Origin of the sequence: Campylobacter ureolyticus ACS-301-V-Sch3b, assembly GCF_000413435.1 — a bacterium.
Classification (GTDB): domain Bacteria; phylum Campylobacterota; class Campylobacteria; order Campylobacterales; family Campylobacteraceae; genus Campylobacter_B; species Campylobacter_B ureolyticus_A.
This window is the reverse complement of sequence record NZ_KE340327.1, coordinates 244,681-302,351: the sequence shown is the minus strand read 5'-3', so window position 1 is coordinate 302,351 and position 57,671 is coordinate 244,681. Positions and strand designations below refer to the sequence as shown.

General features: G+C 29.3%; 59 protein-coding genes and 1 pseudogene (2 of these 60 only partly in view). 34 read left to right on the top strand and 26 right to left on the bottom strand.

Annotated elements, in window-relative coordinates; genetic code table 11:
- From HMPREF9309_RS06655 to HMPREF9309_RS06585, 15 genes are all read left to right on the top strand, one after another.
- Positions 1-485, top strand: the 3' portion of a protein-coding gene (locus HMPREF9309_RS06655; RefSeq protein WP_016647163.1) for an RluA family pseudouridine synthase. It extends 478 nt beyond the left edge of the window; 485 of the gene's 963 nt are visible here — the last part of the coding sequence; the start codon falls outside the window, past its left edge; the stop codon is at positions 483-485.
- A complete protein-coding gene (locus HMPREF9309_RS06650; protein ID WP_034907906.1) occupies positions 415-1,617 on the top strand; it encodes a fibronectin type III domain-containing protein in 1,203 nt (400 codons plus the stop codon). The genes HMPREF9309_RS06655 and HMPREF9309_RS06650 overlap by 71 nt, the downstream gene beginning before the upstream one ends.
- Entirely contained in the window at positions 1,617-2,774 is a 1,158-nt protein-coding gene (gene trmB, locus HMPREF9309_RS06645; protein WP_016647161.1) for a tRNA (guanosine(46)-N7)-methyltransferase TrmB, read from the top strand. The genes HMPREF9309_RS06650 and trmB overlap by 1 nt, the downstream gene beginning before the upstream one ends.
- Positions 2,771-3,442: a cell division ATP-binding protein FtsE gene (locus HMPREF9309_RS06640; RefSeq protein ID WP_016647160.1), complete on the top strand. Its 672-nt coding sequence runs from the start codon at positions 2,771-2,773 to the stop codon at positions 3,440-3,442. Before trmB ends, HMPREF9309_RS06640 begins: the two co-directional genes overlap by 4 nt.
- Positions 3,429-4,238, top strand: a complete 810-nt coding sequence (locus tag HMPREF9309_RS06635; protein ID WP_016647159.1) for a cell division FtsX domain-containing protein — start codon at positions 3,429-3,431, stop codon at positions 4,236-4,238. Before HMPREF9309_RS06640 ends, HMPREF9309_RS06635 begins: the two co-directional genes overlap by 14 nt.
- Positions 4,235-5,494, top strand: a complete 1,260-nt coding sequence (locus tag HMPREF9309_RS06630; RefSeq protein ID WP_016647158.1) for a murein hydrolase activator EnvC family protein — start codon at positions 4,235-4,237, stop codon at positions 5,492-5,494. Before HMPREF9309_RS06635 ends, HMPREF9309_RS06630 begins: the two co-directional genes overlap by 4 nt.
- Before the next feature lie 61 nt (positions 5,495-5,555).
- Positions 5,556-6,272, top strand: a complete 717-nt coding sequence (pyrH, locus tag HMPREF9309_RS06625) for a UMP kinase (protein ID WP_016647157.1) — start codon at positions 5,556-5,558, stop codon at positions 6,270-6,272.
- Between the two features lie 10 nt (positions 6,273-6,282).
- Positions 6,283-6,507: a DNA-directed RNA polymerase subunit omega gene (locus tag HMPREF9309_RS06620; RefSeq protein WP_016647156.1), complete on the top strand. Its 225-nt coding sequence runs from the start codon at positions 6,283-6,285 to the stop codon at positions 6,505-6,507.
- On the top strand, positions 6,482-8,689 hold the full coding sequence (locus HMPREF9309_RS06615) for a RelA/SpoT family protein (protein WP_016647155.1): 2,208 nt from the start codon (positions 6,482-6,484) through the stop codon (positions 8,687-8,689). Before HMPREF9309_RS06620 ends, HMPREF9309_RS06615 begins: the two co-directional genes overlap by 26 nt.
- Before the next feature lie 14 nt (positions 8,690-8,703).
- Entirely contained in the window at positions 8,704-9,909 is a 1,206-nt protein-coding gene (gene tyrS / locus HMPREF9309_RS06610) for a tyrosine--tRNA ligase (RefSeq protein ID WP_016647154.1), read from the top strand.
- The gene (locus HMPREF9309_RS06605; RefSeq protein ID WP_016647153.1) at positions 9,909-11,000 is read left to right on the top strand and encodes a nitronate monooxygenase; all 1,092 of its coding nucleotides are present in this window, start codon (positions 9,909-9,911) and stop codon (positions 10,998-11,000) included. Before tyrS ends, HMPREF9309_RS06605 begins: the two co-directional genes overlap by 1 nt.
- Positions 10,984-12,591, top strand: coding sequence for an N-acetylmuramoyl-L-alanine amidase (locus tag HMPREF9309_RS06600; protein ID WP_016647152.1), 1,608 nt, complete (start codon positions 10,984-10,986; stop codon positions 12,589-12,591). Before HMPREF9309_RS06605 ends, HMPREF9309_RS06600 begins: the two co-directional genes overlap by 17 nt.
- Positions 12,591-14,453 (top strand): bifunctional tRNA (5-methylaminomethyl-2-thiouridine)(34)-methyltransferase MnmC2/FAD-dependent 5-carboxymethylaminomethyl-2-thiouridine(34) oxidoreductase MnmC1, encoded by a 1,863-nt coding sequence (gene mnmC / locus HMPREF9309_RS06595; protein WP_016647151.1) that lies wholly within the window; start codon positions 12,591-12,593, stop codon positions 14,451-14,453. The genes HMPREF9309_RS06600 and mnmC overlap by 1 nt, the downstream gene beginning before the upstream one ends.
- The gene (locus HMPREF9309_RS06590; RefSeq protein WP_016647150.1) at positions 14,450-14,809 is read left to right on the top strand and encodes a hypothetical protein; all 360 of its coding nucleotides are present in this window, start codon (positions 14,450-14,452) and stop codon (positions 14,807-14,809) included. The genes mnmC and HMPREF9309_RS06590 overlap by 4 nt, the downstream gene beginning before the upstream one ends.
- On the top strand, positions 14,806-15,132 hold the full coding sequence (locus HMPREF9309_RS06585; RefSeq protein WP_016647149.1) for a hypothetical protein: 327 nt from the start codon (positions 14,806-14,808) through the stop codon (positions 15,130-15,132). The genes HMPREF9309_RS06590 and HMPREF9309_RS06585 overlap by 4 nt, the downstream gene beginning before the upstream one ends.
- Positions 15,133-15,213: 81 nt before the next feature.
- Here HMPREF9309_RS06585 and HMPREF9309_RS06580 read toward each other — a convergent pair whose 3' ends face one another.
- The 4 genes from HMPREF9309_RS06580 to aspS are packed head-to-tail and all read right to left on the bottom strand — an operon-like array spanning position 15,214 to position 19,226.
- Positions 15,214-16,311, bottom strand: coding sequence for a 5-methyltetrahydropteroyltriglutamate--homocysteine S-methyltransferase (locus tag HMPREF9309_RS06580; RefSeq protein ID WP_016647148.1), 1,098 nt, complete (start codon positions 16,309-16,311; stop codon positions 15,214-15,216).
- A 43-nt stretch (positions 16,312-16,354) separates the two neighbouring features.
- Positions 16,355-16,873: an inorganic diphosphatase gene (gene ppa / locus HMPREF9309_RS06575; RefSeq protein WP_016647147.1), complete on the bottom strand. Its 519-nt coding sequence runs from the start codon at positions 16,871-16,873 to the stop codon at positions 16,355-16,357.
- Positions 16,874-16,884: 11 nt separating this feature from the next.
- The gene (locus HMPREF9309_RS06570) at positions 16,885-17,466 is read right to left on the bottom strand and encodes an adenylate kinase (protein ID WP_016647146.1); all 582 of its coding nucleotides are present in this window, start codon (positions 17,464-17,466) and stop codon (positions 16,885-16,887) included.
- Between the two features lie 11 nt (positions 17,467-17,477).
- Positions 17,478-19,226, bottom strand: coding sequence for an aspartate--tRNA ligase (aspS, locus tag HMPREF9309_RS06565; RefSeq protein ID WP_016647145.1), 1,749 nt, complete (start codon positions 19,224-19,226; stop codon positions 17,478-17,480).
- A gap of 92 nt (positions 19,227-19,318) precedes the next feature.
- Here aspS and HMPREF9309_RS06560 point away from each other — a divergent pair, with 92 nt between their 5' ends.
- The 15 genes from HMPREF9309_RS06560 to HMPREF9309_RS09220 all read left to right on the top strand — a co-directional run bounded on the left by HMPREF9309_RS06560 (position 19,319) and on the right by HMPREF9309_RS09220 (position 30,852).
- Complete coding sequence (locus HMPREF9309_RS06560; RefSeq protein ID WP_016647144.1) at positions 19,319-20,185, top strand: NAD(+)/NADH kinase; 867 nt, start codon at positions 19,319-19,321, stop codon at positions 20,183-20,185.
- Positions 20,182-21,705, top strand: a complete 1,524-nt coding sequence (locus HMPREF9309_RS06555) for an AAA family ATPase (RefSeq protein ID WP_016647143.1) — start codon at positions 20,182-20,184, stop codon at positions 21,703-21,705. Before HMPREF9309_RS06560 ends, HMPREF9309_RS06555 begins: the two co-directional genes overlap by 4 nt.
- 81 nt (positions 21,706-21,786) lie before the next feature.
- Positions 21,787-22,569, top strand: a complete 783-nt coding sequence (locus HMPREF9309_RS06550) for a TatD family hydrolase (RefSeq protein WP_016647142.1) — start codon at positions 21,787-21,789, stop codon at positions 22,567-22,569.
- 9 nt (positions 22,570-22,578) lie between these two features.
- A complete protein-coding gene (locus tag HMPREF9309_RS06545; protein WP_016647141.1) occupies positions 22,579-23,775 on the top strand; it encodes a lytic transglycosylase domain-containing protein in 1,197 nt (398 codons plus the stop codon).
- A complete protein-coding gene (locus tag HMPREF9309_RS06540; RefSeq protein WP_016647140.1) occupies positions 23,762-24,505 on the top strand; it encodes a septal ring lytic transglycosylase RlpA family protein in 744 nt (247 codons plus the stop codon). Before HMPREF9309_RS06545 ends, HMPREF9309_RS06540 begins: the two co-directional genes overlap by 14 nt.
- A 9-nt stretch (positions 24,506-24,514) precedes the next feature.
- The gene (gene hisB, locus HMPREF9309_RS06535) at positions 24,515-25,081 is read left to right on the top strand and encodes an imidazoleglycerol-phosphate dehydratase HisB (RefSeq protein WP_016647139.1); all 567 of its coding nucleotides are present in this window, start codon (positions 24,515-24,517) and stop codon (positions 25,079-25,081) included.
- 12 nt (positions 25,082-25,093) lie between these two features.
- A complete protein-coding gene (locus HMPREF9309_RS06530) occupies positions 25,094-25,582 on the top strand; it encodes a KdsC family phosphatase (protein WP_016647138.1) in 489 nt (162 codons plus the stop codon).
- The gene (lptC, locus tag HMPREF9309_RS06525; RefSeq protein ID WP_016647137.1) at positions 25,573-26,091 is read left to right on the top strand and encodes an LPS export ABC transporter periplasmic protein LptC; all 519 of its coding nucleotides are present in this window, start codon (positions 25,573-25,575) and stop codon (positions 26,089-26,091) included. Before HMPREF9309_RS06530 ends, lptC begins: the two co-directional genes overlap by 10 nt.
- Entirely contained in the window at positions 26,073-26,558 is a 486-nt protein-coding gene (gene lptA, locus HMPREF9309_RS06520) for a lipopolysaccharide transport periplasmic protein LptA (RefSeq protein WP_016647136.1), read from the top strand. Before lptC ends, lptA begins: the two co-directional genes overlap by 19 nt.
- Complete coding sequence (gene yihA, locus HMPREF9309_RS06515) at positions 26,555-27,157, top strand: ribosome biogenesis GTP-binding protein YihA/YsxC (protein ID WP_016647135.1); 603 nt, start codon at positions 26,555-26,557, stop codon at positions 27,155-27,157. Before lptA ends, yihA begins: the two co-directional genes overlap by 4 nt.
- On the top strand, positions 27,144-27,602 hold the full coding sequence (locus tag HMPREF9309_RS06510; RefSeq protein ID WP_016647134.1) for an N-acetyltransferase: 459 nt from the start codon (positions 27,144-27,146) through the stop codon (positions 27,600-27,602). Before yihA ends, HMPREF9309_RS06510 begins: the two co-directional genes overlap by 14 nt.
- Positions 27,551-28,057, top strand: a complete 507-nt coding sequence (locus HMPREF9309_RS06505; RefSeq protein ID WP_016647133.1) for a hypothetical protein — start codon at positions 27,551-27,553, stop codon at positions 28,055-28,057. Before HMPREF9309_RS06510 ends, HMPREF9309_RS06505 begins: the two co-directional genes overlap by 52 nt.
- The gene (mrdA, locus tag HMPREF9309_RS06500) at positions 28,054-29,832 is read left to right on the top strand and encodes a penicillin-binding protein 2 (RefSeq protein WP_016647132.1); all 1,779 of its coding nucleotides are present in this window, start codon (positions 28,054-28,056) and stop codon (positions 29,830-29,832) included. Before HMPREF9309_RS06505 ends, mrdA begins: the two co-directional genes overlap by 4 nt.
- A 314-nt stretch (positions 29,833-30,146) precedes the next feature.
- A complete protein-coding gene (locus tag HMPREF9309_RS06495; RefSeq protein WP_016647131.1) occupies positions 30,147-30,740 on the top strand; it encodes a hypothetical protein in 594 nt (197 codons plus the stop codon).
- Positions 30,730-30,852: a hypothetical protein gene (locus tag HMPREF9309_RS09220; RefSeq protein WP_016647130.1), complete on the top strand. Its 123-nt coding sequence runs from the start codon at positions 30,730-30,732 to the stop codon at positions 30,850-30,852. Before HMPREF9309_RS06495 ends, HMPREF9309_RS09220 begins: the two co-directional genes overlap by 11 nt.
- A gap of 8 nt (positions 30,853-30,860) precedes the next feature.
- On the opposite strand, the gene HMPREF9309_RS06490 is transcribed toward HMPREF9309_RS09220, so the two are convergent.
- The 3 genes from HMPREF9309_RS06490 to rarD (HMPREF9309_RS06480) are packed head-to-tail and all read right to left on the bottom strand — an operon-like array spanning position 30,861 to position 33,017.
- Positions 30,861-31,289 carry a hypothetical protein gene (locus tag HMPREF9309_RS06490; RefSeq protein ID WP_016647129.1) on the bottom strand — a complete coding sequence of 143 codons (429 nt, stop codon included), beginning with the start codon at positions 31,287-31,289 and terminating at the stop codon, positions 30,861-30,863.
- Positions 31,282-32,136, bottom strand: a complete 855-nt coding sequence (gene rarD / locus HMPREF9309_RS06485; protein WP_016647128.1) for an EamA family transporter RarD — start codon at positions 32,134-32,136, stop codon at positions 31,282-31,284. Before rarD (HMPREF9309_RS06485) ends, HMPREF9309_RS06490 begins: the two co-directional genes overlap by 8 nt.
- Positions 32,133-33,017 carry an EamA family transporter RarD gene (rarD, locus tag HMPREF9309_RS06480; RefSeq protein WP_016647127.1) on the bottom strand — a complete coding sequence of 295 codons (885 nt, stop codon included), beginning with the start codon at positions 33,015-33,017 and terminating at the stop codon, positions 32,133-32,135. Before rarD (HMPREF9309_RS06480) ends, rarD (HMPREF9309_RS06485) begins: the two co-directional genes overlap by 4 nt.
- Positions 33,018-33,140: 123 nt before the next feature.
- Here rarD (HMPREF9309_RS06480) and HMPREF9309_RS06475 point away from each other — a divergent pair, with 123 nt between their 5' ends.
- Both HMPREF9309_RS06475 and cuyB read left to right on the top strand, forming a co-directional pair.
- A complete protein-coding gene (locus tag HMPREF9309_RS06475) occupies positions 33,141-34,484 on the top strand; it encodes a class II 3-deoxy-7-phosphoheptulonate synthase (RefSeq protein ID WP_016647126.1) in 1,344 nt (447 codons plus the stop codon).
- 124 nt (positions 34,485-34,608) lie between these two features.
- A complete protein-coding gene (gene cuyB / locus HMPREF9309_RS06470) occupies positions 34,609-35,289 on the top strand; it encodes a cysteate racemase (RefSeq protein WP_016647125.1) in 681 nt (226 codons plus the stop codon).
- 394 nt (positions 35,290-35,683) lie between these two features.
- Here the strand turns inward: cuyB and HMPREF9309_RS06465 are convergent, their stop codons facing one another.
- Together HMPREF9309_RS06465 and HMPREF9309_RS06460 are read right to left on the bottom strand one after the other, a co-directional pair.
- Positions 35,684-37,030: an anaerobic C4-dicarboxylate transporter gene (locus HMPREF9309_RS06465; protein ID WP_016647124.1), complete on the bottom strand. Its 1,347-nt coding sequence runs from the start codon at positions 37,028-37,030 to the stop codon at positions 35,684-35,686.
- A gap of 70 nt (positions 37,031-37,100) precedes the next feature.
- Positions 37,101-38,516 carry an aspartate ammonia-lyase gene (locus tag HMPREF9309_RS06460; RefSeq protein ID WP_016647123.1) on the bottom strand — a complete coding sequence of 472 codons (1,416 nt, stop codon included), beginning with the start codon at positions 38,514-38,516 and terminating at the stop codon, positions 37,101-37,103.
- Between the two features lie 200 nt (positions 38,517-38,716).
- Here HMPREF9309_RS06460 and HMPREF9309_RS06455 point away from each other — a divergent pair, with 200 nt between their 5' ends.
- The gene (locus HMPREF9309_RS06455) at positions 38,717-39,100 is read left to right on the top strand and encodes a rhodanese-like domain-containing protein (protein ID WP_016647122.1); all 384 of its coding nucleotides are present in this window, start codon (positions 38,717-38,719) and stop codon (positions 39,098-39,100) included.
- A gap of 21 nt (positions 39,101-39,121) precedes the next feature.
- Here the strand turns inward: HMPREF9309_RS06455 and htpG are convergent.
- From htpG to HMPREF9309_RS06425, 6 genes and pseudogenes are all read right to left on the bottom strand, one after another.
- Positions 39,122-40,958, bottom strand: a pseudogene (gene htpG / locus HMPREF9309_RS06450) (molecular chaperone HtpG).
- A gap of 130 nt (positions 40,959-41,088) precedes the next feature.
- Complete coding sequence (locus tag HMPREF9309_RS06445) at positions 41,089-42,351, bottom strand: SH3 domain-containing protein (RefSeq protein WP_016647119.1); 1,263 nt, start codon at positions 42,349-42,351, stop codon at positions 41,089-41,091.
- Positions 42,345-43,019, bottom strand: coding sequence for a phosphoribosylformylglycinamidine synthase I (purQ, locus tag HMPREF9309_RS06440; RefSeq protein ID WP_016647118.1), 675 nt, complete (start codon positions 43,017-43,019; stop codon positions 42,345-42,347). The genes HMPREF9309_RS06445 and purQ overlap by 7 nt, the downstream gene beginning before the upstream one ends.
- Positions 43,016-43,249: a phosphoribosylformylglycinamidine synthase subunit PurS gene (gene purS / locus HMPREF9309_RS06435; RefSeq protein ID WP_016647117.1), complete on the bottom strand. Its 234-nt coding sequence runs from the start codon at positions 43,247-43,249 to the stop codon at positions 43,016-43,018. The genes purQ and purS overlap by 4 nt, the downstream gene beginning before the upstream one ends.
- A gap of 4 nt (positions 43,250-43,253) precedes the next feature.
- Positions 43,254-43,967, bottom strand: a complete 714-nt coding sequence (purC, locus tag HMPREF9309_RS06430; protein ID WP_016647116.1) for a phosphoribosylaminoimidazolesuccinocarboxamide synthase — start codon at positions 43,965-43,967, stop codon at positions 43,254-43,256.
- On the bottom strand, positions 43,964-45,328 hold the full coding sequence (locus HMPREF9309_RS06425) for a S41 family peptidase (protein WP_016647115.1): 1,365 nt from the start codon (positions 45,326-45,328) through the stop codon (positions 43,964-43,966). Before HMPREF9309_RS06425 ends, purC begins: the two co-directional genes overlap by 4 nt.
- Positions 45,329-45,502: 174 nt before the next feature.
- Here HMPREF9309_RS06425 and HMPREF9309_RS06420 point away from each other — a divergent pair, with 174 nt between their 5' ends.
- The gene (locus HMPREF9309_RS06420) at positions 45,503-48,082 is read left to right on the top strand and encodes an ATP-dependent Clp protease ATP-binding subunit (RefSeq protein ID WP_016647114.1); all 2,580 of its coding nucleotides are present in this window, start codon (positions 45,503-45,505) and stop codon (positions 48,080-48,082) included.
- A 17-nt stretch (positions 48,083-48,099) separates the two neighbouring features.
- Here HMPREF9309_RS06420 and HMPREF9309_RS06415 read toward each other — a convergent pair whose 3' ends face one another.
- The 11 genes from HMPREF9309_RS06415 to HMPREF9309_RS06365 all read right to left on the bottom strand — a co-directional run.
- Entirely contained in the window at positions 48,100-48,633 is a 534-nt protein-coding gene (locus HMPREF9309_RS06415; RefSeq protein WP_016647113.1) for a hypothetical protein, read from the bottom strand.
- Positions 48,633-49,241 (bottom strand): hypothetical protein, encoded by a 609-nt coding sequence (locus HMPREF9309_RS06410; RefSeq protein ID WP_016647112.1) that lies wholly within the window; start codon positions 49,239-49,241, stop codon positions 48,633-48,635. Before HMPREF9309_RS06410 ends, HMPREF9309_RS06415 begins: the two co-directional genes overlap by 1 nt.
- A gap of 2 nt (positions 49,242-49,243) precedes the next feature.
- Positions 49,244-50,581 (bottom strand): hypothetical protein, encoded by a 1,338-nt coding sequence (locus tag HMPREF9309_RS06405; RefSeq protein WP_016647111.1) that lies wholly within the window; start codon positions 50,579-50,581, stop codon positions 49,244-49,246.
- Between the two features lie 61 nt (positions 50,582-50,642).
- Entirely contained in the window at positions 50,643-51,278 is a 636-nt protein-coding gene (locus HMPREF9309_RS06400) for a YggS family pyridoxal phosphate-dependent enzyme (protein WP_016647110.1), read from the bottom strand.
- Complete coding sequence (rseP, locus tag HMPREF9309_RS06395) at positions 51,278-52,402, bottom strand: RIP metalloprotease RseP (RefSeq protein ID WP_016647109.1); 1,125 nt, start codon at positions 52,400-52,402, stop codon at positions 51,278-51,280. Before rseP ends, HMPREF9309_RS06400 begins: the two co-directional genes overlap by 1 nt.
- Complete coding sequence (gene pgsA, locus HMPREF9309_RS06390; RefSeq protein ID WP_034907901.1) at positions 52,402-52,956, bottom strand: CDP-diacylglycerol--glycerol-3-phosphate 3-phosphatidyltransferase; 555 nt, start codon at positions 52,954-52,956, stop codon at positions 52,402-52,404. The genes rseP and pgsA overlap by 1 nt, the downstream gene beginning before the upstream one ends.
- Entirely contained in the window at positions 52,953-53,732 is a 780-nt protein-coding gene (locus HMPREF9309_RS06385) for an enoyl-ACP reductase (protein ID WP_016647107.1), read from the bottom strand. The genes pgsA and HMPREF9309_RS06385 overlap by 4 nt, the downstream gene beginning before the upstream one ends.
- Entirely contained in the window at positions 53,732-54,628 is an 897-nt protein-coding gene (gene dapA / locus HMPREF9309_RS06380) for a 4-hydroxy-tetrahydrodipicolinate synthase (RefSeq protein ID WP_016647106.1), read from the bottom strand. The genes HMPREF9309_RS06385 and dapA overlap by 1 nt, the downstream gene beginning before the upstream one ends.
- Positions 54,629-54,640: 12 nt before the next feature.
- Positions 54,641-55,825, bottom strand: a complete 1,185-nt coding sequence (locus HMPREF9309_RS06375) for a M16 family metallopeptidase (protein ID WP_051115725.1) — start codon at positions 55,823-55,825, stop codon at positions 54,641-54,643.
- A gap of 72 nt (positions 55,826-55,897) precedes the next feature.
- Positions 55,898-56,959 (bottom strand): quinone-dependent dihydroorotate dehydrogenase, encoded by a 1,062-nt coding sequence (locus HMPREF9309_RS06370; protein WP_016647104.1) that lies wholly within the window; start codon positions 56,957-56,959, stop codon positions 55,898-55,900.
- Positions 56,960-57,015: 56 nt separating this feature from the next.
- Positions 57,016-57,671, bottom strand: partial view of an ABC transporter ATP-binding protein gene (locus HMPREF9309_RS06365; RefSeq protein ID WP_016647103.1) — the end only. Its footprint extends 1,078 nt past the window's final position; only the last 656 of its 1,734 coding nucleotides appear in the window; the start codon falls outside the window, past its right edge; the stop codon is at positions 57,016-57,018.

The following is a 57,671-nucleotide window of genomic DNA, read 5'->3' as shown; positions in this document are numbered from 1 at the left end:
CAATGGGAAGAATTTATCTAGCTTTAATAAATTTAAGCTTAAAAGAAAACTTAGTAATTAATAGACCAATTGGTAGAAATCCCAAGAATCGTCTTAAAAAAGCGATTGTGCAAGGAGCAAGAGAGTCAAAAAGTGCTTTTTTAAATTTATATAATGATGATGAGGTAAATTTAATTGCAGCAAAGCTTTTTAGCGGGAGAACTCATCAAATAAGAGTTCATCTTTCAAGTATAAATCGCTACATAATAGGTGATAATTTATATGGATTTAAGAGCCAAAATGATAAAATTGTTCGTTTAATGCTACACGCTTATATTTTATATTTCAAACATCCAATAACTGGGGAAAATATGAAATTTGTAGCAAATTTAGATAATGAATTTTTAAACTATAAAAATATTAAGGAGAAAGCGTATGAAAAATTTTCACCAAATTTTATTATCGGTAGTTTTGATGATTTTCATAGCTGGTTGTGCCTCACATAAAGTTCCTATGGTAAAAGATAGTTCTTTACCTGCAATAAATGATATTAGAACAGTTAGTTCTTCAAAATCAATTGGTCTTGAGTGGAGCGATCCAAAAGATTTAGATGTGATGGGATATTACATTTATAGGGCCAATTTAAACGAGTCTTTAAAATTAGTGGGTACTATAAAAGATCGCTTTGCAACTCATTATTTAGATGATGGCTTAAACCCTGCTACAACCTATAGATATGCTATTAAAACATTTGGTCAAAATGGCATTTCAGCAGATGGCATAGTAGTAAGTGCTAGCACTTCTAAAGGAATTGAAACAGTTTCATTTGCTCAAGCGATATACGGACTTCCTGAAAGAGTTAAGCTCATTTGGAGACCACATGCAAATTTAAAAGTTGGCTCATATATAATCGAGCGAAGAAAAGATGAAAAAAGTAGTTGGTCTAAAAAAGCCGAAGTTAAAGGAAGATTAAGTGCTGAATATATAGATAATAGCGTAAAGAGTGGGGAGATGTATCAATATAGAATTAGAGTAAAAACTCTTGATGGTGATATTTCAGAACCATCAAATGTGTTAACCGCTCAAACAAAAGAGCTTCCACTTGGTGTTATAAATCTTCAGGCTACAATTGATCAGCCAAAAAAAATAATTTTAACTTGGGATAGTCCATTAAACGAGGCTTTTTCACATTATCAAATTTACACTTCAAGAGGATCTATTTTGCCACTTGTTCCACTTGCTAAAACAGATAAAAATAGCTATGAAGATTTAATTAATGCAAACGGGGCTAAGAGGTATTATAAAGTAACTTTAGTTGATAAAGACGGGCTTGAGAGCTTAGCTCAAGATGAAGCTATTATGGGACAAACACTAGCTGCTGCAAAAGCACCTGTTTTAGGTGAGCCTGTAGTTAGTAAAAACTCAATTTCACTTAACTGGCATACTGGGGCAAATTATGATAAATTTGTTCTTACAAGAGATGGTGGTGGTAGTACAAAAACAGTTGATAATATAAAAACAATGTCTTATGTAGATAGAGAAGTTGCAAAAGGGACAAAATATAGCTATAGAGTTTATAGTGTAGATGAGTATGGGATAAACTCAAATGTTTCAAATAAAATGAGCGTAGAGTTTTAATGCCAAATTTTAGAGTAAAAAAACTTAAAAATTTAACTCTTCCTTTTGAAAAAAATGGAGTGAAGTTTTTAAAACTTGCAAAAGGAAGAGTTGTAGATTTGCTTTTAACTGAAGTTTTTGGTGAAAAATTTTTTATAACTATAAAGCCTAGTGGGGATAAATTTATCATAAAATCTGAAAAAATTACCCGTCCAGCAAGGCTTGAAAACCTGCAAATTGCTTTAGAAATTTTTAGAGATGAATTTACTCAAGAGCTCATTACAAATTCAATCAATGCTAAAAAAAGCAAATTTAAAAAAAGCCAAATTGTAAAAGATGAATTAGAAGCAATAAATTTTTTAAATAACTCTAATAAAAAAGCAATTGAAATAGGCTTTGGTTCTGGAAGGCATCTTTTATATAGAGCAAAGCAAAACCCTGAAATTTCGTATTTGGGTATTGAGATTTATAAACCATCAATTGATCAAGTAGAAAATTTAGCTATAAAAGATAAGCTTTTAAATTTGGCTTTACTAAACTGTGATGCAAGAAGTTTTTTAAGTTTAGTTAGGTCAAATTCCATAGATTTTATCTATTTGCATTTTCCAGTTCCTTGGGATGATTCAGAGCATAGAAGAGTAATTTCAAAAAGCTTTTTAGAAGAGGCTAAAAGAGTTTTAAAAGTTAATGGCAGGTTTGAACTAAGAAGCGATAGTAGAAATTATAGTGAGTTTAGCATAAATAAAATGCTTGATTTAAACGGTGTTAATTTGGAAATTTATAAGAATAAAAATTTAGAAATTTCAAGCAAATATGAAGATAGATGGAAAAAACAAGATAAAGATATTTATGATATTATTATGATAAACAGTGACTTATCAGATGATATTTCAAATTTCAAAGAGTTAGAGTTTCCAAAATTTGATCCTTTTAAAATAGCTTCAAAATTTAAACACGAAAAGTTTAAATTTGATGATTTTTTTATAAATTTTGAAGAAATTTATAAATTTAGCGATGATGAAATTTTATTAAAACTCTCTTTTGGAGATTTTAGTGTTAATGAAAATAGATTTATTTATATCTCAAACGAAGTTAGTAAGTATTATATAAACTCACCGCTTCCAACTAAAATAAATCAAAAAGCACATGAAAAAATAAAGGAAATTTTACTAAAATGACAGATATTATCAAAGCTTCAAATTTAACTCTTGGATATCACGGCTCAAGCCCTGTTATAAATGGTGCAAATTTTAGCATTAAAACAAAGGACTTTATAGTAATTACAGGAGAAAGTGGAAGCGGAAAATCAACACTTTTAAAATCATTTTATGGTGGAATTAATATAAAAGGTGGCGATTTAGAAGTTTGTTTTTATGATTTAAAAAACAGATCCGCTAGAAATTTAAGACATCTTAGACAAAAAATAGGAATCGTTTTTCAAGATTATAGACTAATTACTGAATGGACTATTGAAAAAAACATTAGACTTCCTTTAATTATCGCAGGTTATGGTGAAAAAGAGTGCGATGCACAGGTTGAAAATCTTTTAAAAAGAGTTAAACTTTTTCATAAAGTTGGCAAATATCCACTTGAAATAAGCGGTGGTGAGCAGCAAAGAGTTGCCGTAGCAAGAGCATTGGCGCAAAATCCTCAATTAATTTTATGTGATGAGCCAACAGGAAATTTGGATGATGTTTCAAGTGAGATGATTTGGAAGCTTTTAAGGCTTGCAAATGATAAATGGAACGCAACAGTTGTTGTAGTAACTCACAGAGCACCATCAAGTTTAAAATTTAATTTTAGACATTTTCGAATATCAGAAGGAGCAGTATTTGAAGAGCGTTAGGACACATTTTGGCGTTATTATTTCTCTTATTGGGCTTTTGTTTTCTATACAGTTTAGCTTTTTTGTAAATACTTTAGTAAATGAGTATGAAAAAATAATAAAAGATGAATATAGCATAATCTTAGTTTCAAAAAAAGCACTTGATTTAAATAGCCTAAAATTAGATGAAATTCAAAATTTAAATGAAATAAGTTCTAAAAATATGCTTGAGAGTTTACAAAACAAAGTTTCAAAAGAGGCAATTGCAAAAGTTAGCCAAAATCTTCCTAAATTTTATAGTGTAAGTTTGAAATTTTTTCCAAGCAATGAACAGCTTGAATTTATTCATCAAAAATTACAAAAAATAGATGGTGTAAGTAGGGTTGAAATTTTTTCAAAATCGCATAGTAGCATATATAAACTTCTTTTATTTATTAAAAGCTTAGTTTTTTCTTTTTCTGTTTTAGTTGCTATTTTAGGAGTTATGCTTATGTTAAAACAGATGAAAATTTGGACATTTGAGCATAAAAACAGAATAGAGGTTATGAACTTATTTGGTGCTCAATACCTTACAAAAAGTATTTTTTTATATAAATTAGCTTTTTGGGATAGTTTAATAGCTGCAATTTTGGTAAGTGGATTTTTCTTTATATTGCCTAATTTTGCTATTTATAAAAGCTTTATTTCAACTATTTCATTGCCTTTAACATATGCTTTAACAGTAAATCAAATTTTATTTATTTTTGTTATGTCTTTAAGTGTTGCTTTTATATCTGCAACTTTTGTTATGCTTGGCATTAAAGAAGAAAATTTATGAAAAAAATAGCTCTTTTTTTACTCATTTTTAGCTATATTTTTGCAGATCAAAGCACAAAAGATAAGATAGAATTAACAAGTAAAAATATAGCTGTAAAAAAAAGTGAAGAAAAAAACTTATCTAAAAAAATTGATGAACTTGGAGCTTTAATAGTAAAAGAAAGTGCTGAGTTAAAAAAAACAAATGCTCAAATCGATGAAATAACTGGCTTAGTTGTAAATTTGTCACAAAAATACAAAGATGAAGCCACAAAGTTAGATGAGTTAAATAAACAAACTGATGATTTGGTAAAAATAAAATTAGAACTTGAGAAAAAAATCACTGATTTAATAGTGGAAGATTTTTCTTTTAATCTAATACAAGATAGCGATATAAAAACTTATGAAGCACTTATCTCAAATGAAGTTTTTGCATCTTTAAGTGATGTTTTTAGAAAAGATATTGCAAATTTAGTTATGACCCACGATGAAGCAAGTAAAACAATTGATAAAAAAAATAAAGAAATTTTAGATTTGGAAAAAAATTTAAAAGAGTATAGTGCAAAAAAAGAAGAGCTTTCAAACGTTCAAAAAAAGCAAAAAAAATTAGTTGAAAATTTAAATAAAAACAAAGAAGATTATATTCAAAAATTAATTAATACCCAAAAACAAAGTGAAGCCCTATCTTCTACTTTAGAAGAGCTTAAAATTATTGATGATAAAGAAGAAAAGGCTAAAGCTAAAAAAATAGCTCAAGAAAATGCCCAAAAAAATGCTCAAAAACAACAGCCCCAGCCAGAAATTTTACAAAGAGATAAAAGAGTTGAAGATATTGATAAAAAAGTTAAGCTTTATGGCTCAAGCTATAAAGAAAGTAGAGTTAAAAAATATGTTGGCTCTAAGACAATTTCTCCATTAAAAAATGCCTTTGTAAAGAGAAAATTTGGAAATTTTATAGATCCAGTTTATGATATAAAAATATTTAATGAATCAGTTATTTTAAGCTCAAATACACAAAACGCACAAGTTTATAATGTGCTTGATGGAAAAGTTATATTTGCTAAAAGTACACCGGTTTTAAACAATGTTATAATTGTTGAAAACAAAAATGGCATTCATACAATATATGCAAATTTAAGCCAAATTGCTCCAACTATAAAAAATGGAAGTGTTATAAAAAAAGGCTATTCTATTGGAAGAGTAAAAAGCGATTTAACATTTGAAGTTACGCAAAAAAACTTTCATATCGATCCGCTTGAATTAATTTCATTAAAATAAACTCATATTATGCTAATTTAAAGAGATTTTTGATAAAATAATAAGTTTAAAGGAGAATAGCATGGATGATAAAAAAAGGATTTTAGTTAAATTTTCAGGTGAAGCATTGGCTGGTGAGAATGGTTTTGGTATAGATAGTAAAGTGCTTAAATTTATAGCAGGCGAGATTAAAGAGCTAATTAGTTATGGTGTTGAAGTAGGCATTGTAATTGGTGGTGGAAATATTATAAGAGGTGTAAGTGCAGCAGCTGGTGGCATAATAAAAAGAACAAGTGGCGATCACATGGGCATGCTTGCAACTGTTATAAATGCTATTGCTATGAGAGAAGCACTTGAAAATGTAGGTGTTGATGTTAGAGTTCAAAGTGCTATTAAAATGGAAGCAATTTGTGAAACTTTTATAATAAATAGAGCAAAAAGACATCTTGAAAAAGGAAGAGTTGTTATTTTTGCAGCAGGAACTGGAAATCCATTTTTTACAACTGATACAGCTGCGACATTAAGAGCTGTTGAGATAGAAGCAGATATGATTATAAAGGCTACTAAAGTTGATGGAGTTTATAACAAAGATCCTAATAAATTTAGCGATGCAAAACTTCTAAATAAATTAAGCTATGAAGAAGCACTAAAAGATGAAATAAAAGTTATGGATGATACAGCAGTAGCTCTTGCAAAAAGCAATTCTTTACCGATTGTAGTTTGCAATATGTTTAAAAGTGGAAATTTATGTAAAATTATAAATGATGATTTATCATTTTGTTCAATAGTAAAAAATTAAAAGGAAAATCATGACAAGATCAGAAGAAATAACAGCTAAGGCTTTAAAATTTGTTGATGGTGATAGATATAAGCTCTCTTTGGTTGTTGCAAAAAGAGCAAATCAACTTCACAACGGTGAAAAACCTTTGGTAGATATACCAAATTTAAAAAACTATAAATTTGCAGATATTGCTTTAATGGAAATTGCAGAAGGTAAAGTATCACTAGATGGAATTGTTAAAGCAGAGGAATGATATCAGCATTGAAGACTTTTTAGAAAAAGTTGTAAATGCAAACACCATAGAGTCAGCAAAAGAGCTTTTTTTCTTTTTCAAAGAGCAAACTGATAAACTTCAAAAAGGCGTTGAGCTTTGTATAAAACAGCACGATGGTCAGTTTAGAAAAAGTGGTGAGCCTTATGCCGTTCATCCTATTTTAGTAGCTTCAATAGTTGCTTTTATGGGTGGTGATGACGATATGGTTATATCAGCGCTTCTTCATGATGTAGTTGAAGATACTGATTATACTCTTGAAAAAATAAAAGAAAATTTTGGAGATGGTGTTTCAAAGCTTGTTGAGGGACTTACAAAAATAGTAAGCATTAGAGAAGATAAGTTAGCTCCTTCTACTGATAAAAGCACAAAGCTAAGATCTTCTGCGTTAACTTTTAGAAGAATGCTTTTAATATCTATTGAGGATGTTAGAGTTTTGGTAGTTAAGCTTTGCGATAGGCTTCATAATATGCTTACGCTAGATGCTTTAAGAGAGGATAAACAAAAAAGAATTGCAGAAGAAACTCTTGTGGTTTATGCACCAATTGCCCATAGACTTGGAATTTCATCTATTAAAAATTTGCTTGAGGATCTAAGCTTTAAATATGTTTTGCCAGAAGAATATGATAAGATTGATTCATACATCAATGAGCATAAGCAACAACTTCAAATGAGTTTAAATAAATTTAGTCTTAAAATAACTGAGCTTTTGCTAACTAATGGTTTTAGTGAAGATAGTTTTGATGTTCAAAAAAGAGTAAAACACTACTACTCAACATATCTTAAAATGCAAAGAAAAGGTATTTCTATACAAGAAGTTCTTGATCTTTTAGCTGTTAGAGTTATCGTTAGAGATATTAAAGATTGCTATATTGTTCTAGGAATTATTCATACTAAGTTTAATCCTTTAATATCAAGATTTAAAGACTATATCGCACTTCCAAAACAAAATGGCTATCAGACCATTCATACAACTGTTTTTAACGATAGTATGATAATAGAAGCTCAAATTAGAACTTTTGATATGCACAATACCGCTGAATACGGTGTTGCAGCACATTGGAAATATAAATATAGTGGCTCTCTTAACCCTAAGCTTGATTGGTTAAGTGATATAAGCGCAAAAGACACTAACGAAAATGACGAAGAAGATCCAGAAGAACTTTATGAGTATGCAAAAGATAGTCTTTATGCAGAAGATATAGCTGTATATTCGCCAAAGGGTGGAATTTTTACTTTACCTCGTGGTGCTACTGCTTTAGACTATGCTTATGAAATTCACTCACAAGTTGGCTTAAAGGCAATTGAAGCTTATGTTAACCGCGTAAAAGTTCCACTTTTAACAGAGCTTAAAAATGGAGATATTGTTCATATTATAACAGGAAATGAAGCTCATTATAGATGTAGCTGGCTAAATTCAGTAAAAACAGGAAAAGCAAGAGCAACTATAAGAAATTTTTGTAAGCAAAAACTAAAAGAACTTAATACTCAAATTGGTATAAAAATTTTATCAGCTATTTTTGATACAAAAGATATTAATGTTTTATCATGGCTTGAAAAAGAGAATTTGCATAATAAAATAGGAAGAGCAGCGTATGACTCTATATATCTTCAAAATGTTGTAAATGCACTTAAAAAATATCCAAAAAAAGAGAAATTATTTACTTTAAATTTGGGTGATAAATATATAGTTAGAAAGCAAAAATTTGATAATATTGTTGTTTATTCAAACTATAAAGTAAATAGTGTAGAGTTTGATTATTGTTGTAATCCAAAAAGAGATGATGATATTTTAGGTTTTAGAAGCGGTACAAATGTTGCAGTTCATCATAAATTTTGCGAAAGAGCTGCAAATTTAATAAAAGAGGGCAATGAGTTAATTTTTGTAAAATGGACAAGAAATGCTCCACATAGGTATAAAGTTATCTTAAGTTTGGAAAATAAAAGAGGATCTTTAGCTGGATTTTTAAACTACTTAACAAGGCTTCAAGTTGATTTATCAGCTATAAATTTAAATGAAAATGATGAGACAAAGTCAGACTTTTTTGAACTTGTTATTGAGTTTGGTGAAAATGTAAAGGCAAAAGATATTAAAACAAGACTTAAAGATAGATATAAAATAGTGGAATTTACTTCCCTTGATGATGTTTATAAAAATAGTTAAATTAGGAGAAAAAAGTGGTAAATTTAGATGAGATTTATAAAGAATTAGAAAGAGGCGTAAGCGAAATAATAGATGAAGAAAAAGTAAAAGATTTAATAAAAAATTATTATGAAAAAGGTGAAAATTTTTATGTAAAAATAGGTATGGATCCAACTGCTCCAGATCTTCATTTAGGACACTCTGTAACTCTTCAAAAAATGGCTTTTTTACAAGCTCATGGCGCTATTATTATGTTTTTAATAGGTGATTTTACAGCTCAAATAGGCGATCCATCTGGAAAAAGTGAAACTAGAAAAAAACTAAGCAAAGATGTTGTTTTAGAAAATGCAAAAACCTATGAAGAGCAAGTTTTTAAGGTTTTGGATAGAAATAAAACAAAGATTATGTTCAACTCCGAGTGGACTAATAGCATGAGTGCGGCTGACATGATAGAACTAGCTTCAACTTATAGCGTTGCACGAATGCTAGAAAGAGATGATTTTGAAAAAAGATATAAAAATCAAACTCCAATTTCAATAAGTGAGTTTTTATACCCACTTTTACAAGGTCATGATAGTGTTGTTATGAAATGCGATATAGAAATGGGCGGAACTGATCAAAAATTTAATCTTTTAATGGGCAGACACTTACAAAGAATTTACAATACTGGAAAAGAACAAGCTGTTATTACTATGCCGCTTTTAGTTGGGCTTGATGGGGTTAATAAAATGAGCAAATCCCTAAATAATTATATTGGTGTAACAGATGAACCAAACCAAATGTATGCAAAAACTTTAAGTATAAGTGATGAGCTTATGTGGGAGTGGTATAAGCTTTTAAGTACAAAAAGTTTAAAAGAAATTGATGAGCTTAAAAAAGGTGTTGAAAATGGCACCATTCACCCAAAAGAAGTTAAGGAAGCTTTGGCTTTAGAAATTACTGCAAGATTTCATGATGAGAGTTTAGCAAAAAAAGCAAAAGAAGAGTTTGATAAAATTCACTCCTTAAATAAACTTCCAAGCTCTATGGAAGAATTTGAGATAAAAGATGAAATCTGGGTGGTTGAAGCTATTGTAAAATGTGGCTTAGCTGGTTCAAACTCACAAGCTAGAAGGCATATAAAGGCAAATGCTTTTAGTATAGATCAAAAAAAGATAGATGATGAAAATTTGGTATTAAAAAAAGGTAAATATGTTCTTCAAATAGGAAAGAAAAACTTTGCAAAATTAAAGGTCGTTTGATGAAAAGTATAAAAATAGGCAAGTATGAGCTAAAACATCCGATTATCCAAGGTGGCATGGGCTTAGGAATAAGTTGGAGTAATTTAGCTGGAAATGTAAGTTTAAATGGCTGTTTGGGTGTTGTCAGTTCTGTTGGGACTGGATATTATAAAAATAGGCTATATTCTAAAAAAGAGATTAACTCAAAGCCACTAGGAAGTGAAAATTTTTATTCTAAAGAGGGTTTGAAAGCCTTAGCTGATGATGCAAGAAAAATTTGTGGTGATGCTCCACTTGGTGTAAATATAATGTGTGCTTGTAATGATTATGAGAGAATAGTGAAAGATGCATGCGAGGCTGGGTTTAATATAATTATAAGTGGTGCAGGACTTCCTACAAATTTACCTGAGTTTACGCAAGAATTTAGCGATGTCGCCTTAATACCAATAGTTTCATCTGCAAAAGCATTAAAGATAATTTGTAAAAGATGGAAACAAAGATATGATCGCTTGCCCGATGCAGTTGTTTTAGAAGGTCCTTTAAGTGGTGGTCATCAAGGTTTTACTTATGAGCAGTGCCTAGATCCAGAGTATAGCATTTGGAATTTAATCCCTCAAGTTAAAGAAGAAATTTCAAATTGGGGAGATTTCCCACTTTTTGCAGCTGGTGGAATTTGGGATCATGATGATATCATGAAAGCAATTTCGCTTGGAGCAAATGGCGTTCAAATGGGAACTAGATTTATAGGTACAAATGAGTGTGATGCAGCACCTGAGTTTAAAGATGTGATAATTAATGCAAAAGAAGAAGATATTATGCTTATAAAATCTCCGGTTGGTTATCCTGCAAGAGGAGTAAAAACAAACTTATTAAAACTTGTTGAAAAAAAAGAAGGTCCAAAAATTCAGTGCATTAGTAACTGCGTAAGCCCATGTCAGCGTGGAAAAGGTGCTAAAATGGTTGGATACTGTATAGCTGATAGGCTTTTTGATGCATACGATGGAAATAAAGAATTTGGATTATTTTTCACAGGTGCAAATGGATATAAGCTTAATAAAATAATTAGCGTAAAAGAGTTGATTGAAAAGTTAGTAAATGGCGAAGATAGTTAAGTTTTTTTTATTTTTTTTCTTAGTCATTTTTTTATGGGGTGGGGACTTTGATAGGAATTTTTCAAATTTCGATAAGAATTTTGACAATTCAAGTAAAGCGGTAAAAGAAAAATTTCATAAAGAATTAAAAGATATTTATCTGCAAACCTCCATTGATAAAAATAAAATTGATAGGATAAATGTTTTAAAAAGGCTAGTTCATTCATCAAAAGCTTTAAAACTAAATCACAAAGGCTATGAATCAGAGCTTAATTTACTTGGAGACAGCTATGAAAATTATCAAAAAATAAATTTAGCTAAATTTATCCCAAAAGATAGTAAACCAGCCAATGAAAAAGTGACATTAAAACAAGATGAAAAAACTAAAACTATAATTGAAAAACCTCAAAACCCAAACACTCAAATTGATAAAAATTTAAACTCAAAAAATAATAATATTAAAGAAAAAAATATAAATAATGAAAAAATAATTACTACAAAAGAGCCAAAAAGTTACGAAGTTAATAAAAATATTAAATTAAGACTTAAAAGCGTTGATAAAACTGATAGTGGAATTAAATTAACATTTAATAGAAATGTAAGCGAAGATGAAGTTAAAAAATTTGCTTTAAAAAGCAAAGAATATAGAAATGTAATTGATATAAAAGCAGTTAATAATGCAAAAATTTCAAAAATATCGCGTCATTTAAGCGATGAAATAAGAGTTGCTCAGTATAATCCAAAAACAACGAGAGTGGTTTTTTCTCAAAAAAATAGTTTTAATATAAATTTAAAATTTGATGAAAAATCCATATTAGTAGATATAAAAAATCCTTCAAATTCTGTAAATTTAACTATTCCTCCAGTTGCAAAAATATCTAGTAGTGGCAAAAAAACAGCTCAAAATAAAAAAGAACCTTTAAAAATTGATAGAAAACAAAGAACTATTGTAATTGATCCAGGTCATGGTGGAAAAGATTCAGGGGCTATTGGAAATGGACTTAAAGAAAAAGATTTGGTTTTAAAAATTTCACAATTTTTAGGTGATGAGTTAAAAAATATGGGTTATAAAGTTTTATTTACACGAAATAAAGATGTGTTTATAAATTTAAAAGATAGAACTGCTTTTGCAAATAAAAAAAATGCTGATATGTTTATCTCAATACATATAAACGCAGGACCAAAAACAAAATCAGGAAGTTCTCTTTCAGGTGTTGAGACATTTTTCCTAAGCCCAGCAAGAAGTGAGCGTAGTAAAAACGCAGCTGCTCTTGAAAACAAAGGTGACATTGAAGATATGAATTATTTCTCTCAAGAAACTTATCTGAATTTTTTAAATAGAGAAAAAATAATTGCTTCAAACAAAGTTGCCATCGATATACAAAAACATATGCTTAATAAAGTTCAAGCCAAATATCATGTAAAAGATGGTGGAGTTAGAGAAGCTCCATTTTGGGTTTTAGTGGGCGCTACTATGCCAGCAATTTTAGTTGAATGCGGTTATATTTCAAATAAAAATGATAGTAAAAATTTAGCTAGTAGAGAGTATCAAAAACTTATTGCAGAGGGTGTTGCAAACGGAGTGGATGCATATTTTTTAAAGAATGAGTAATGAAGACTTTTTTTAAAGACGGAGTTTTTTATAATGAGGAATTTAATGATGGTTATTATAGTAAAAACTCAGCTATTGGTGAAAGTAAATTTGTTTTTGAAAGCGCTTTGGATGAAATTTGGGATAAAAAAGATAGTTTAATAGTTGCAGAAGCTGGCTTTGGTGTCGGTATTAATTTTTTAAATTTATGTAAAAAGTTTAAAAATAGTAATAAATTTTTGCATTTTGTAAGCATAGAAAAATTTCCTCTTCCAAAGAAAAAACTTAAAAAATTTTATAATAAATTTGATGAATTTGATGATGAGTTTAAAAAACTATCAAAAAAACTTATTAAAAAATATCCACCCAAAAAAACTGGTCTTTATAGAATCTTTTTTTCAAAAAATATTATTTTAGATCTTTATTTTGATGATATAAAAACAGCACTTAAAAATCTTGATTTTGAAGCCGATGTTTGGTTTATGGATGGTTTTTCTCCAGCTAAGAATCCTGATATGTGGGATTTAGAAGTGATGAAAAGTGTTGCTAATTTAAGTAAGGCAGGAACTATTTTAGCAACTTACTCAAGCTCTGGATTTGTAAAAAGAAATTTAACAAAGTCTGGATTTGAAGTAAGCCTAATTAAAGGTCACGCTCAAAAAAGACAGATGACTAGAGCTGTTTTAAAACAAAATTTAAATTTCAATAATGATGAAATTTGGTTTAAAAGAGCTTTAAAAACTTATAATAAAAATGCAAAAGTTTTAATTATCGGGGCTGGGATTTCAGGTCTATCAACTGCAAAAGTTTTTAAAAATGCTGGCTTTGATGTTGTGATTGCTGAAAAAGAAAGTGAAGTTGCTACTAATGGAAGTGGAAATTTAATCGGAGCTTTAATGCCATTAATTACTCAAAAAGATGTTATTTTGGGTAAAATGCACTACGCGGCTTTTTTAATGGCTGTAAATTTTTATAAAAAATATGGTAAGAATTTGGTTAAATTTAGTGGAGCAAAGGAATTTGCTTTTGATGAGGCACTAATAAAAAGATATGAAAACTCAAATTTTAAGCTGGATAAAAAAGATTTTCCCTATCCAAGCATTTATATAAAAAATGCAGCAAGCATTCGTCCAAAAAAGCTTTGCAAGGCTCTTTCAAGTGAGTTTAATATTTTATTTAATTATGAATTTCAAAACCTTGAAAAATGTGATAATAAATATAAAGTGTATTTTAAAAATGATGATATTATAGAAACTGATATAGTTATTTTTACCATGGGAAACCATAGCGAAGAGCTTTTTAATAAAGGAGAAAATCCAAAAATAAATTTTGACGATAAGGTGCAAATTAGTTCAGTAAGAGGGCAAGTTACTTGGATAAAAAAAAGGCTTGATAACAAATTTCCACTTAGTGCAAGAGGGTATATCTGCCCACCGGTTGGAAAAATTCAGCTAATTGGAGCTACTTATGATAGACTTGATTATGAGAAGAAAAAAAGATACATTGATGATGTTAAAAATTTAGAAAATATTTGTGAATTTATAGGTCCTAAAAAAACCAAGATTCTAGATTCAAATGTTGGTTTTAGGTCTTATAGTGGCGATAGATTTCCAATAATTGGCGCTTTACACGATAAAGAGTTTTTTATGAAAAATTATAAAGCTATAAATTTTACGAAACACTCAGATATTTATCCCAAACATTTAGATGGAGTTTTTATAAATGCAGCTCATGGCGCAAGAGGGCTTGGAACTTCCATAATGGGGGCTTATCTTTTGCTAGATCTTGTTTTAAATAGACCACTTTGTGTGAGTAAAGAGATATTTAACTCTTTAAATCCAGCTAGATTTTTAATCAGAAAACTTAAAAAAGGACTTATATGAAAAAATATTTAATTTTTGCATCAATAATATTTTTAATATTTATGGGAATTTGGGCGATGCTTGGCAAATCAAGTAGTGAGTTTTTAAGAGATATAAAAATAATTGTTGTATTTATCACCTTGATTGTTTATATAATTTCTTTAGTAGTGATTGCAATAGGAGAAAAAAATGTGGTCAATCATCCTCTTGCCTATGCTATTGGTATAGCCTTTATAGCAGGATTTGTGAGTGGATTTTTGATGTTTAAAAACTTCTTTTTAATCTCTTTTGTTATAGGAATTTATGTTGGTGTTGTCGTGTTTTTGCAGTATAGATATCAAACTTTTACAAATAAAATTTATAAAGATAAAAAATGAAAAATTTTAAAGTTGCAACCATTGTTTTATGGACTATTTGCTTGTTTTTAAACACACTTTCTTTGCTTGGATTTGCAAATTTTAGTGGTAAGGAAACAGCTATTATTTGGTTTTTTATCTCAATTTTAACTTGTGTTTTTATATATGATAAAATTTATAATAAAATTCTATCAAGAGTTTTAATAAGCTTGGTTGCATTTTTTGGCGGATTTTTTACATATTTTTTATATTATGGATTTTATGATTTAAATTCTATCTATATGGGAGTGATATCACTTATGATAGCTTTTAGTTTAAGTCTTGGAGTTGGAGTTTTAATTTAATTTTAAATAGTTCAAATTCACTAAAAAGCATTTTTGAAAAGTTTGGATTTTATCTCCAAACTTTAAAAATTTTAGTAAAATTTATTTCCAAACTTCAAGTGCTATTTCTTTTACTAAATTTATCTTTGCCCACTGTTCATCAATGCTTAGATTATTTCCTTCTTCTGTTGATGAAAAGCCACATTGCGTGCTAAGTAAAAGCTGATTTAGTGGTATAAATTTTGCAGCTTCAAAAATTCTTTTTTTGACTAAATCTTTATCTTCAAGCTCTGGAAATTTTGTAGTAATTAAACCTAAAACTACTTTTTGATTTTTTATAAACTTAAGTGGTTCAAATCCACCAGAGCGGTCATTATCATATTCTAAGAAAAACATATCAATATTACACTTACCAAATAAAACTTCCGCGACACTTTCATATCCACCACTTGAAAACCAAGTTGAGCGGAAATTTCCTCTACAAATATGCATACTAAGTATCAAATCTTTTGGTTTTGCTTTTATCATTTCATTTATTACCCAGACATATTTTTCTTGAATAGTGTCTAAATTTATACCTCTTTTTGCATAAGATTTTCTTTTTTCTTTATCGCAAAACTCACCCCAAGAAGTATCATCAAGTTGTAGATGCCTGCAGCCAAGTTTATAAAACTCATTCATAAAATCTATATAAGTTTGTGCAATATCTTTATAAATTTCATCATTGTCTTTATAGATTTCAATTGGGGTGTAATTTTGTGCTCTTACACAGGGTATTAAATGAAGCATTGATGGGGATGGGATAGTCATTTTAGCATTTTTTGCCTCTATTAAACTTGCTAAAAATTTAAAGTCTTGTAAAAAAGGATGATTTTTATTAAAGCAAATTTTATCATTTATAATTATTGTATTTGCCTTTGGAGAGCTATCTTTAAATTTAACAGACCACTCTTTTGAGGTTACTTTTTTTACTCCGCCAATGCCAGCTAAAAAATCTAAATGCCAATACTCTCTTCTAAACTCACCATCAGTTATAAAAGGCAAATTTAACTTTTTTTCTTTTTCAACTAGCTCTTTTATGCATTTATCTTCTATTTTTCTTAATTCGTCTTTATTTATTTTACCGTTTTCAAAGTCAGCTCTTGCTTGTTTTAATTCAGCTGGCCTTAAAAAACTTCCCACTATGTCATAACAATACATTAATTTCCTTGTTGAGTATTTAAGGGAAAAATTTTCCCTTATTTTATTTGTAGTTTTTAATAGCTTTATCTAAAATTTCAGTAGCTGTTTTTAAGTCTTTAAACCCTTTTACTTTTACCCATTTATTTGGCTCAAGAAGTTTATAGGTTTCAAAAAAGTTTTTAATTCTATCTAGAGTTGCTTTTGGTAGATTATCGATTGATTTTATATCATCAAATCTTGGATCAATTTTACTAACTGGAACTGCTAAAAGCTTTTCGTCCATTCCAGCTTCATCTTCCATTACTAAAACACCTATTAATCTACAAGGTATTACAGAGCCAGCTTGCAAAGGATACTCATTAATTACTAAAATATCAGCTGGATCACCATCAGCAGCCAAAGTATTTGGAACAAATCCATAATTTGCAGGGTAAAAAACAGCTGAGTATAAAACTCTATCAACTACTACAGCACCACTAGTTTTATCTATTTCATACTTTACATTTGATCCATAAGGTATCTCTATAACAGCATTTATCTTATCAGGGTTTGAGCCTATTTTTATTTTTGAAATATCCATTTTTTCTCCTATTAATTCATTGATTTCATAATAGCTTGAACTATTATCTCATTCATATCAGCAACGATTTCATCAATTGTTCTTTCGCCATTTACAACTTTATAACAACCTTTATTTTTATAAAATTTTCTAATTTCCTCAATTGGATCTGTAAAAATTTTCATTCTATTATTGAAAATTTCTTCATTATCATCGTTTCTATTTCTTCCTAGAATTCTTTCTTTTGCAACTTCTTCACTAACATCTACTTCGATAACGCAGTTTAGATTTATATCGGAATTATCTTTTAAAACTTCATCAAATTTTTGCATTTGTTCAACACTTCTTGGAAAGCCATCTATTATAATGAAGTCTAAATCAGAGCTTTTTATAGCTGAAGTTATGGTATTTATAACTATTTCAAGTGGAACCAAATTTCCTTTTGAGATAAAGCTATTTATCTCTTTTCCAAGTTCGCTTCCTTTTGCAACTTCTGCTCTTAGCATATCTCCTGTTGAGTAGTGTTCTACGCTTTGATTCATCTCTTTTATCATGCTTGCATCAGTTGTTTTTCCACTTCCTGGAGCTCCTATGATTAAAAATACATTTTTCATTTTTATCCTTTCTAGTTTTGTTTTTTTACTACTTTAAGACCAAGCTCTTTTAGTTGCTCATCACTTGCATGACTTGGAGCTTTTGTAAGAGGACATTGAGCTCTTTGAGTTTTTGGAAATGCTATGATATCTCTAATGCTAGATGATTTTGTTAAAAGCATCATAAGTCTGTCAAATCCAATTGCAATTCCTCCATGTGGTGGTGCTCCAAAGGTTAAAGCATCTAGTAAAAATCCAAATTTATCTCTTTGTTCTTTTTCGTGTATTCCAAGCTTTTCAAATACTTTTTGTTGGATATCGTTTTTATGGATTCTTATGCTTCCACCGCCAAGCTCAATTCCGTTTAATACAACATCATAAGCAACTGAAGTTATATCTTCTATGTCATCATCAATATTATTTGGCATTGTGAAAGGGTGGTGCATTGCTGAGTAGGTGCCATCATCGTTTTCTTCAAACATAGGGAAATTTAATACCCATAAAAACTCTAATTTATCTTTATCGATTAGATTCATCTCATTTGCTAAAAATAGCCTAAATCTTCCCATATAATCAAGCACGATTTTTTTCTTGCCAGCTCCAAAAAATACAACATCTCCAACTTCAAGGTTGCATCTTTTTATGATCTCATCTATATCTTCTTTTTCAAAGAATTTAAGCAAAGGTCCTTTTAATCCATCTTCTTTTACTTGGAAAAATGCTAATCCTTTTGCTCCAAATTTTTTAACATATTCTTCAAAGCCTTGCATTTGGCGTTTACTAAAGATATTATCTCCGTTTTTAACAGCTATAGCTTTTACTCTATTTTTTCTTTTGTCTTGTGCTATTTTGCTAAAAATTTCATTGCTTGATTTTTCAAAAATGTCTGCTACATCAACAAGTGGCATATCAAATCTTAAATCTGGTTTATCACTTCCGTATTTTTCAGTAGCCTCTTTATAATCCATTCTTCTAAATGGGGTTTTTATATCATGCCCACACTCTTTAAAAATATCTTTTAATACCTCTTCAGCAACTTTTATAACATCTTCTTGCTCAACAAAGCTCATCTCTATATCTATTTGTGTAAATTCAGGCTGTCTATCAGCTCTTAAATCCTCATCTCTAAAGCATTTTGCTATTTGGAAGTATTTATCAAAACCTGAGCACATTAAAAGCTGCTTAAATAGCTGAGGACTTTGAGGAAGTGCATAAAACTCCCCTGGATAAACTCTACTTGGAACTAAATAATCTCTTGCTCCTTCTGGAGTTGCTCTTGTTAAAACCGGAGTTTCAACTTCAACAAATCCAAGGTGATTAAGTGTGTTTCTAGTTGCAATTGCTGCTTTTGAGCGAGTTTGAAATTTAGCAAAATTTTCAGGAGTTCTAAGATCTAAAAATCTATATTTAAGTCTTGTTTCCTCTCCTACGTCTTTATCGCCAATTACAAATGGTAAAGGCGCACTTGGATTTTCTATAACTAAATCATCAACAACTACTTCTATTTCGCCTGTTTTTAGCTTTTCATTTGTAAGACCTTCACCTCTAAGTCTTACTTTTCCACTTGCTTTTATAACAAATTCATTTCTTATATTGTTTGCTAAATCATAAGCTTTTTTATTATCAGCTGGATCACAAACTAGCTGCAAAAGACCACTTCTATCTCTTAAGTCTATAAAAATAACGCCACCATGATCTCTATATGAGTTCACCCAGCCACATACTTTTACCTCTTTTCCGACATCTTTTTTTGATACATCGGTGCAATAATGACTTCTCAAAATTTTTCCTTTTTATATTATTTTTGAAATTTTAACTCTCATTGTATCGAAATTTTGCTTTTGTAAAGCTAATTTTTACTAAAATAACAGTTATGAATAAAATAATTTTAGAAAAAAACTTAAAATACATCGGAATAGTTGCCAAAAATCCTAAAAATTGTTTGAAATTTGTAAAACATTTTGAAAGTTTAGGCTATGAAATTTTATTTTTAGAAAAAACTATAAATAAATTTAAAAATCTGCATAAAATAGATGAGGAAAAAACTTTAATTTTAAGCATTGGAGGAGATGGAACTTTAATCTCAACTTGCAGAGAAATAGCTAAAATTGGTTTTAAAAATTTAAATGTTTTAGGTGTTTATGATGGAACTCTTGGGTTTTTAACTGATGTTAAAATCAATAATTTAAAGGAGTTTTTTGCCGATTTTTTAAAAGGCAAATATGAAATAAAAAAGCCTTTGATGTTAGAAATTTTGCTTAAAAACTCTAAAGATGAGATAAAACTAATCGCATTTAACGATCTTGTTTTATCAAGAAGTGCAGTTTTATCAATGAGTAAAGTTGATGGATATTTAGATGATGAGTATTTTAATACATATTATGGTGATGGCGTTATAGTAAGCTCACCTGTTGGCTCAACTGCTTATAATATGAGTGCAAATGGACCAATAATTTATCCAATGAGTAAGGTTTTTTGTATTACGCCAATTTGTGCTCATAGCCTAACACAAAGACCGCTTGTTTTGCCAGCTGAATATAAATTAAAATTTAAAAATGCAGGAAATAGCAAGGTAAGTATTATAATAGATGGGCAAAATGCTTTTGATATGAGTAAATTTGATGAAGTTGTGGTTAGGCTTGGGGACACTCACGCAAATTTAATAAGACATTTAAACGCAAATTATTTTGAGGTTTTAAAAAATAAACTTCATTGGGGGCATAATGGAGGCAAGGTTTGATAGATAGACTTTATGTGAAAAATAATTTAACTTTTAAAGAATCAGAGCTTTTTTTTGATAAAGGATTAAGTGTTTTTACAGGAGTTAGTGGAGCTGGAAAATCAGTTTTGATGAATGCTATTTTATCTGTATTTGGACTTAGTGAAACAGATGCTGGTTTAATAGAAGCAGATGTGGAGTTTGATTTTGATTTAAGTGAATTTGGCATAGAAAATGAAAGTGTTAATAATTTTAGAATGCTAAAAGATAAATCAACAAGATATTTTATAAACTCTCAATTTATCTCTAAAAAAAATTTATTTTCAATTGCTTCAACCCATATTAAATATCTTAGCATTAGAAATGCTGATGAGTTTAACAATAAAAATTTATTAAATTTGCTAGATTTATTGGCTATTAAAAAAGATAAATCTCATAAAGCAAATTTAGAGAGTTTAAGTGAAATTTATAAAGAATTTAGTGGTGTAAAAAAAGAGCTTGAAAAAATTGAAAATGAAGAGAAAAATATTGAGGAGTTAAAGGATTTTGCAAAATTTGAAATAAATAAAATAGAAAGTATAGATCCTAAAATAGGTGAATTTGAGGAGTTAATGGAGTTAAAAAAACGCCTTAGTAAAATCGATAGGATAAATGAGGCTTGGATGAAAGCTGAAATAATATTTGATATAGAAAGTAGTGTAATTGAGGCTTTAAGGGTAAGTGATTTAGAAAGTGATTTTTTTGAAGAAACTATAAATGAGTTAAGGGCTAAAAAAGAGAGTTTAAATTTAGAAGATTTAGAAAATATTGATATAGAAAAAACTTTAAATAGAATTGAAGATTTAAACTATTTAGAAAAACGCTATGGTGGCGTAAAAGAAGCACTTCACACCTTACAAACTAGAAAAAAAGAGTTAAACGAATATGAAAATATAGAGTTTAAAAAAAATGATTTAAAAAACTCTTTTAAAATTACAAAAGAAAAACTTCTTAAAATTTCAAATTTAGTAAGCAGTAGTAGAAAAAATGTAAAAAAAGAGCTTGAAAATATTTTAAATGGATATTTAAAAGAGCTTTATATGAGTGATGCAAAAGTTATATTTAAAGAAAAAGAGATTGATAGCTTAGGAATGGATGAAATAAGCTTTGAAATTTCAAATACACTTTTAAAAAATTTAAGCTCCGGTGAGTTTAATAGACTAAGGCTTGCATTTATTGGTGCAAATATTGATATAACAGGTTTTGCAAATGGTGTTTTAATCCTTGATGAAATAGATGCAAACTTAAGCGGAAAAGAGGCTATGAGTATTGCCAATGTTCTTTTAAAAATTTCAAAATTTTATCAAATTTTTGCTATTTCACATCTTCCACAACTTAGTTCAAAAGCCAATTCTCATTTTTTAGTTAGTAAAATAAATGATATTTCAAATGTAAAAAAACTAAACGAAGATGAGAAAATAACAGAGCTTGCAAGAATGATAAGTGGGGAAAAAATCACAAAAGAAGCCTTGGAATTTGCAAAAAAACTTAGAAATAGTTGAAAATTTATACTACTTTAAGCTTTCATTTGTCATTTTTTGCTAAAATCGAAAATTGATTAAAATAATTAATTAGGTTAGCAGATGATAATAGACACACATTGTCATTTAGATGATGATAGTTTTAATGACGATTTGGATTTTGTGATAAAAAGAGCAAAAGAAAGTGGAATTAATAAAATAATAATTCCTGGGGCTGATATAAAAACCCTAAAAAAAGCTAGAGATATCGCTTATGCTTATGATAATGTTTATTTTGCAGCTGGAGTTCATCCATATCACGCTGATGAGTTTGAAATAAATTATCTAAGAGATTTTTTAGATGATAGAAAGTGTGTAGCTGTTGGAGAGTGCGGACTTGATTATTTTAAGATAAAAGAGCATTTTAATAGCGATGAAGAGGTTTTGGCTAATAAAAATTTGCAAAAAAAGATTTTTTTAGATCAAATAAATTTAGCAATCCAGTTTAAAAAACCTCTTATAATTCATGCAAGAGATGCAAATGAGGATATTTATAATATCCTAAAAGAGCATTCAAAAAAACTTTTTGGTGTAGTTTTGCACTGTTATAATGCAAGCAAATTATTGCTTTCATTAAAAGATGAAGGGTTTTATTTTGGAATTGGCGGAGTTTTAACTTTTAAAAATGCTAAAAATTTAGTTGAGATTTTAGATCAAATTCCATTATCAAATATAGTTATTGAAACAGATGCGCCGTATTTAGCGCCAACACCAAATAGAGGAAAAAGAAATGAGCCTGCTTTTACTACATTTGTAGCACAAAAAATGGCTGAAATTTTAAATTTAGAGGTAAGTGAAATAGAAGAAATTACAACAAAAAACGCAGAAAAACTTTTTAAAATTTAAGGAGAAAATTTGAATAAATTGTTTAGTATTTTTACAATTTTTATATTTACTATTACTTTACAAGCAAATACACTTATAGATGAGATTTTAAACGAGTTTGCTATCCCAAATAATGAAAAAAATAAAGAAATAGTGTTAAATATAGAAAAAAGTATAGATGAAAGAGATGTAAGTGAGTTTATAAAAATTATAAAAAGCTCTCCCGATAATGTTTATATGGTAAAAAAAGAGCTTGAAAAAATTGATGCTCCTGAGTTTTTACTCTATCTTGCTATGGTTGAGTCAAAATTTTTAAACAGAGCAACTTCGTCAAAAAAAGCTGGAGGAATGTGGCAGTTTATGCCTAGAACTGCTAAATCTTTTGGTCTTAATGTTAATGCTCAAATCGATGAAAGAAGAGATCCTTTCTTATCAACAGATACAGCTTTTAAATATTTAGACTTTTTAAATGAGAGTTTTGAAGATAAGTGGTATATCTCTTTAATGGCTTATAATTGTGGCGATGGCTGTATGAAAAAAGTTATAAGAAATAATAAAAATGATGATTTTTCAACTCTTTTAACAAGTAGTAAAACACCAAGAGAGACTAAAAATTTCATTAAAAGAATTATTAAAAACACAATAATTTCAAAAAATATTGATGCAAGAGTTGCACTTCTTGATATCAGGCCAGAAAATTCAGTAGAAAAAATAAAAGTTCAAGGTGGAACAAGTCTAGCAAGTGTTGGAAATAGCATAGGTTTAAGCGTGGAGGAGATGAAAAAGTATAATCCTCACATTAAAACTTCTGTCGCTCCAAAAGACCAAAGCGCGTATCATTTTTACATTCCTGAGGAAAAACTTAATCTTTATGCATTAAATTATATAGGACAGATAATAAGAGGGGAAGATACATTTGCTCCATCATATAACATCCATGTAGTTGCAAAAAATGAGACCATAGAAAGCATAGCTGAAAAATGGGACACTACAACAGATGAAATAATAAAAGAAAACGATCTTAGTGATGAATTAGAGGCTGGGATGAAACTTAAAATTCCAACTTCTATAATTGCTTTTAATGATGACAAAGAATATACTATAAAAAAAGGTGATACACTAATAGCAATATCAAATAAATTTGATGTTGATGTGGCTACTTTAGTTGCTGCAAATGAGATAAAAGATTTAAATATTAAAGCAGGAGATACAATTGTCATACCATAAAAATATTTTTATACTTTTTTTTATAGCTATTTTTATAGCAGGGTGTTCAACTAAAACATCATATCCTGTGGTTGTTTCTAAACCAAAACCAAGTACTCATGCTACCATGAGACCTTATAAAATAAATGGAAAAACATATTATCCTCAAAAGGTTGAAGTAGGAGAAACTCAAAGAGGATTAGCTAGTTGGTATGGACCAAAATTTCATGGCAAAAGCACTTCAAATGGAGAAAGATATAATATGTACGCTCAAACAGCGGCACATAAAACTTTTCCTATGAACACAATGGTAAAAGTTACAAATTTAAATAATTCAAAATCAACAGTTGTAAGGATAAATGATAGAGGTCCATTTGTAAGTGGAAGAATTATTGATTTATCTAAAAAAGCAGCTTCTGATATTGGGGTGATTGCTAGTGGGACTGCTCCTGTTGCTATAGAGGTTGTTGGATTTGATGGCCATAGTATTAGCAAAACAGCTCCGCAAAGTGAAAGAATTTATATAGGCGGAACTTTTATGGTTCAAGTAGGGGCGTTTAGAAATATAAATGGAGCCAATGTTTACAAAAAAGAGTATGATGGAAGAGGTGGATATAAAGCCATAGTTAAAGAATTTGATCAAGATGGGCTTCATAGGGTATTTTTAACAGGTTTTAGAAGCGAAGATGAAGCAAGAGATTTTGCTCATAGTTCATATCATTTAGATGGCGCTTTTATAGTTAGACAATAGGGGTTTAGTATGATAGAGCGAAATACAAAAGAGACAAAAATAAAGCTTAAATTAGAAATTTATGGAACTGGAAAAAGCAAAATAAATACTAAAATAGGTTTTTTAAACCATATGCTTGAAGCTTTTGCAAAACACTCTTTAATGGATTTAGAAGTAGAGTGTGATGGCGATATAGAGGTTGATTTTCATCATAGCGTTGAAGATATTGGTATAGTTTTAGGAATGGCTTTAAAAGAGCAAATTTATCCAGTGAAAAATATTGAAAGATATTCAAATTCAGTTGTTGTAATGGATGAAAGTGCAGTAAGTTGTGATTTAGATATCTCAAATAGAGCTTTTTTAGTTTATGATAGCATAAAAGAGGGCTTAATAGGCGAATTTGATGCTGAGTTGATAGAAGAGTTTTTTAGAGCTGTTGCTTTTAATGCAGGCATTACACTTCATCTTATAAAATTAAGAGGAAGTAACAAACATCACATAGCAGAAGCAACTTTTAAAGCCTTTGCAGTTGCACTAAGAAGAGCTTTAACTAAAAATGAAAAAATGGGAATTCCTAGTACAAAAGGCGTTTTATAAAAGGGCGTTTTTATGATAGAAATTATTTTTTTAGATGTTGATGGCTGTTTAACTGATGGTGGGCTTTACTATACAAATTTGGGTGATGAGTTAAAGAAATTTAATGTAAATGATGGCTTTGGTATAGAACAGTGGAATAAAATGGGTAAAATTTCAGCCATAATTACAGGAAAATCATCAAAAATAGTTGAAAAAAGAGCAAAAGATTTAAAAATAAAATATATTTTTCAAGGCGTTAAAGATAAATTTAGCGTAGCAGAAGAAATTCTAAAAAAAGAGGGATTGGGTTTTGAAAATGCTGCTGCTATAGGCGACGACTACAACGATATAAAGCTTTTAAATAATGTTAAAATGAGCTTTAAGCCATCAAATGCCATGAGTGAAATAAAGGCTGATATAATGCTTTCAAAAAAAGGTGGCGATGGGGCAGTTAGAGAGATGATAGAAATAATTATAAAAAAAGAAAAACTAAGCGATGTTTGGCTTGAAAAATGGCTATAAGAATTTTTTATTTTGGCATTGCTATTTTTAGTGTTATGATGGTTATTTTATCAGTTCAAACACCTTATTTTAGTGATTTTTTTAAAAATGAGATAGATTTAGCCCAGACTGAAATGTTTGATATAATTGATTATGAGGTAACAGAAGAAAAAATTATTGCAAAATATGAAGCTGATAAAGGTGTAAAATATAAAGATAAAGATGAGTTTGAAAATTTCAAAGGTTTTATTTTAAATAAAGATACAAATCATACATTAAGTTCAAAAAAAGCTATTCATAAAGATGATATAATAGAGTTTTTAGGCAATGCGAAGTATAAAAATAGTGATGAAATAAACTACATCTCAGATGAGATTTTTTATAATACAAAAACAAAAATTGCTACAAGCAACAAGCCTTTTATTTTATGGCAAAATGAAAATAATGTAACTGGTCTTACTTTAAAACATGATCTAAATACAAAACAGACTTTTGCAACAGGAGTTAATGGATGGTTTTTAAGAAAATAGTAGTGTTTTTACTCGTGTCTTTACCTTTATTTGCCGAGCAGGTTGAGGTTACGGCCGATAATTTTTTTGCTGATGAGATAAAGCTTCAAAGTGTTTTAACTGGAAATGTAAAAGTTAAAAAAGGCTCATTTGACACTCTTAATAGCGATAAAATTACAATTTATTTTGATAAAAATAAGCAACCTACAAAATATATCGCAACAGGTAATGCCAAATTTAAAATTTTGATTAATGAAAGCCACTATAATGGCAAGGGAGATATTTTAACTTATGAGCCAAAAACTGAAATTTATACTTTAAAAGGCAACGCTTGGATAGAAGAGGTTGAAACAAAAAGAGAGGTCTTTGGAGATATTATAACGATTAATCAACTGAGTGGAAAATATGAAGTAAATAGTGATAGATCAAACAAAAAATTAGATAAAAAACCTGCAAAATTAATCTTTAAAATTGAGGATAAAAAGTGATAAAAGTCTTAAATGCTAGGTTTTTAACATCATCTCCTAGTTTAGAAAAAAGTGATTTTTACTCAGGAAGTGAAATAGCTTTTTTGGGTAGATCAAATGTTGGAAAAAGTAGCTTTATAAACTCTTTGGTAAATCAAAAAAACTTAGCAAAAAGTAGTAGCACCCCAGGAAAAACTAAACTTATAAATTTTTTTGAAGCGAATTTTAAAGATGATGATGAAAATTTATATAATTTAATTTTAGTGGATTTACCTGGCTTTGGTTATGCAAAAGTTGCAAAAAGCACACACAAAATTTGGCAAAGTGCTTTGGATGAGTTTATCAAAAAAAGAAATTCAATAAGACTTTTTATTCATCTTAGAGATAGCAGGCAGTTTGATATGGAAATTGATAAAAATGTTGATTTATATATAAAAAGTTTTTTAAGAAGTGACCAAAGACTTATAAATTTTTATACAAAATCAGATAAATTAAATCAAAGCCAAAAAGCAAAAGTTTTAAATTTTGACAAAGATGCTAAATTTGTATCAACATTAAAAAATGAAGGTATTGATGAAGCAAGAGAGCTTATTATAAAGGGTGTTTTTGGTAGAGTATAAAACTGCAAAGTTAAAAGACATTAAAGCTATGCAAGAAATGGTTGCTGATGAAGTAAAAAAGGGCATTATACTACCAAGAAGTGATAGTGAAATTGCTCAAAATATAAGATCTTATACCTTGGCTTTAAAAGATAATAAAATTGTAGGATATGCATCTTTGCACATTTACTCCATAGAATTAGCTGAAATTAGAAGTCTTGTTGTAAGTAAAAATTTAAGAGCAAATGGCATTGGAAGTTGTCTTGTAAAAACCTTATTAGAAGAGGCAAAATTTCAAGATATTAAAAAAGTTTTTGCTTTAACTTATGCGGATAAGTTTTTTAAAAAGTTAGGTTTTGTGGAAATTTCAAAAGAGGAGTTGCCTGATCAAAAAATTTGGGCAGATTGTATTAAATGCAAACAATTTCCAGTATGCAACGAAATAGCCGTGATAAATACGCTTTAAAAAACTTAGTTTTTTGGGTTTTTTTATTCTTTTATGAGATTTTAACATCTATTTATACTTCATTGCCACCTTTTATAGGTCTATTTTTTGCGTATGCAGTTATTTTAAAATATGAAAAAGATAAAAATTACGAAGATTTTACAAGTAAATGGTATCAAACGATAATTTTTCTTTTTTTTGCTGAACAGCTTCATGGGTTTGAACTTTTTTCTATAGCGATTTCATTTTGTGTTTTTTATTATTTTATATTCAAATTTAGTTTTGAGGGTTTTAAGCTTAGAAACATATTTTTAACATTTTTAGTTTTTTATGGCTATATTAGTACCTTTTTAGTAAGTAATTTAATTTCATATTTTAATTCAAATCAGGTTTTAAATTTAACTTATGAATATTTAATGTATGCAGTTTTTGAGTCTGCAGTTTGTGTCCTTTTGTTTAAGGATAGGATTATATGAGACTTAAATTTAGCATTTTATTTATCGTTTTATTTTGGCTTATGCTAATTTTAAGAGTTTATTATTTAAGCTCAAATGAATATTATGCTGGAATTGCTTCAAAAAATGTTGTAAAAACTACTGAGTTGCCACCAGTTAGAGGTCAAATTTTTGATGCAAATAACAACCCATTAGCAATAAATCGCCTTGGATACTCACTATTTTTAAAACCTCACTTAAAAAATGAAATTATAGAAGAAGAAACTATATATTTAGAAAAATTATTTATAGATTTAAATTCTACAAAAATGCAAAAAGAGTATAAAAAACAAAACTCACCATATAATCAAGATTTTATAAAAATAGTTGATTTTTTAGAGTATGAGGATATTTCCCCTCTGTTTTCAAAACTAAATTTAAGAAAAAATTTACGCATAGAGCCAGCTTCACTTCGCTTTTATCCATATAATTCTACGGCATCTCATGTTATTGGATATGTGGCAAAGGCAAATTCAAAAGATCTAGAAACTAATCCTTTATCAAAACTTACAAATATAGCTGGAAAGAGTGGCGTTGAAAGATATTATAACGATATCTTACAAGGAAAAGAGGGAAAACGCCTAACAAAAGTTACTGCTTTAAATAAAGTAGTTGAGGAAATATCATACACAAAACCACAAAGCAGTGATATAACTCTAAGCATAGATATGAAACTACAAGAGTATTTAGAAGATCTTTTTAGTGATAAATCAGGAGCTGTTATTATAATGAATGTGGATAATGGTGAGATAGTTGCAGCAGGAAGTTTTCCAGAGTATGATTTAAATCCATTTGTTACAGGCATTAGCCAAAAAGATTGGACAGATTTAATTGAAAATTTAGATCATCCATTTACAAATAAACTTATAAATGGTCTTTATCCACCAGGTTCAGTTGTGAAAATGTCAGTTGCAATGGCATTTTTAAATAGTGGTAAAATAGATAAAGATAAAAGCTATTTTTGTGGTGGAGCAATGGAACTTGGAAATCATAAATTTAGGTGTTGGAGCAGATGGGGTCATGGAAAAATGAATTTAAATGATGCCATAAGGCAAAGTTGTGATATTTATTTTTACGAGGGAAGTTTAGAGGTTGGAATTGACTTTTTATCTTCAAATTTAGAAAAACATGGTTTTGGTAAAAAAACAGGAATTGATCTTCCAAATGAGTTTATAGGAACTGTTCCAAGTAGGGTTTGGAAAATGGAAAAATACGCAAAACCTTGGTATATGGGTGAAACTGTCATAACATCAATTGGTCAAGGAAGTTTTTTAGTAACTCCAATGCAAATAGCAAAAAACACAGCCGAAATAGCCAGTGGAAAAGGCTTAACACCTCATTTTTTAAAAAAAATTGATGATAATGAAGTTAGCTTTAATACTTATGAAGTTTTTACACCTTTTGAAAAACAAAATTTACCATATATAAGAAAAGCTATGTATGAGGTGGCAAATCACCCAAAAGGCACAGCCTATAGATATTTAAAAGATAGCATTGTAAAAATAGCTGCAAAAACAGGAACTGCGCAAGTTGTGAGCATTCCACAAAGTGAAATTGTAAGAATGAAAGAAAAAGATATGGAGTATTATCACCGTTCACACGCTTGGATAACAGGTTATGCACCGTTTGATAATCCAAAATATGCGGTTACAATTTTAGTTGAACATGGTGGCGGTGGAAGTAGTACAGGCGGACCTCTTTTAAAAAATATTTTTGAAAAACTTGTAGATATGGGATATATAAGCATAAATAATTAATTTTATATAGGTTAAATTTGGAAAATAAAAGATTAATATTATATTTTTCAGGTTGTTTTATTTGAGTTTATAGATGATATAAAACTTAGTGAGCTTAAATTTAGTAGTAGACTTTAAGTAATTTAAGCCAAGAAAACCCAAGCATAAAAAATCATACTTTTAATACTATACTTTCAAATTTGTCTAATATAATAACTATAAAATATTTTTAAATGTAACTAAAATATAATTTAAGATTAAAAGATGTAAAATGTTTTGTATATGGGAGTTGTAAATTTTATATCAAAAAAATAAAACAGAAAAAGGAAATAAATTTGAAAAACGATGAAAATGTAAAAAAAAGAGGTAAAATTGACAATATAATCACTGCTATATTTGTAATTTTGGCAGCACACATATTCATCTTACCAAATGATATTTTAGATAAACTTCCTTTTTTAGTTCCGTATACCGAGTTTATGAAAGAAACTTTTCCTATGGTTTATCAAATTTCTATAAGGGTTACTAATTTTCCACAATCAGGCACTTTATGGGCATCAAATATGATGATTATAGTTATATTTTTTATATTATTGCATTGCTATAATGATTACAAAATGCCATATTGCTCAGAAATAGAAAAAAGTGATAATTTATTAGGAATGATATTGGCTACTATAGTTGCTTTTTTATTTGCAAAACTTATTATTGATAGAGTTTCTGTTGGAAATATCTTTGATACTCAGCTTCGCGGGGAGCCAAATCTAAACGCAATAAATAATAAATTCGGACTATTTTTTAAAGTCGGAATATTTTATTTTTGTATTTTTTTCTTTGTTAGTTCGTTTATAATAGGAATAACAAGAATTATAAAAATGACACTTAAAAGAATAAAACTAAAATTTAAAGGATTAGACAATGAAAAATGAAGTTATTCATTTAGATACAATAGTAGTTCATCCAGACTATGATGACAATGAAACTAAAAAAAATGCAAATAGTAATAATCAGCTAAATTTTAAATATACAAATTTATCTTAATTTAAATTTTACAAATTCCTAAATTTATCAGCCAGTCTTTCTCTTATTTTATCATTTAAGCTTTGTGAATTTTGTAAATACTCATCATTTAAATTCTCAAATTTATTTAAAAAATCAAATAGTCTTTTTTCCCAATCATTTGCATTTTTGTTGCTTGAACTCATATTTTGTAAAAAAACAAGTTCCTTACTAAGAGTGCTGACTTTATCTAGAAATTCATCTTTTAAATCTTCATCTTTTAATTTTATATTTTCAAGCGTAAGTGAGTTTTTAACCGAGGTTATTTCATCATCTATAAAATCGCAAAATTTAGAATATTTACTCATATCAGGATTTTGTTCGGAAATATCTATATTTGAAGTTACTTTTGAAATTTCTTTATATATTATAAAACCAACCACTAACGCAACTACAAGCATAAGCTCAACATTAAACATTTTTTCTCCTTTTATATCCATCATAGGTTATCATTATTAGTGCAATCCAAATAAGTCCAAAACTTATAAATTTATAAATACTAAAGTGTTCGTTAAATAAAACTACACCAAAAATTACAGTACAAATTGGCGTAATGTATTGTAAAAATCCAATAGTTGAAAGCTTTAAAAGAAGGGTTGCATAGTTAAATGTGATCATAGGAACTAGTGTTACTATGCCACATCCTAAAAGCAAAAGTCCGGTTAAATCAAAATTTAAATTTGAAGGAGTTAGGCTTATATAGAAAAAAGAAATTATTGCAACAACAAATGTTTCTATAAAAAGTCCTTCTAGTGATGGGATATTCATTTTTTTCTTTAAAAGTCCATAAATTGTAAAGCTAAGCGATAAAAAGCAAGCAATATATGGAAAACTTCCAAGCTCAATTACTTGTATCATTATGGCTAAAAACCCTAAAAATATAGCTGTAAATTCTAGTTTCGATGGTGTTTCTTTAAAAAATACAATTCCTAAGAACATATACATTAAAGGATTTATAAATTGTCCTAAGCTTGCATCTAAAACCCTATTTATAGTTATTGCATAAACATAAATTCCCCAATTTAGGCTTATTAAAATACCACAAACACTTAATTTTAAAAATAGCTTTTTATCAAGTAGATATCTTTTTAAGCTTCTTAGTTTTTTACAAAACAAAAGGACAAAAAAGACAAATATAAAAGACCAAAGTATTCTATTTGCTAAAATTTCAAATGCTGAAATGTGTGATAAATACTTAAAATAAACAGGAAAAGCTCCCCACATAAAAAACGAAGCAATTCCTAAAATAAGACCTAAATTTTTCACTTTTCTTCCAATGTTTTATTGTTTTTATAGCTATCTATTGTAATTAGGGCAATACTTAACCAAATTAAAGCAAAGCTTATTAGCTTATAGATACTAAAATCTTCTTTATATAAAAAAATAGCAAGCATTGTTGTCATTGTTGGCGAAATATATTGCAAAAAACCTATAGTTGAAAATTTTAATCTTACTGCGGCAATATTAAATGTTATAAGTGGTAAAACTGTCACACAACCTGAAAGTGCTAAAAGAAACCCAGTTTTGCCAAAATCAAAGTGTCCAGTTGCATTATTTTGTATTATTAAAATATAGCAAAATGCTAAAATTGAAAGTAAAAATGTCTCTATAAAAAGTCCTTCAAGTGAGCCAACATTTAATTTTTTTTTGATTAATCCATATAAGGCAAATAATGTTGGTAAAATAAGTGAAATAAAAGGAAGTTTTCCAAGAGATATTACTTGTATTAAAATAGCTAAAAATACTACAAAAATTGCTATTTTTCCCAAATTTGAAGGAATTTCTTTAAAGAAAATCATACCTAAAATTATATACATTAAAGGATTTATAAAATACCCTAAGCTTGCTTCTAGAATTTGATTAGAATTTACTGCATATATGTAAATTCCCCAGTTAAGACTAACAAAAATTCCACTAATTGTAAGTGTTAAAACCACTTTTTTATTTAATATATATCTTTTTAAGCTGCTAATTTTTTTTGAAAAAAGTATAAAAAAAAATACAAATACAAAAGACCAAAATATTCTATGGGCTAAAATTTCTACTGCACTTACATTTCGTAAAAGCTTAAAATATAAAGGAAAAAGACCCCACATAACAAATGTAGAAATTCCTGCAATAAAGCCTATATTAGTCTCTGTTTTCATTAACTCTCCGAAATAAAATTATAAAATTTATCATTATTTTATAATTTTTTCTTTAAAATCAACTTTGAATTTAGGTTTTTAAGGTAAAATGAATGAATTTATAAATTTTAAGTGAGGAAAAACATGAAATGGAATAAAGATGCTTGGCGGAGTTTGCCTATTAAACAACAGCCTATTTATAGTGATTTAGATGAACTTAAAAAAACCGAAATTCGCCTATCAACACTTCCTCCACTTGTTTTTGCAGGAGAGGTAAGAAGTCTTAAAAAAGAACTTGCAAGTGCTAGTTTAGGAAAAAGCTTTTTGCTTCAAGGTGGAGATTGTGCTGAGAGTTTTGCAAACTATAGAGCTGATAATATAAAAAATATGTTTAAGGTAATTTTACAAATGTCAGCTGTATTAACATTTGCAGGGAGTTTTCCAATTGTCAAAGTAGGGCGTATAGCAGGACAGTTTGCAAAACCAAGAAGCAGTGATTTTGAAGAGATTAATGGAGTAAAACTTCCAAGCTATAGAGGTGATATTGTAAATGATTTAGAATTTACTAAAGAAGCAAGGGAACCAAAGCCAGAAAAGCTTATTCAAGCATATTATCAAAGCGCTACAACATTAAACTTGCTTAGAGCTTTTGCTAGAGGTGGACTAGCAAATTTACATGAAATTAATAAATGGAATTTGGGTTTTGCAAAAGCAGCTGAAATTGAGACTAAATTTTCAAATTTGGTAAGTGAAATCACAAGAGCACTAGATTTTATGGAAGCTTGTGGTATAGACCCAGAAGCTCAAGCCATAAATGAGACTAGGTTTTATACTTCTCATGAAGCCTTGCTTTTGCCTTATGAAGAGGCATTAACTAGGATAGATAGTACAAGTGGTGATTGGTATGATTGTTCAGCTCACATGCTTTGGATAGGTGAGAGAACTAGAGGACTTAATGAAGCCCATGTAAATTTTTTAAGCGGAGTTAAAAATCCAGTTGGTGTAAAAGTTGGACCTACTGCAACACCAGATGAGGTTTTAGGACTTTGTGAAAAACTTAATCCAGAAAATGAAGCAGGAAGATTAAATTTAATTGTTAGAATGGGTGCTGATAAAATAGATAGTAATTTACCAAAACTTTTAAAAGCTGTTAAAAGTGAGGGTAAAATAGTGCTTTGGAGTAGTGATCCAATGCATGGAAATACTTTTAAAACAACAAATAATTACAAAACAAGAGCTTTTGATAAAATACTAAAAGAGGTAAAAAGCTTTTTTGAAATTCATAAAAGTGAAGGGACATATCCTGGTGGAATTCATCTTGAAATGAGCGGTGATGATGTAACTGAATGTACTGGTGGATTTTTTAATGTAAAAGAAGAAACTTTAGCTAAAAGATATGAAACTCAGTGTGATCCAAGACTAAATGCAAATCAAGCTTTAGAGCTTGCTTTTTTAGTAGCTGATCTTTTAAAAGAGTTCAAAAAATAGATTTTAATTTGATTAAGTTAGATTTTATTTTTAAAGTTAAATTTATAAATTTAGTTAGTTTTTTATATTTTTAAGTATTTTGATAGTATAATTTCAGCTTACAAAAATTAAAAGGAAAAAATTTATGAAAAGAGTTGGGATAATTGGTGGAATGGGATCCATGGCAAGTGCAGATCTTTATATGAAAATAGTAAAATTAACTCCTGCAAAATGCGACCAAGATCATATTTTATTAACAATCGATAATAATGCAAAAATTCCTGATAGAACAAGTTACATTTATGGAGATGGAAAAGATCCATTTCCTTATTTGCTTGATAGTGTTAAAAGACTTGAAAACTCAGGTTGCGATGCATTTTGCATGGCGTGTAATACAGCTCATTATTTTGCACCAAGACTTATAGCTGAAACAAAAATGAAATTTTTAGATATGCCAAAAATAACTGTTGAAAATATAAGCAAAAACTACAAAAATGCTAAAAAAGTAGCTGTTGTAGGAACAATAACTACAAGAAAAAGTAAAATTTATGATAAAAATTTAGAAAAATATGGTTTTGAAAGTGTTGAGTTTAGTAAAGAGATAGAAAATGACATTATGAAGTGTATTTATGAGGGTGTAAAAGCTGGAAAAATAGAAGAAAAAAAAGACTTTTTTATTGAAACTATGTCTAAGATTGATGCTGATATATTTATAGCTGCTTGTACTGAGATACCATTATTTTTACCATTTGTACCAAAAGAATTTAAATTTGTAGATGCTACTGAAGAGCTTGCAAAAGAGATAATTAAATTTGCAAATTCTTAAAAAAAATATATACTAAATTTAATTTAACTTAAAACTCTAAAAAAAGAGTTTTAAGTTAAAACTTGTTGATAAAAGCAAGTACATACCATTTAGAAATTTTCATTATCTAAATTTGGAAAAAGATTTCAAATAATTTAAAGCTTTTTATAATTGATAGTGTGAAAAATATATAATTTAGTAGTGAAATATAGGTATTTTATAACTAAAAAATTTATGTTTTAAAATGTTATGATATAGAGCCAAATACGCAAAAGTAAGTTTTACAAATTGTAAAAAAATTAGTAACTAGTAAAACATATCAAGCATCAAAAAAACAATCTCAATGTGGTAATAAGAGTTGCAAGTAAAATTAAGTTATATAAAAATTAGTTGGGAGAATTCCCAACTAATTATCTTAAAGTAGAATTGGTGCTAAAATAAAGCCAAAGCCTACTGAGAAGGCAATTGCCAAAACACCAGGTAAGAAGAATGCGTGGTTAAATACATATTTTCCAATTCTTGTTGTTCCTGTATCGTCCATTTGAACTGCACCTAGAAGTGTAGGGTAGGTTGGTAGAACAAATAGTGCTGAAACAGCAGCAAATGAAGCAACTAGGATATAAACATCTCCATTATTTGTTGCACTTAATCCAAGAGCAGCTATAACTGTAGGAATCAATGCTTTTGCAGTTGCAGCTTGTGAGTAAAGAAGCATACTAGCAAAAAATAGAGCAACTGATAATAAAACAGGATATTGCTTTACCAAGTTTCCTGCCAAGCCCTTAATCTCTTCAGTGTGATTTGATACAAATGTATCTCCAAGCCAAGCAACACCTAAAACGCATATGCACGCTGTCATACCACTTCTAAATGTGCTTTGTAGTGGAACTTTATCAACATCAATTTTACAAATCATAACTATTAATGCACCAATTGTTAGCATAATGCTCATTATCGCACCATCTCTTGGAAGTTTAACATTTTCTATTAGCTTAAATTGAGGGCTTATAGCTGAAGCATATAAAACGACTAAAATAATTCCAATTAAGAAAATCACAACAGAAGTTTTTGCTCCTTTTGGGAGTTCTTTGTAACTACCTTCTTTTTGTGGAGCCGCAACCAAACCTTTTGCAAGTCTATCTTGGTAAACAGGATCAGAACTTAAATCTTGTTTCCATAAAAGGTTCATTATAAATGCTGTTACCATACAACCTGCAAATGTTGTTGGAATCCAAATAGCTAGAAGTATAGGATAGCTAACTCCAAGTCCACCAAGTGCCATATCGCCAGCCATAAATATAACAGCTGCTGATACAGGGCTTGCTGTAATTGCTATTTGTGAGGCAACGACAGCGATTGATAGTGGAACTGAAGGTTTAATGTTTTGTCCCTTTGCAACCTCTGCAATAACTGGTATCATTGAGAATGCTGTGTGACCTGTTCCTGCAAAGATAGTTAAAAGATAAGTAACTGCAGGAGCTAAGAAGTTTATGTGCTTTGGATTCTTACGAAGAATTTTTTCAGCAATTTGAACTAAATAATCAAGTCCGCCCGCAACTTGCATTGCACCTATTGCTGAAATAACAGAAGCAATAATTAAAATAACATCCCAAGGAATGCTTCCCATTTTTAAACCAAGTCCAATGGTTAATACTATAACACCAAGACCACCTGCGTAGCCTATGCCGATGCCACCTAATTTGACACCTATAAAAATCGCTCCAAGTAAAACGATTATTTCTAAAATAAGCATGAAGTCCATAAAAACCCCTTTTAAATTTTGCTTTTAAAAAGGTGTAAGGAAGATTTCCTTACACCAACTATTTATATAATTATTTATCTTTGCCAGTGTGTGACATATGAGGATTTAACATGCTCTTTGGATCTAGAAGTTTTTTAACTTCTTCTTTTGTTAAAAGTCCTCTTTCTATTGCGATATCACCAACTGACTTGCCAGTTTCAAGTGCTTCTTTTGCGATTGAAGCTGAGTTTTCATAACCAATTACTGGGTTAAATGCAGTTACTATACCAACTGAGTTAAGTACTAAATTTAGGCAATTTTCAGGTTTTGCTTTCAAATGTTTGATAGCTTTTTCTGCCAAAGTTATATATGCGTTCTCTAATATTACAAGTGAGTTAAATAGCGCATAAGCAATTCCTGGCTCAAATGCGTTAAGCTCAAATTCTCCTCTTTCTGAGCAAAGCATGATAGTTACATCATTTCCTATAACTTCATAGCAAGCCTCACCTACAACTTCAGCAATAACAGGATTTACCTTTCCTGGCATAATTGAGCTTCCTGGTTGCATTTTAGGTAGTTCGATTTCAGCCAAACCACATCTTGGGCCTGAGTTCATAAGTCTTAAGTCGTTTGCAATTTTGCTTAGTCTAACTGCAGCTGTTTTTAGGCATCCGCTAACTTGAACAAAGTCTGCTGTATCTTGAGTTGCAGCTATAAAGTCTTCAGCTGGTTTAAACTCTGCACCTGTGATTTTGCTAAGATGTTTGTGAACTGCACATTTGTAGTCTGGGTGGCAATTAATTCCTGTTCCAATCGCTGTTGCTCCCATATTTAAAAAGCTCATTAGCTCTCTTGCTTTTTTAATGTTTGCAATGTCAGCTTTGATATAGCTTGCAAAAGCGTTGAAAGTGTTGCCAAGTGTTGTAGGGACAGCATCTTCAAGCTCTGTTCTTCCCATTTTGATGACATCTTTGTACTCTTTAGCTTTTTTATCAAGCTCTTTTTTAAGAAGCTCCATAGCTTTTAGTAAATCATCTAGTTTTGCATGAGCTGCAACTTTGATTGAGCTTGGGTAAGTATCATTTGTGCTTTGACCAAGGTTTGTGTGATCATTTGGATGAAGGTATTTATATTCTCCCTTTTTATGTCCCAAAATCTCAAGTGCAACGTTTGTAATAACTTCGTTTGCGTTCATATTTGTTGAAGTTCCTGCACCACCTTGGATCATATCTACAACAAATTGATCTATGAACTCACCACCGATAATCTTATCGCAAGCTTTTGCAATAGCATCAGCTCTTTCTGGACATAAAACACCAACCTCTTTGTTTGCTAGGGCTGCTGCTTTTTTAATTTGAGCAAAAGCCTTTACAAAGAAAGGATAATCTTTTATCTGTCTGCCAGTCATTTTAAAGTTTTCAACAGCTCTAAAAGTTTGGACACCATAATAAAGATCGTTTGAGATCTCTAGCTCACCGATAAAATCGTGTTCTTTTCTTGTTTTCATTCTTTCTCCTCCATTTAAAGATTTTAAGTAATTATATCACAATAAGTTTTAAACGAATCTAAAAAACATTAATTAAATTATATTATAAGATAAATTTTATTAATTATAAAAAATTTATATATTTGTTATAAAAAAGAAATGCAATAATATTATTTATAATAATTTTGTATAATATATCAACTTTATAAAAAGGATAGAATTTGAAAAAGATAATTTTTATTTTATGTTTTAGTAGTTGTGTGCTTTTTGGCAAAATTTCAAATATTTTGGCTACGCCTGAAGCATTAAATGATGTTTTACTTATTGATGTAAGAACAAAAGAAGAGTTTAAAAGCTTCCATATAGCTGGTGCTTTAAATGTTCCTATAACAACTCAAAATGGTTATAATGCTGATTTTTTAAATGAGCTAGAAGCTTTAAATGTTGATAAAAATAAAAAGATAGCTGTCATTTGCAAAAGTGGAGCAAGATCTAGCGCAGCTGCAAAACTACTTGATAAAAATGGCTATAAAGATGTAGTAAATTTAAAAGGTGGCGTTGAAAGATTAGCTAAAGAGTATGATTATAAATTTATAAAAGAGTAGAAAAATCTACTCTTTTGCTTTTTAAATTGCTTTTTGTATAAAACTAGTTAGAATGCTAGTAAACTCATCTGTGTTTTCTATTGTGATTCCTTCTTGAATTTTCGCAACTCCTAAAAGAACTTTTGCCACATCGTTTAATACCATATTATTATCTTTTAATTTTTTTATGATTTCATGGTTTGGGTTTATTTCTAAAATTGGTAGAATTTTTGGTAGATTATCCTGTCCCATTTGTTTTAAAATTTGTTGTGTTGCAAAGTCTGGATCATTTTCATCATAAACCAAACATGAAGCTGATTTATTAAGCCTTGAAGTTACTCTTACATCTTTTACTTCATCTTTTAGGGCCTCTTTTATTTTTTCTGTAAGCTCTTTAAAATCATCTTGATTTAGATCTTCTTTAAATTCAGCACTTGTTACTGGCTTAATAGGAGTTTTATCATACTCGTAAACCATAGGCATAATAATGGCATCTATCTCATCATCGCAGATTAAAACTTCAATTTTATTTTTATTAAAATTTTCAAGAAGAGGGGAATTTTTCAAATTATTTGCATTTTTTCCAGTGATATAATAAATCTCTTTTTGATCTTTTTGCATATTTTCTTTATATTCTTTTAGGCTTATAAAACCATCTTTTTTATTTGATTTAAATAGCGCTAAGTCTAAAATTTCATCTTTATATGGTGTAAAACCATAAAGTCCCTCTTTAAAAACTTTTCCAAAAAGAGAGTAGAATTTTAAGTATTTTTCAAAATCTTTTTCTTTTAAATTTTTTAATTCAGATAGAATTTTCTTAATACTTGCCTCTTTTACGCTTTGCATTATAATGTTTTCTTGTAAAATTTCCCTACTTACATTAAGTGGTAGATCTTCAACATCAATTATGCCTCTTACAAATCTAAGATATGATGGCAAAAGCTCTTTTTTCATCATCGGTTATAAAAACCCTTTTTACATAAAGCTTCACGCCACTTTGATAATCAACTCTGTATAAATCAAAAGGCTCAATGCTAGGAATGTAAAAAAGTGTTGAGTATTCTATTTTTCCTTCAGCTTTTGTATGTATATATAAAAGTGGGTCTTTGCTATCGTGACTGATTTGCTTGTAAAAGTCATTGTAATCAGCTGGTTTTAAAGCACTTTTTGGCATTTGCCACAATGCACTTGCTTTATTTACTTGAATATTTTTTATCTCTGTGTGACCCTCTTTTTCTCCATCTTTTGGTGGGATATAGTCGCTTTTATCCATAAAAATAGGATAAGGAATGTGATTTGAATATTTTTTAATAATATTTTCTAGTCTATACTCATCTAAAAATTCATTATTTTTCATATAAAGAGTTATTTTTGTTCCAAAGTTTTCCATTTTTGCTGGTTCAACACTAAAATTTGTAGCATCACTTTTCCATATATTTGCATCATTACTTAAAGCTTTTTTACTCATTACTTCTATTTTATCGGCAACCATGAAAGCAGAGTAAAATCCAACTCCAAATTGTCCTATTAGGTTTGAATCTTTTTTAATATCGCCACTTAAATTTGATAAAAATCCCTTTGTTCCACTTCTTGCTATTGTTCCAAGATTATTAATCAAATCTTCTTTATCCATTCCAATGCCGTTATCACTTATAATTAGAGTTTTTTTATCTTTATTAAACTCAATATTTATTTTTGGAGTATAAGAAAGCGCTTTATATTTATCATCTGTAAGACATAGGTAATTTAGCTTATCAAGCGCGTCACTTGCATTTGATATAAGCTCTCTTAAAAAAATTTCTTTGTTTGAATAAAGTGAGTGAATCATTAAATGTAAAAGTTCACTAACTTCAGTTTGAAATTCATGTTTTTGTTCCATAATTATTCCTTTTTATTTCAAATTTTTAGCAGATTATACAACAAAGTGATTAAAATTTCAAGAAATAATATATTTTTATAAAGTAAGTTGATATTATTACTATCAACTTACTAAGTATTAAGATTTAAAATTATTTTTTAATTAAATATTGACTATTTACCCAGCCAATTTTTCCATTTTCAAAAAGAACTTTATAGTAATTCTTGTTCTGCTCAAAAATTTCAACACTTTCATCACTATCAGGTATATAAAAAATAGTTGATTTTTCAATAGGTAAAATTTTAACTTTTGCATCTTTGCTTACAATTCCAACATTATGAGGATCTTTGTTATATATGTGAAGTGCTATTAAAATACAAGCAAATATAAGTGGAGTAGTATTTTTACCAAAAATATATAAAAATAAAAGTAATATAACACCCGCATAAAGAGCAGTTTTTTTGTAAGCATAAAATGGATCGTTTTGTGGATTTAGCTCTGTTTGGGTGCTCAAATCATCAACTTCGAGTTTAACACCTAAAGAAAAACTTTCAAATTGTTTAGTTTTGGCATTAAAATATGAAAAATCAAATTTCTTTTTATCATCTTTAAAAACAACAAAGTAAAAGCCTCTTTGGTTTTGATATCCACCTTTTGTGGAATTTATACCTTGTCTTATGATATCTTGACTATTTATATGAAAACTTTTTAAATTTGCATTTTTTGAAGATAATTCAATAGTCATAATATTTGAATTTTCATCAAATTTTGCCGTTTTGTAGTTTAATACCTTTAATTCATCGGCTACGATATGAGCATAACCATCCTTTTCTTCTACAGGTAGAATTTTAGGAAGTTTTGGACTTATGTTTGCTTTTTGAAAAAATTCGCCATTTCTTTTTGCTATGATTGAAATTTTACTCAAGCTTGCATTTGTCTCTTTTGCTTCAAACCAAAGTTTAGTTGAGTAAAGGCCATTTATATCTTTATCCCAGTTTATTTTTCCTTCATTTAGCCACTCTAAATTTGGAGTCTTATCAACTGTCAAATTTAGATCTAAACTTATGTTCTGTTGAATATCTGCATTGAAATTTATGCTAAAAATTTGATTTTGATAGACACTTTTAGGAACATTTCTAGTTGATAGTAAAAAATCAGTCACTCTTACTTCTTGATAAATTAATGAATCATCAAGCTCTAAATTGCCATCTTCATTTGGAGCAATTTGTTTTAAATCATCAAGTGTAAGAGTATCTTTATTTAAAATTTCATCAGTTGTTTTTGCTGATTGGTTTGAGTTTTTTTCTAATAGTTCATTTGAAGAAACTGGTTTTACACTTTTTAAAAACTCTATATCAATGTCTTGTGCAAAAACAAAACTAGTAAAAATGAGTAAAAAAGCTACTCTTAACAAAGAAAGCCTTTTAGCATTTTAATGCCATCGCTACCACCTAAAATTTCCTCACAAGCACGTTCTGGATGTGGCATAAGACCAAATATTTTTTTATTTTTATCACAAATTCCTGCTATATTTAAAACTGAACCATTTGGGTTTGATTCATTTGTTATGTTTCCAAGCTCATCACAATATTTTAAAATAATTTGATCATTTTCTTCTAAGCTTTTAATAGTTTTTTCATCAGCATAATAATTTCCCTCGCCATGAGCTATTGGTATATTTAAAACCTCATCTTTACTGCATTTTGAAAGAAATTTATTGTTATTTGAAATAACTTTTAAATTTTGAAATTTAGAAATAAAATTTAAATTTTTATTTTTTAGCATTGCGCCTTCTAGAAGTTTTAATTCTAAAAGCATTTGAAAGCCATTGCAAATTCCTAAAATATAACCACCTTTTTTTGCATGATTTAAAACTTCACTCATAGCTGGACTAAATTTAGAAATAGCAGCTGTTCTTAAGTAATCCCCATAACTAAATCCACCAGGCAATACAACTAAATCAGCACAAAATTTATCTTGCTTATGGTTTATTATCTCACACTTAAAGCCGAGTTTATCAAAAGCATATTTTGTATCTTCATCGCAGTTTGTTCCTGGAAATTTTATAATTACTACTTTCATAAAACTATCTCATAATCTTCAATAACTGTATTTGCAAGAAGTTCTTCACACATTTTAGTAACTTCTTTTCTTGCCTCATCTTCATTTTTTTTATCAAGATCAAAAACAATTTGCTTGCCAATTCTTACATTTTTAACATTAAAGTCAAGCGAGCAAAGAGCATCCTGCGTGGCTTTGCCAGCAGGATCTAAAACTAAATCTTTTAATTTTATATTTACAACTACTTTCATACTTTTACCCTAAAATTCTTCTTAAAACTTCTTCATAAGCAACTTTGACATTGCCAAGATCTTGTCTAAATCTATCTTTATCAAGTTTTTCGTTTGTATTTTTATCCCAAAATCTGCAACTATCTGGGCTTATCTCATCAGCTAGGATAATTTCGCCATCTTTTGTTTTTCCAAACTCAACTTTAAAATCAACCAATTTTAAATCTTTTTTATCAAAAAAATCTTTTAAAATTTTATTTATTTTTTTAGCTTCTGCTTTTAAAACTTCAAGCTCATCTTTTGTTTTAACAGCATCTAAAAGCAAGCAGTGATCGTCATTTAAAATAGGATCATTTAGTTCATCGTTTTTATAGCAAAACTCAACCAATGTAAAAGGAAGAATTGTGCCGTCTTTTATACCAAGTCTTTTTGTAAGACTTCCTGTTGCAATATTTCTAACAACAACCTCAAGAGGTATAATTTTACATTTTTTAACTACTTGATTTGTGTCATCTATTTTTTTAACTAAATCTGTTTTGATGCCATGTTTTTCCAAAAGTTTAAAAATTTCAGTGCTTATTTTATTGTTTAATGCACCTTTTCCACTTTCTTCAGCTTTTTTAACACCATTAAATGCAGTTAAAGAGTCCTTAAACTCAGCTATTAAAAGATCATCGTCTTCTTTTACACTCCACATCTTTTTAGCTTTTCCTTCATAGATTAGCTTGTCTTTTGTCATTTTCCATCCTTTGTAAGATTTAAAACCTTTATAGTGTCAACAGCAGTTTTAAGTTGCATATCATCATAAAGATCTTTTTTTGTTATTATTTTTTCTTTGTCTTTTTCTTTAGTATCTGTTTTATTATGATCTAAGTTTATAGTTTTATTATTTTCTGTTTTGTTATCATCAATTTTTTGAAGTTCGTTTTCAAGATGTTGTTTTAGATCAGTTTCTTTTATGTTAAATGCTTTATCATCATTAGGAACTTTTCCATAAAATACCTCAAGATCTGGCGTAACGCCTTTATTTTGTATAGTTCGTCCACTTGGTAGGTAATATCTTGCAATTGTCATTTTTAGAGCTTCTTTTTCATTTAATGGAAGTATAACTTGAACACTTCCTTTACCAAAAGTTTCTTCTCCTATTATAACTGCTCTTTTTAAATCTTGCAAAGCTCCACTTACGATTTCACTTGCACTAGCGCTTCCGCTATTTACCAAAACAACAAGAGGTAAGTCAGTAATTTTTTCATCTTTTTTTGCGCTATATTCAAGATTTTCTTTTGCATCTCTTCCTTTTTGAGATACTATCACACCTTTATCAACAAATAAATTTGTAAGTCCAATTGCTTGATCTAAAAGTCCACCTGGATTATTTCTAAGATCTAAGATTATACCTTTTGCATTTTTATTGTTTTTAGCAAATTCTTTTATAAATTTAGCTGATTCTTTTGTTACTTTTTGATCAAAATTTGTAACTCTTAAGTATAAAATATCTTCATTTTCTATATTTTTTGCATAAACAGAATCAACTTTTATAATATCTCTTATTATGTTTATATCAAATGGACGAGGCTCTCCTTTTCTTACTATTGTTATTGTTATTGGAGTTTTTGGTTTTCCACGCATTTTGCTAACTGCTTCTTCTAGGGTTATTCCCAAAGTTGCATTTCCATCAATTCTTAATATAACATCATTTGATTTTACACCAGCTTTATCAGCAGGAGTTCCCTCAATAGGTGATATTACAGTTAAAGCTCCATCTTTCATGCCAACTGTTATGCCAAGTCCTCCAAACTCTCCTTGAGTTTGAACCTTTGTATCTTCAAATGCTTTTTCATCTAAAAAGCCAGAGTGTGCATCTAAGTTTGTCATAAGCCCAGAAATTGCTTTGTTAATAATCTCTGAAAAAGTAAGTTCATCAGCATAACTACTCTCAACAGTTGTAATAACTCTTGTAAATTTAGCTAAGCTTTCAAGCTTTGTTTCTTCTTTTTCAGGTTTTTTTGGTGTTTGTGCATTTAAATTTGTTGATATAACAACAGATGCGACTATGGCAGAAAATATGCCAAAACTTAAAATTTTACTTCTTTGTTTCAATCCATTCTCCAAATATAATTTTATGTGGGAATTTTAGCATAAATCAATAAAATTTAGATAAATAATTCACATTTTTGTAAAAAAGTATAAATTTAAAAATTTCATTTAGGAAACTTGACAATTAAAGACTAAAGTTATATAATACTATTATTATAAAAATAAAAAGGAAAAAAGATGAATAATATATTTGAAATTTTAACTGATCAACTTACGCAAACAGTTGAAAGTTCGCTTTCTTTAGCACTTCATTCAAAAAATAGTGAAGTAAAGCCCTTGCACATGCTTTGGGCGATGAGCACAGATACAGGCTCGATATTAAATCAAATTTTAAATAAATTTGGTGTTTCGAATGAAGCATTAAATTTGGAGATAAAATCTCGTATTTCAACTTTGCCTACAAGTTCAAATGTAAATAGAGATAATATTAAAATTAGTTTGGATTTGATAAATTCATTAGACAACGCAAAAGGGCTAATGACAAAACTTGGAGATAGTTTTATAGCTATTGATACTTGGATTTTGGCAAATTTAGAAAATGATCCGATTAAACAAATTTTAAGTAAATTTGTAGATTTAAATGAGTTTAAAAAAGAGCTTGAAAAGTTAAGAGCAGGGCAAAAGATTGACTCAAAAACTGCTGATGAGACAATGGATAGTTTGGCAAAATACGGTATCGACTTAACAGCTAGGGCAAGAGAGGGTAAGTTAGATCCTGTTATTGGGCGCGATGAAGAACTTCAAAGGGTTATGCAAATTTTAATAAGAAAAACTAAAAATAACCCAATTTTACTTGGTGAGCCAGGTGTTGGAAAAACTGCGCTTGTTGAAAGTCTAGCTCAAAAAATAGTAAAAAATGATGTTCCAACAAGCCTTGCAAACAAAAAATTAATTGCTCTTGATATGAGTGCATTAATTGCAGGTGCAAAGTATCGTGGAGAGTTTGAAGATAGGCTAAAAGCGGTTATTGATGAAGTTATAAAAGCAAAAAATGTTATTTTATTTATAGATGAAATCCACACAATTGTAGGAGCAGGTGCAAGTGAAGGAAGTATGGACGCGGCAAATATCCTAAAACCAGCTCTTGCAAGAGGTGAGCTTCATACAATCGGTGCAACAACACTAAAAGAGTATAGAAAATATTTTGAAAAAGATGCAGCATTGCAGCGCCGTTTTCAGCCTGTAAATGTCGGTGAGCCAAGTGTTAATGAAGCTTTGCAAATTTTAAGAGGCATTAAAGAGCGTCTTGAAGTTCATCACAATGTTAGCATAACTGATAGTGCATTGGTTGCGGCTGCAAAATTAAGTGATCGCTATATCTCAGGCAGATTTTTGCCAGATAAAGCTATAGATTTGATCGATGAGGCAGCAGCTGAGCTTAAAATGCAAATAGAAAGTGAGCCTTTTGAGCTTGCTAAAATAAAGCGAGAAATTGTAACTTTGCAAGTTGAAAAAGAGGCCTTAAAAATGGAAGATAAAGAAAAGAATGAAACAAGGCTTGGTGAAATAGAAAAAGAACTAGCAAATTTAAATGAGAAGAAAAATGCACTAAATTCGCAATTTGAAAACGAAAAAAAGGTATTTAGCTCTATAAGTGATGCTAAAAAAAGTGTTGATAGTTTGAAAAATGAAGCTGAGATGGCTAGGCGAAATGGAGATCTAAATAAGGCTGCTGAGATAGAGTATGGAAAAATTCCTGCTAAAGAAAATGAGATAAAAGCTCTTGAAGAAAAATGGGCAAAAATGCAAGAAAACGGGACACTTTTAAAGAATGAGGTTGATGAGAATTTAGTAGCTGGAATTTTAAGTAAATGGACGGGAATTAGTGTAGCTAAAATGCTAACTAGTGAAAAAGAAAAATACCTAAATATTGAAGAACATTTAAAAGAGAGTGTTGTAGGGCAAGATGAGGCACTTCATGCATTGGCAAGAGCAATAAAGCGAAATAAAGCAGGTCTTTCAAGTGCCAATAGGCCGATTGGGAGCTTTTTGTTTTTAGGACCTACTGGAGTTGGAAAAACTGAGTCGGCAAAGGCTTTGGCTAAGTTTTTGTTCGATGATGAAAAGGCGATGATACGCTTTGATATGAGTGAATATATGGAGCGCCATAGTGTCTCAAGACTTCTTGGAGCACCTCCTGGATATGTTGGATATGATGAGGGTGGACAACTTAGTGAGGCTGTTAGAAGAAAGCCTTATTCGGTTTTGCTTTTTGATGAGATAGAAAAGGCTCATAAAGATGTTTTTAATATCTTACTTGGAATCTTAGATGATGGTAGGGCAACCGATAATAAGGGCGTTACAGTTGATTTTAAAAATACAATTATAATCTTAACTTCAAATATCGCATCAAATGAAATTATGGAGTTTAGTGGTGATAAAGAAAAAAGAGATGAGCTTGTTAAGGCTGCTTTGAAAAGCTATTTTAAGCCCGAGTTTTTAAATAGACTTGATGATATCATCGTATTTAATCCTTTAAAAGAGGAAAATCTAGTAAAAATTGTAGATATTATGTTTAAGTCGCTACAAAACAAGCTCCTAGAAAGAGAGATAAAAGCAACTCTAACTCAAAATGCTAAAAAGCTTATCGCAAGTGTTGGATATGACGCTGAGTTTGGTGCAAGACCACTAAGAAGAGCAATGTATGAGTTGGTTGAAGATGAGATAGCTGAGATGATACTCAAAGATGAGATAAAAAGTGGCGATGAGATAGTAATAGATGCTGATGAAAACAATATAAAAATAAGGGTGAAATAAATCTAAAAATGGTGGTTTTAGTCACCATTTTGTTTAGTTTTTAGTTGCATGATTTTTTTAGAAACTCTATTATATCCTTCCATATCGAATAATTGCATTTGATATATATCTTTTGCTTGTAGTAGGCTTTTTTTTGTATTTTCTTTTTCTAACTCCATAGCTTGTTCTTTTAAGGCGTCTTTTATATCATTTAAGTCGTTAGAATTTTTATTGTTTTCATCTATTGTATAAATATTTTTTATATTGGTTTTATTTACAGCTGAAAACATATATCCGTTTTCATGGTATCCGCTATTAAAACCAGCAATTTCTACACTTTTTAAATTTTCATCATTTTTTTTAAGATATTTAAATAATAATAGCTTTGCTCTTTTAGTGGCTGTTTGTCTGCCTCTTGCATCATTTATCGATATTTTAGTTGCTATGATTACGGTGTTGTTTTGTTCAATAATACCTTCTTTAACTGAAGGATAAAACTCTTCATCCAATGCCTTTAAATTAGAGGCATTGGGTATTGTTATTAATAGAAATAAAATTAAAATATTTTTCATTAAAATTCATCATACATTGATGACCTTTTTGTTGAGTTTTTAACTTTTTCTATCACGCCACCATTATTTGAGCTATTATTGTTATTTTGCATAGCTTCATCTTTTTGTTTAGTTGCTTGACTATCTTTGGCTATTGACTGTTGCATAGCTTTGTTTATTGTTTCTGCTGCTTTTAAAGTTTTGCTATTAAAACCAATTGTTACACTACATTCTTTATTTTCAATCGATGCTACTTTTTCAATTACAACAAGGCCACGAAGTGCAGCTTCAGCATTATTCTGTATGTGTGTAGCTTCGTTTATAACTACGTCTCTATTGATATTATCAGATTCGGAGTTATTACTTATTTGTGTTTTTTCTGCTTGTTGTGATAACTCATCAATGACTTCTTTTGAGGTTATTTGCTCCTTAAAAAATTTTGCTATATCAGCCTTCGCTTTTAATTCTGCTTTTTTAAAACAAGATTGTTTATCTCTTGCATCACCTATTCTCATAACGTCTTCAGCTACGGCTTTTAGTTTAATATTGCCATTTTCGTCAATATTAACTGAATCTACCCCCGCATTTGCTACTGCGATAATTGCACAAATTGATAAAACCCTTTTCATTATTACTCCTCCCTTTTATTGCATTCATTTATTTCAGTATATAAAAAATCTAATTTAAGTTTTTGCATGTTATCTGTATCCTGTTTATCTAATTGTATAATTATATAAAACACTTGTTCTTTGGTTTTAAAATTCAAATATTTTGATTCATATGGATCTTGATTTTTTGGACTTATAGTTTTCGAAAAATTTAAAATATTATTGTTGCTACTAATAGAAGAAGGATTATGATCAAATTTATAATAATATTTTATATTATTTTTTTTATCATCTTCTGTAAATTTTCTTATTTTATTTAAATTAAAAAAGAAATATAACTTTTTAGTTATAAATTCTCGTTTATAGTTTTCATGAGGTTTATAGCAAGTATAGGTGCTTGCACACATCATTCCTATAATTTTACTTGGAGCACATTTTGTTATATAGGTTTCATCATTAGCATCAATAACTTTAAAAATAATACCATAAATACCAATATTTTTTAATTTTTTAATAAAAATTTCTTCTCTTATGTATTTATCGATAATGAAATATTTGCGATTATCCACTATAAAATTTGCTTCTTTATCATTATCTTCTTTACTTAATTTTTTTGAAAATAGGCTTATAATTTTTTCTGCTTTTTTTATATAGTTTTCATTTGTTTTTATTCTTACTTTTGCTACATATAACTCATCAATTATATCGATAGCATCTTCATATGCGTACGTATCTATAAACTTACTTCCTTTTTCATCTCTTGCATGTATCAAATCACTTCTATTTAATGGCTGAATATCAATAATTTCTTTATCGTAAGCAAGTCCATTTTCTAAAGGCTTAATTATCTCATTTTCAATCATTTTTTTAGCATTTTCTTTTTTTTCTGCTGTGTCTGCAGCGTAATTTTTTAATACACCAGAACTAAAATCCATATGATTTATATTTAGTTTAGTTAATGTTCCTAAAATTTTATTTTTTTCCAATGTAACATCTGCAGATACTTTATAAATCCCATTTTCATTTGTCTCTTTTATCTGCCTATAGTCAAGGATATAAGCATTTGAGTAGTTTGCAACTTCTAGATTTAATTCATCATTATTTAGCTCTTCTTTAGTTATCAAATATTCGCCTACACCAAATTTCATAGCATTTTGTATGGCATCGTTTTTAGCTTTCTCTAAACTTTCTCCTATGCCAGTAATATTTTTTACATAGATTACATTGTTTTCTTGTATCGTTGGTTCCTGTAATTCTTGTCTGGGTTCTTTATTGAATATAAAACTTCCATCTGCATTATCATTTGCGTTTAAAATAAAACATACTAAACATATAGGTATTATAATTTTTATTGTTTTCATCGTGATCCTTTTTTACAATATGATTCTACCTAATTAATATTTAAAAAATATTAAAAATTTTTTACTTAAACAGCAAACTTCCAACTCTTATCATATTTGAACCACATTTTATAGCTATTTTATAGTCCGAACTCATTCCCATTGAGCAAATTTCAGCACCTTTACTTTGCAAGCTTTCATAAATTACATAAGCCTTTTCAAAACTTTTTGCAACCTCTAACTCATCATCGCTATGGGCGCCAATGCACATTATGCCTTTTAAATTTAGGTTTTTACAACTCTCTTTTATGGCGCAATAGCTCTCAATTGCTAGACTTATATCAAGTCCAGTTTTACTATCTTCATCTGCTACATTTATCTCAAGCAAAGTATCGAGCTTATAATCAAGCCTTTTATCTACAGCCTGTGCAAGTTTTATGGAATTGCAACTTTGCCACAAAGTAGGGCGGATTTTTAAAAGGGCATTTATTTTATTTGTCTGCAAAGTGCCTATGAAATGCCAGTTTAAATTGAGCTCTTTTAGCTCATCACTTTTTTTAACAAGATCTTGAACTCTGTTTTCTCCAAAGCTCATTTGACCCTCATCAAAAAGCTCTTTAATCTCTTTTGAGCCGACATACTTGCTAACTGCTACGAGCTCAACCTTTCTGCCATTTGAAAGCTCATTTATCTCATCTAAAAGTTTGTTTAAATTCATCAGTTGTATGCTCCAAACATTCTTAGAAAATCATTTATAATAGTAAAAGCCATAAGCGTAAAAAGTAGCGCCATTCCAGCGTAACTAAGTCCTACAAAAACTCTATCGCTAACGGGCTTTTTAAAGATGATCTCATAAATGTTAAAAACTATATGCCCACCATCAAGAACAGGTATTGGAAAGAGGTTTAAAATACCCAAATTTACTGAAATAAGTGCTGTTAATACCAAAAGAACTGACACGCTCATACTTGCTGCTTTTGTTGTGATATCGGTAATTGCGACTATTCCGCCCATCTCTTTTACTGAAACTACACCACTTACTAACTTTTGAAGGCTTACTATGATGAGCTTTGAAGCTTCTAAACTTTCATTAAAAGCGTATGGAATAGCGCTAAACCCTTTGTGATAGACCCTTACAAAATCGCCTTTTGGAGTTATTCCAATTAGTGGCTTTTTAATATCTTCTCCAAACAAAGTTTTGGCATCTCCTGTTTTTGGCGTAAGAGTTAAATTTAAAGTTTTTTTATCTCTTAAAATCTCTATATTCATGGTTTGTAAGGTAACTAGTTTTGAGATATCATCCCACTCTTTGATAGGCTTGCCATCAATGCTTAAAATTTTATCATTTGGCATTATATTTGCACTTTTGGCAGCTGAGTTTTCCATAACCTTTCCAACTACAGGGGCTAGTTTTTCAACACCAATAAATCCAAGTGCAATGTAGATAAAAAATGCCAAAATAAGGTTAAAAAATGGTCCTGCAAGAAGTATATAAATTCGCCCCCAAGGGCTTAGGGTATTATAACTATCTTTATCATAGTTTTTAAGTGCTGGGTTAGCATCGTCTTGTCCTTTTAGCTGGACATATCCGCCAAGTGGAATAGCGCTTAATGCATAAGTTGTAGAGCCAAATTTTTTAGTATAAATTTTTTCTCCAAAACCGATGCTAAAGATATTTACACAAACTCCAAGTTGCTTTGCTGCCAAAAAATGCCCAAGCTCATGAAAAAAAATCAAAAATGAAATGACTAAAATAGTTACAAAAAAAAGTGGTCCCCAATGCCACAGTGCTATAGCTAAAACCACTAAAACAATGGCTAAGTTTAAGTTTTTTTTATCCATTATTTTTTTTCCCTTTGCTTTATTTCTTTTACATATCCAAAAATATATAAAAACCCTGAATAAAGCGTTAAAAATACACTTATCCAAAGTAAAATTGCACCACCAAACCATTGCATTGTTAAAAATATAATTGCTATCATTTGAAAAACAGTTTTAACTTTCCCAGCCATTCCAGCACTTACTTTTACCCCATCACTTGCCATTATAACTCTAAATCCAGTTATAAAAAACTCTCTTATAAGTATTAGATAAATTGCCCATGGATTTGCTCGTCCTAAATACATTAGTCCTATAAATCCAGCAAGAGTTAGCATTTTATCAGCTAGTGGATCTATTATTTCACCAAATTTGGTTATTTGATTCCAGCTTCTTGCTATATAGCCATCAAAAAAATCAGTAATTGATGCTAGTAAAAAAACAACAACTGCAAAATAATTTATCCAACTAGTATGTAAATTTGGGCAAATTTCACCTAAATTTACAAGCAAAAAGAAAAATAAAAATGATAAGAATATCCTAATAATAGCTAAAGCATTTGGTAAATTTATCATTATTTAAATGTTGTTCCACCATCAACTATAAAAGTATGTCCTGTAACCCAGCTAGCCTTATCTGAACAGATAAATAAACATGCTCCTGCTAAATCAGTAGGCTGACCCATTCTACCAAGAGGACTAAGCTCAGCTGTTTTATCTCTAACTTCTTCATAATTTACAAAAGCTCTTAAGGCATCAGTTTCTATTGGTCCACCACTTACCGCATTTACTCTTATATTAAACTCACCAAGTTCAGTTGCTGCATATCTTACCATAGCTTCAACTGCTGCTTTACATGTTCCATGACCTGAATAATTATCTATATATACTCTATTTCCAGTTGAGCTTATTGAGATAATCGAGCCTCCGCCATTTTTTTGCATTCTTTTTGCTGCTTCTTGAGCGCCAACTACAAAGGCATTTACTGTTGCTGTAAATATATTATTAATTCCACGAGGTTTTAATCTCATAAATTTAGTATATCCACCAACTACGGCTCTACCTGATATAATCGCATTTGATATGAAAAAATCAACTCTATCAAAGTCTTTGTCTATTTCTAAAAATAGTTCTTTATATGTTTCAGGTTCAAGTATGTTAAGAGGATAAGATTTAGCTTTTATACCGTATTTATCGGCTAATTCTTTTTCTATTTCTTTTGCAAGTTCTTCGTTTGAGTTGTATGTAAAAGCTATATTTACACCATTTTGTGCAAACTCTTCAACTATTGCTCTTCCAATACCTCTTGTTCCACCACTTATAACCAGCGTTTTATTTTTAAAAAAATTATCCATTAAAATCCTTTTATATCATATTGTTTCATTATTTTTTCTATTTTTAATAAATTCTCTTTACTTGGTTTGCAAAGAGGAAGTCTGTATTCTAAGCTATCGATTAATCCTGCTATAAACATTGCTGCTTTTATAGGGATTGGGTTGCTTTCGCAAAACATAACTTTATTTATATTATACAAATCATCATTTATCGCTTTTGCTTTTAAAAACTCATTATCTAGTGCAAATTTAGTTAATTTTGCAGTGTAATCAGGAAGTAAGTTAGAAGTAACTGATATAACTCCTTTTCCGCCATTGCTTAAAATTGGATAATTTATCGCATCTTCACCGCTTATTACACAAAGCCTTGGTTCATGAGCTAATAAATCAACACATTTATCTATATTGCCACTCGCTTCTTTTACACCAATTATATTTTGACAATCATTAAAAAGTCTAATAATAGTATCTGTTGAAATTTCAACTCCACAACGACCTGGGACATTATATAAAAGAACAGGCAAATCAACTGAAGCTGCTAGTTCTTTGTAATGCAAATAAAGTCCTTCCTGGGTTGGTTTGTTATAATAAGGTGTTACTGATAAAATTGCATCCGCGCCATGTTCTTTAGCAAATTTTGCAAGTCCAACTGCTTCATGAGTTGCGTTACTTCCAGCACCAGCTACAACTTTAACACCGGTATTTTTGCACACATCAACTGCTATTTCAATACATCTTCTATGCTCATCATGAGTTAGAGTTGCACTTTCTCCAGTTGTACCAACCGGAACTACTGCATTTATGCCATTTTCAATTTGTCTTTTTATAAGTTTTGCATAGCCATTTTCATCTAAAGCACCATTTTTAAGTGGTGTAATAAGTGCTGTCATAGCACCGCTTAATACAGCTTTTTCCATCTTTTACTCCTTTTATCCGTTTTTTAAAACACCAATTGTCAAATTTGATTTATTAAAATACTTTTTAAAAGCTTCTTTTATATCATCTTTTTTAAGCGAGTTTATATCATCTTGATAGCTAAAAAGCATATCTATATCGCCACACATTATATAGTTTGCATATATTGAAGAAACCTTACTAGTGTTGTCAAATGAGTAAACAAAATCAGATTTTACACTATTTTTTAATTTTTCTATCTCATCATCTTTAATTAAATTTTCTTTTTGTTCCTCTATGAGTTTTAAAATTTCATTTTTTAACTTATCTGCACTAATTCCTGGATTACAAACTGCAAAAATTATAAATAAATTTTCATCAATACTTGAAAGATTATAGGTATCTATTTGATTTGCTAAGTTTTTTTCATCAATCAAAACTTTATTTAAAAGTGAGCTTTTACCACCGCTTAGGTATTGACTTATCGCTTCAAATTTGATTCTATCTTTGTGTTTAAATGGTGGAATTTTATACGCTAGTCCTAAAATTTCAACTTCGCTTTGTTTATAAATAACAAATGACTTTTCTCCATCTTGAACTGGCTCGTAAGTGTGTAAATTTGGCATCTCACATCTATTTTTTATGTTTTCAAAGTATTTTTTTGATAGGTTAAAAACAGTTTTTTCATCTATATCACCAACTATTAGTAAAGTTGCATTTTTAGGCTGATAATATATGGAGTGAAATCTCTTTATATCATCAATACTCCAATTTTTAATATCATTTTTAAATCCAATTGGAGTCCAGTGATAAGGATGATAAATAAATGCGTTATTAAAAAGTCTAAAAAATAGATATCCAAAAGGATTATTATCTGTTCTCCAAAGTCTTTCTTCTAAAACCACATTTCTTTCAGGCTGAAATTCTTCATCATTTAAGTTTAAATTTTCCATTATATCAGCATATAATTCAAGTGATTTTTCTAAGTTTTTATTTGAGCATTTTATAAAATAGTGCGTATAGTCAAAGCCAGTTGAAGCGTTATTAATACCACCAAAACTTTTAACCGTTGCATCAAATTCTCCAGCTTTTCTATTTTTGGTTGATTTAAAATTTAGATGTTCAAGCATGTGGGCTATGCCACTTTTACCCATAGTTTCATTTCTTGAACCAACTTTATAAACAACATTTACACTAATAACATCACTTCCTAAATTCATAGGGACATGATAAATTTCAAGTCCGTTTTTTAATATAAATTTATTATATTTTGGTAACAAATTTATCCCTTCTTATTTTTTTATTTCTATACCGATAGCTTCTTTTATGTTTGAAAAACCATCTTTTTTAAGAAGTTTTATAAGTCCTTCGTTTATATCTCTTGCAATAGTTGGACCTTTAAAAATAAAAGAAGTGTAAATTTGAATCAAGCTTGCACCATATTTAATTCTTTCATAAGCTTCCTCGGCATTATCTATACCTCCACAGCTTATTAGAGTTGTTTTTCCAAATAATTCTTTAGAAATAGCTTTTAAAAGTTCTCTTGATTTGTGCGTTATAAGTTTTCCGCTAATTCCGCCTTTATGTTCTTTTATATTTGGCGAAAGAGAGTAGTCAATGCTTGTATTGTTTATTATTATTCCATCAGCTTTGTTTTCTACTGCTGCGGTGCAGATTTCAATAGCTTGATCATATGTAAAATCGGGTGAAATTTTAAGTAAAATTGGTTTTTTAGTTAATGGCTTTAAAGTTTCAAAAAATTTCTTTATATATTCACTTTCTTGTAAATCTCTTAAATTTGGAGTATTTGGTGAGCTTAAATTTACAACAAACATATCACAAACTTCATCAAATTCTTTTACAAGTATTTCATAATCATTTAAGGCTTCATCATTTGGTGTTATTTTATTTTTGCCTATATTTGCAACTATCACAGAATTTAGTGGGTAAAATTTTGAAACATTTTTTTTAACAACTTCCATTCCTGCATTGTTAAAGCCCATAGCATTTTGAATACTTTCATTTTTTACAAGTCTAAAAAGACGTGGTTTTTCATTTCCAGGTTGTGGTTTTGGTGTAACTGTTCCAAACTCAATATGTCCAAAACCAAGACTTTGCAAAGCTTTTAGCGCAACGCCATCTTTATCAAACCCTCCAGCTAAACCGATTGGGTTATCAAAGTTAATTCCCCATAAATTTTGTTTTAAAATTTCATCATTTTGTAAATAATTTCTACCAACTACATTTAAAATCCATGGATTATTGTTGGCAAATCTAAGCCCTTTCATAGCTAAGGAATGTGCATTTTCAGGGTCAAGTTGAAAAAATATTTTTTTTAGTGTTTCATATTTCAAAATTTATTCCTTTTTTAAATAAACGGTATTCTAACAAATCTTACTTTTAAATTCTCTTAATTAAAAGTGCCTTTAAGCTTTTTATATTCATCGCATTCAAGGCTTAATTTTTCCTCACTTCCAAAACCTACAACTTTTCCTTCATTTAAAACTAGGATATTATTTGCATTTTTTATGGTTGTAAGTCTATGGGCAACTACAAATATAATTTTATCTTGTTTGATATTTTCTATAGCTTCTGTAATTGCATTTTCACTTGTGTTATCAAGTGCTGATGTTGCCTCATCTAAGATTATGATTTGTGGGTCTTTATAAAGCATTCTAGCAATTGCAATACGCTGTCTTTGGCCACCGCTTAAATTTGATCCAAACTCATTTAAAACGGTATTTATACCATTTTCTAAGCTCATTACAAAGTCATACGCATTTGCCATTTTCAAAGCTTCAATTACTTTTTTTTCATCAAATTCACCGCTATATGCGACATTATTTGCGATAGTATCGTTAAAAATATAAACTCTTTGGCTAACAAGACCGATATTTTGTCTTAAACTTTTTAGGCTAAACTCATATAAATCGCTATTATTTACCAAAATATTTCCGCTATTAATGTCATAAAATCTTAAAAGCGTGTTTATAATAGATGTTTTTCCGCCTCCACTTCCACCAACTAAGGCTATAATTTCGCCTTTATAAGCGCTAAAACTAATGC

Bases quoted from the DNA above. Each gene is read 5' to 3' on its own strand.
- HMPREF9309_RS06650 (WP_034907906.1), top strand. From the start codon at position 415: ATGAAAAATTTTCACCAAATTTTATTATCGGTAGTTTTGATGATTTTC.
- trmB (WP_016647161.1), top strand. From the start codon at position 1,617: ATGCCAAATTTTAGAGTAAAAAAACTTAAAAATTTAACTCTTCCTTTT.
- HMPREF9309_RS06640 (WP_016647160.1), top strand. From the start codon at position 2,771: ATGACAGATATTATCAAAGCTTCAAATTTAACTCTTGGATATCACGGC.
- HMPREF9309_RS06630 (WP_016647158.1), top strand. From the start codon at position 4,235: ATGAAAAAAATAGCTCTTTTTTTACTCATTTTTAGCTATATTTTTGCA.
- pyrH (WP_016647157.1), top strand. From the start codon at position 5,556: ATGGATGATAAAAAAAGGATTTTAGTTAAATTTTCAGGTGAAGCATTG.
- HMPREF9309_RS06620 (WP_016647156.1), top strand. From the start codon at position 6,283: ATGACAAGATCAGAAGAAATAACAGCTAAGGCTTTAAAATTTGTTGAT.
- HMPREF9309_RS06615 (WP_016647155.1), top strand. From the start codon at position 6,482: ATGGAATTGTTAAAGCAGAGGAATGATATCAGCATTGAAGACTTTTTA.
- HMPREF9309_RS06605 (WP_016647153.1), top strand. From the start codon at position 9,909: ATGAAAAGTATAAAAATAGGCAAGTATGAGCTAAAACATCCGATTATC.
- HMPREF9309_RS06600 (WP_016647152.1), top strand. From the start codon at position 10,984: ATGGCGAAGATAGTTAAGTTTTTTTTATTTTTTTTCTTAGTCATTTTT.
- mnmC (WP_016647151.1), top strand. From the start codon at position 12,591: ATGAAGACTTTTTTTAAAGACGGAGTTTTTTATAATGAGGAATTTAAT.
- HMPREF9309_RS06590 (WP_016647150.1), top strand. From the start codon at position 14,450: ATGAAAAAATATTTAATTTTTGCATCAATAATATTTTTAATATTTATG.
- HMPREF9309_RS06585 (WP_016647149.1), top strand. From the start codon at position 14,806: ATGAAAAATTTTAAAGTTGCAACCATTGTTTTATGGACTATTTGCTTG.
- HMPREF9309_RS06580 (WP_016647148.1), bottom strand. From the start codon at position 16,311: ATGTATTGTTATGACATAGTGGGAAGTTTTTTAAGGCCAGCTGAATTA.
- ppa (WP_016647147.1), bottom strand. From the start codon at position 16,873: ATGGATATTTCAAAAATAAAAATAGGCTCAAACCCTGATAAGATAAAT.
- HMPREF9309_RS06570 (WP_016647146.1), bottom strand. From the start codon at position 17,466: ATGAAAAATGTATTTTTAATCATAGGAGCTCCAGGAAGTGGAAAAACA.
- HMPREF9309_RS06560 (WP_016647144.1), top strand. From the start codon at position 19,319: ATGAATAAAATAATTTTAGAAAAAAACTTAAAATACATCGGAATAGTT.
- HMPREF9309_RS06550 (WP_016647142.1), top strand. From the start codon at position 21,787: ATGATAATAGACACACATTGTCATTTAGATGATGATAGTTTTAATGAC.
- hisB (WP_016647139.1), top strand. From the start codon at position 24,515: ATGATAGAGCGAAATACAAAAGAGACAAAAATAAAGCTTAAATTAGAA.
- HMPREF9309_RS06530 (WP_016647138.1), top strand. From the start codon at position 25,094: ATGATAGAAATTATTTTTTTAGATGTTGATGGCTGTTTAACTGATGGT.
- lptC (WP_016647137.1), top strand. From the start codon at position 25,573: ATGGCTATAAGAATTTTTTATTTTGGCATTGCTATTTTTAGTGTTATG.
- lptA (WP_016647136.1), top strand. From the start codon at position 26,073: ATGGTTTTTAAGAAAATAGTAGTGTTTTTACTCGTGTCTTTACCTTTA.
- HMPREF9309_RS06505 (WP_016647133.1), top strand. From the start codon at position 27,551: ATGCAAACAATTTCCAGTATGCAACGAAATAGCCGTGATAAATACGCT.
- mrdA (WP_016647132.1), top strand. From the start codon at position 28,054: ATGAGACTTAAATTTAGCATTTTATTTATCGTTTTATTTTGGCTTATG.
- HMPREF9309_RS09220 (WP_016647130.1), top strand. From the start codon at position 30,730: ATGAAAAATGAAGTTATTCATTTAGATACAATAGTAGTTCATCCAGAC.
- HMPREF9309_RS06490 (WP_016647129.1), bottom strand. From the start codon at position 31,289: ATGTTTAATGTTGAGCTTATGCTTGTAGTTGCGTTAGTGGTTGGTTTT.
- rarD (WP_016647127.1), bottom strand. From the start codon at position 33,017: ATGAAAACAGAGACTAATATAGGCTTTATTGCAGGAATTTCTACATTT.
- HMPREF9309_RS06475 (WP_016647126.1), top strand. From the start codon at position 33,141: ATGAAATGGAATAAAGATGCTTGGCGGAGTTTGCCTATTAAACAACAG.
- cuyB (WP_016647125.1), top strand. From the start codon at position 34,609: ATGAAAAGAGTTGGGATAATTGGTGGAATGGGATCCATGGCAAGTGCA.
- HMPREF9309_RS06465 (WP_016647124.1), bottom strand. From the start codon at position 37,030: ATGGACTTCATGCTTATTTTAGAAATAATCGTTTTACTTGGAGCGATT.
- HMPREF9309_RS06460 (WP_016647123.1), bottom strand. From the start codon at position 38,516: ATGAAAACAAGAAAAGAACACGATTTTATCGGTGAGCTAGAGATCTCA.
- purQ (WP_016647118.1), bottom strand. From the start codon at position 43,019: ATGAAAGTAGTAATTATAAAATTTCCAGGAACAAACTGCGATGAAGAT.
- purS (WP_016647117.1), bottom strand. From the start codon at position 43,249: ATGAAAGTAGTTGTAAATATAAAATTAAAAGATTTAGTTTTAGATCCT.
- purC (WP_016647116.1), bottom strand. From the start codon at position 43,967: ATGACAAAAGACAAGCTAATCTATGAAGGAAAAGCTAAAAAGATGTGG.
- HMPREF9309_RS06420 (WP_016647114.1), top strand. From the start codon at position 45,503: ATGAATAATATATTTGAAATTTTAACTGATCAACTTACGCAAACAGTT.
- HMPREF9309_RS06415 (WP_016647113.1), bottom strand. From the start codon at position 48,633: ATGAAAAATATTTTAATTTTATTTCTATTAATAACAATACCCAATGCC.
- HMPREF9309_RS06410 (WP_016647112.1), bottom strand. From the start codon at position 49,241: ATGAAAAGGGTTTTATCAATTTGTGCAATTATCGCAGTAGCAAATGCG.
- HMPREF9309_RS06405 (WP_016647111.1), bottom strand. From the start codon at position 50,581: ATGAAAACAATAAAAATTATAATACCTATATGTTTAGTATGTTTTATT.
- HMPREF9309_RS06400 (WP_016647110.1), bottom strand. From the start codon at position 51,278: ATGAATTTAAACAAACTTTTAGATGAGATAAATGAGCTTTCAAATGGC.
- rseP (WP_016647109.1), bottom strand. From the start codon at position 52,402: ATGGATAAAAAAAACTTAAACTTAGCCATTGTTTTAGTGGTTTTAGCT.
- HMPREF9309_RS06385 (WP_016647107.1), bottom strand. From the start codon at position 53,732: ATGGATAATTTTTTTAAAAATAAAACGCTGGTTATAAGTGGTGGAACA.
- dapA (WP_016647106.1), bottom strand. From the start codon at position 54,628: ATGGAAAAAGCTGTATTAAGCGGTGCTATGACAGCACTTATTACACCA.
- HMPREF9309_RS06375 (WP_051115725.1), bottom strand. From the start codon at position 55,825: ATGAATTTAGGAAGTGATGTTATTAGTGTAAATGTTGTTTATAAAGTT.